40 protein-coding genes (1 of these 40 cut by a window edge) are annotated in these 57,671 nt (G+C 57.3%); 11 read left to right on the forward strand and 29 right to left on the reverse strand.

Going from position 1 to position 57,671, the window contains the following annotated elements:
- A protein-coding gene (locus ACWUI2_RS02885) for an SDR family oxidoreductase (RefSeq protein WP_486981361.1) crosses the window boundary here: on the forward strand, positions 1 to 445 show its 3' portion. Its footprint begins 341 nt before the window's first position; the window shows 445 of its 786 coding nt (coding positions 342-786); its start codon lies beyond the left edge, outside the window; the stop codon is at positions 443 to 445.
- Between the two features lie 63 nt (positions 446 to 508).
- Here the strand turns inward: ACWUI2_RS02885 and ACWUI2_RS02890 are convergent, their stop codons facing one another.
- The 8 genes from ACWUI2_RS02890 to ACWUI2_RS02925 form a co-directional block, all read right to left on the reverse strand.
- Positions 509 to 2,932 (reverse strand): FG-GAP repeat domain-containing protein, encoded by a 2,424-nt coding sequence (locus tag ACWUI2_RS02890; RefSeq protein ID WP_486981362.1) that lies wholly within the window; start codon positions 2,930 to 2,932, stop codon positions 509 to 511.
- 43 nt (positions 2,933 to 2,975) lie between these two features.
- Positions 2,976 to 4,205, reverse strand: a complete 1,230-nt coding sequence (locus ACWUI2_RS02895; protein WP_486981363.1) for an SGNH/GDSL hydrolase family protein — start codon at positions 4,203 to 4,205, stop codon at positions 2,976 to 2,978.
- 13 nt (positions 4,206 to 4,218) lie between these two features.
- On the reverse strand, positions 4,219 to 5,787 hold the full coding sequence (locus ACWUI2_RS02900; protein ID WP_486981364.1) for a sodium:solute symporter family transporter: 1,569 nt from the start codon (positions 5,785 to 5,787) through the stop codon (positions 4,219 to 4,221).
- 8 nt (positions 5,788 to 5,795) lie between these two features.
- Positions 5,796 to 6,812 (reverse strand): galactose oxidase, encoded by a 1,017-nt coding sequence (locus tag ACWUI2_RS02905; protein WP_486981365.1) that lies wholly within the window; start codon positions 6,810 to 6,812, stop codon positions 5,796 to 5,798.
- Between the two features lie 96 nt (positions 6,813 to 6,908).
- Positions 6,909 to 10,361 carry an FG-GAP repeat domain-containing protein gene (locus ACWUI2_RS02910; RefSeq protein WP_486981366.1) on the reverse strand — a complete coding sequence of 1,151 codons (3,453 nt, stop codon included), beginning with the start codon at positions 10,359 to 10,361 and terminating at the stop codon, positions 6,909 to 6,911.
- A 168-nt stretch (positions 10,362 to 10,529) separates the two neighbouring features.
- On the reverse strand, positions 10,530 to 12,350 hold the full coding sequence (locus ACWUI2_RS02915; protein ID WP_486981367.1) for an FG-GAP repeat domain-containing protein: 1,821 nt from the start codon (positions 12,348 to 12,350) through the stop codon (positions 10,530 to 10,532).
- 224 nt (positions 12,351 to 12,574) lie between these two features.
- Positions 12,575 to 13,381, reverse strand: a complete 807-nt coding sequence (locus tag ACWUI2_RS02920; protein ID WP_486981368.1) for a hypothetical protein — start codon at positions 13,379 to 13,381, stop codon at positions 12,575 to 12,577.
- 132 nt (positions 13,382 to 13,513) lie between these two features.
- Positions 13,514 to 14,563, reverse strand: coding sequence for a dihydrodipicolinate synthase family protein (locus ACWUI2_RS02925; protein WP_486981369.1), 1,050 nt, complete (start codon positions 14,561 to 14,563; stop codon positions 13,514 to 13,516).
- A 384-nt stretch (positions 14,564 to 14,947) separates the two neighbouring features.
- On the opposite strand from ACWUI2_RS02925, the gene ACWUI2_RS02930 reads away from it, so the two are divergent.
- The 5 genes from ACWUI2_RS02930 to ACWUI2_RS02950 all read left to right on the forward strand — a co-directional run bounded on the left by ACWUI2_RS02930 (position 14,948) and on the right by ACWUI2_RS02950 (position 20,787).
- Entirely contained in the window at positions 14,948 to 16,117 is a 1,170-nt protein-coding gene (locus ACWUI2_RS02930) for a sialidase family protein (protein ID WP_486981370.1), read from the forward strand.
- Positions 16,118 to 16,439: 322 nt separating this feature from the next.
- Positions 16,440 to 17,054 (forward strand): GDSL-type esterase/lipase family protein, encoded by a 615-nt coding sequence (locus ACWUI2_RS02935; protein WP_486981371.1) that lies wholly within the window; start codon positions 16,440 to 16,442, stop codon positions 17,052 to 17,054.
- Positions 17,055 to 17,184: 130 nt separating this feature from the next.
- The gene (locus ACWUI2_RS02940) at positions 17,185 to 19,071 is read left to right on the forward strand and encodes a sialidase family protein (protein ID WP_486981372.1); all 1,887 of its coding nucleotides are present in this window, start codon (positions 17,185 to 17,187) and stop codon (positions 19,069 to 19,071) included.
- 1,090 nt (positions 19,072 to 20,161) lie between these two features.
- Complete coding sequence (locus ACWUI2_RS02945; protein WP_486981373.1) at positions 20,162 to 20,401, forward strand: type II toxin-antitoxin system Phd/YefM family antitoxin; 240 nt, start codon at positions 20,162 to 20,164, stop codon at positions 20,399 to 20,401.
- Positions 20,398 to 20,787: a type II toxin-antitoxin system VapC family toxin gene (locus ACWUI2_RS02950; protein ID WP_486981374.1), complete on the forward strand. Its 390-nt coding sequence runs from the start codon at positions 20,398 to 20,400 to the stop codon at positions 20,785 to 20,787. The genes ACWUI2_RS02945 and ACWUI2_RS02950 overlap by 4 nt, the downstream gene beginning before the upstream one ends.
- 285 nt (positions 20,788 to 21,072) lie before the next feature.
- On the opposite strand, the gene ACWUI2_RS02955 is transcribed toward ACWUI2_RS02950, so the two are convergent.
- The 9 genes from ACWUI2_RS02955 to ACWUI2_RS02995 form a co-directional block, all read right to left on the reverse strand.
- The gene (locus ACWUI2_RS02955; protein WP_486981375.1) at positions 21,073 to 21,498 is read right to left on the reverse strand and encodes a hypothetical protein; all 426 of its coding nucleotides are present in this window, start codon (positions 21,496 to 21,498) and stop codon (positions 21,073 to 21,075) included.
- Between the two features lie 43 nt (positions 21,499 to 21,541).
- The gene (locus ACWUI2_RS02960) at positions 21,542 to 22,669 is read right to left on the reverse strand and encodes an exo-alpha-sialidase (protein WP_486981376.1); all 1,128 of its coding nucleotides are present in this window, start codon (positions 22,667 to 22,669) and stop codon (positions 21,542 to 21,544) included.
- A gap of 152 nt (positions 22,670 to 22,821) precedes the next feature.
- Positions 22,822 to 23,580, reverse strand: coding sequence for an RraA family protein (locus ACWUI2_RS02965; protein ID WP_486981377.1), 759 nt, complete (start codon positions 23,578 to 23,580; stop codon positions 22,822 to 22,824).
- 27 nt (positions 23,581 to 23,607) lie between these two features.
- Positions 23,608 to 24,288, reverse strand: a complete 681-nt coding sequence (locus ACWUI2_RS02970; RefSeq protein ID WP_486981378.1) for a type II secretion system protein — start codon at positions 24,286 to 24,288, stop codon at positions 23,608 to 23,610.
- A gap of 11 nt (positions 24,289 to 24,299) precedes the next feature.
- Positions 24,300 to 24,950, reverse strand: a complete 651-nt coding sequence (locus ACWUI2_RS02975; protein ID WP_486981379.1) for a type II secretion system protein — start codon at positions 24,948 to 24,950, stop codon at positions 24,300 to 24,302.
- 187 nt (positions 24,951 to 25,137) lie between these two features.
- Positions 25,138 to 26,865 (reverse strand): sialidase family protein, encoded by a 1,728-nt coding sequence (locus ACWUI2_RS02980; RefSeq protein ID WP_486981380.1) that lies wholly within the window; start codon positions 26,863 to 26,865, stop codon positions 25,138 to 25,140.
- Positions 26,866 to 26,871: 6 nt separating this feature from the next.
- A complete protein-coding gene (locus ACWUI2_RS02985) occupies positions 26,872 to 29,319 on the reverse strand; it encodes an FG-GAP repeat domain-containing protein (protein WP_486981381.1) in 2,448 nt (815 codons plus the stop codon).
- Between the two features lie 142 nt (positions 29,320 to 29,461).
- Complete coding sequence (locus ACWUI2_RS02990; protein WP_486981382.1) at positions 29,462 to 30,619, reverse strand: hypothetical protein; 1,158 nt, start codon at positions 30,617 to 30,619, stop codon at positions 29,462 to 29,464.
- A 235-nt stretch (positions 30,620 to 30,854) separates the two neighbouring features.
- Positions 30,855 to 33,665 (reverse strand): sialidase family protein, encoded by a 2,811-nt coding sequence (locus ACWUI2_RS02995; protein WP_486981383.1) that lies wholly within the window; start codon positions 33,663 to 33,665, stop codon positions 30,855 to 30,857.
- Between the two features lie 197 nt (positions 33,666 to 33,862).
- Here ACWUI2_RS02995 and ACWUI2_RS03000 point away from each other — a divergent pair, with 197 nt between their 5' ends.
- Positions 33,863 to 34,861, forward strand: a complete 999-nt coding sequence (locus tag ACWUI2_RS03000) for a Gfo/Idh/MocA family protein (protein WP_486981384.1) — start codon at positions 33,863 to 33,865, stop codon at positions 34,859 to 34,861.
- 38 nt (positions 34,862 to 34,899) lie between these two features.
- Here the strand turns inward: ACWUI2_RS03000 and ACWUI2_RS03005 are convergent, their stop codons facing one another.
- The gene (locus tag ACWUI2_RS03005; protein WP_486981385.1) at positions 34,900 to 35,832 is read right to left on the reverse strand and encodes a dihydrodipicolinate synthase family protein; all 933 of its coding nucleotides are present in this window, start codon (positions 35,830 to 35,832) and stop codon (positions 34,900 to 34,902) included.
- 259 nt (positions 35,833 to 36,091) lie between these two features.
- Here ACWUI2_RS03005 and ACWUI2_RS03010 point away from each other — a divergent pair, with 259 nt between their 5' ends.
- Positions 36,092 to 37,165, forward strand: coding sequence for a substrate-binding domain-containing protein (locus tag ACWUI2_RS03010; protein WP_486981386.1), 1,074 nt, complete (start codon positions 36,092 to 36,094; stop codon positions 37,163 to 37,165).
- Between the two features lie 58 nt (positions 37,166 to 37,223).
- Here the strand turns inward: ACWUI2_RS03010 and ACWUI2_RS03015 are convergent, their stop codons facing one another.
- From ACWUI2_RS03015 to ACWUI2_RS03045, 7 genes are read right to left on the reverse strand one after another with little or no spacing between them, the layout of a single operon-like run.
- Positions 37,224 to 39,308: a hypothetical protein gene (locus ACWUI2_RS03015; protein WP_486981387.1), complete on the reverse strand. Its 2,085-nt coding sequence runs from the start codon at positions 39,306 to 39,308 to the stop codon at positions 37,224 to 37,226.
- 26 nt (positions 39,309 to 39,334) lie between these two features.
- Complete coding sequence (locus tag ACWUI2_RS03020; protein WP_486981388.1) at positions 39,335 to 40,078, reverse strand: AAC(3) family N-acetyltransferase; 744 nt, start codon at positions 40,076 to 40,078, stop codon at positions 39,335 to 39,337.
- A gap of 13 nt (positions 40,079 to 40,091) precedes the next feature.
- The gene (locus ACWUI2_RS03025) at positions 40,092 to 42,155 is read right to left on the reverse strand and encodes a DOMON domain-containing protein (protein ID WP_486981389.1); all 2,064 of its coding nucleotides are present in this window, start codon (positions 42,153 to 42,155) and stop codon (positions 40,092 to 40,094) included.
- A 56-nt stretch (positions 42,156 to 42,211) separates the two neighbouring features.
- Entirely contained in the window at positions 42,212 to 44,824 is a 2,613-nt protein-coding gene (locus ACWUI2_RS03030; protein ID WP_486981390.1) for a hypothetical protein, read from the reverse strand.
- Between the two features lie 40 nt (positions 44,825 to 44,864).
- Positions 44,865 to 46,490, reverse strand: a complete 1,626-nt coding sequence (locus ACWUI2_RS03035) for a beta-N-acetylhexosaminidase (protein ID WP_486981391.1) — start codon at positions 46,488 to 46,490, stop codon at positions 44,865 to 44,867.
- Between the two features lie 57 nt (positions 46,491 to 46,547).
- A complete protein-coding gene (locus tag ACWUI2_RS03040; RefSeq protein ID WP_486981392.1) occupies positions 46,548 to 48,008 on the reverse strand; it encodes a GH39 family glycosyl hydrolase in 1,461 nt (486 codons plus the stop codon).
- A 55-nt stretch (positions 48,009 to 48,063) separates the two neighbouring features.
- Positions 48,064 to 48,840 carry a PEP-CTERM sorting domain-containing protein gene (locus ACWUI2_RS03045; RefSeq protein WP_486981393.1) on the reverse strand — a complete coding sequence of 259 codons (777 nt, stop codon included), beginning with the start codon at positions 48,838 to 48,840 and terminating at the stop codon, positions 48,064 to 48,066.
- Positions 48,841 to 49,203: 363 nt separating this feature from the next.
- Between ACWUI2_RS03045 and ACWUI2_RS03050 the strand changes: the two genes are divergently transcribed.
- Positions 49,204 to 50,184 carry an AraC family transcriptional regulator gene (locus tag ACWUI2_RS03050; protein WP_486981394.1) on the forward strand — a complete coding sequence of 327 codons (981 nt, stop codon included), beginning with the start codon at positions 49,204 to 49,206 and terminating at the stop codon, positions 50,182 to 50,184.
- On the opposite strand, the gene ACWUI2_RS03055 is transcribed toward ACWUI2_RS03050, so the two are convergent.
- From ACWUI2_RS03055 to ACWUI2_RS03070, 4 genes are all read right to left on the reverse strand, one after another.
- Positions 50,141 to 53,287, reverse strand: coding sequence for a hypothetical protein (locus ACWUI2_RS03055; protein WP_486981395.1), 3,147 nt, complete (start codon positions 53,285 to 53,287; stop codon positions 50,141 to 50,143). The genes ACWUI2_RS03050 and ACWUI2_RS03055 overlap by 44 nt on opposite strands.
- On the reverse strand, positions 53,284 to 54,003 hold the full coding sequence (locus tag ACWUI2_RS03060; protein WP_486981396.1) for a prepilin-type N-terminal cleavage/methylation domain-containing protein: 720 nt from the start codon (positions 54,001 to 54,003) through the stop codon (positions 53,284 to 53,286). Before ACWUI2_RS03060 ends, ACWUI2_RS03055 begins: the two co-directional genes overlap by 4 nt.
- Before the next feature lie 61 nt (positions 54,004 to 54,064).
- The gene (locus ACWUI2_RS03065) at positions 54,065 to 55,528 is read right to left on the reverse strand and encodes a hypothetical protein (protein WP_486981397.1); all 1,464 of its coding nucleotides are present in this window, start codon (positions 55,526 to 55,528) and stop codon (positions 54,065 to 54,067) included.
- A gap of 40 nt (positions 55,529 to 55,568) precedes the next feature.
- Positions 55,569 to 55,841, reverse strand: coding sequence for a hypothetical protein (locus ACWUI2_RS03070; protein ID WP_486981398.1), 273 nt, complete (start codon positions 55,839 to 55,841; stop codon positions 55,569 to 55,571).
- Between the two features lie 15 nt (positions 55,842 to 55,856).
- Here ACWUI2_RS03070 and ACWUI2_RS03075 point away from each other — a divergent pair, with 15 nt between their 5' ends.
- Together ACWUI2_RS03075 and ACWUI2_RS03080 are read left to right on the forward strand one after the other, a co-directional pair.
- Positions 55,857 to 57,161, forward strand: a complete 1,305-nt coding sequence (locus ACWUI2_RS03075) for an L-fucose/L-arabinose isomerase family protein (RefSeq protein WP_486981399.1) — start codon at positions 55,857 to 55,859, stop codon at positions 57,159 to 57,161.
- 86 nt (positions 57,162 to 57,247) lie between these two features.
- Positions 57,248 to 57,649, forward strand: coding sequence for a hypothetical protein (locus ACWUI2_RS03080; RefSeq protein ID WP_486981400.1), 402 nt, complete (start codon positions 57,248 to 57,250; stop codon positions 57,647 to 57,649).
- The last annotated feature ends 22 nt before the right edge of the window (positions 57,650 to 57,671 follow it).

Genomic DNA, 57,671 nt, shown 5'->3' on the forward strand with positions numbered 1-57,671 from the left:
TCATGTCGGCTTAACCGCCACCTTTTCTCTTTCCCGCACTATTGGCAACGCCATGGCCGATGCCCGACAAGGCTCCCTTGTGCTTTTTTCAAGCATGTATGGGACTATCGCACCGGAACCCAGAATCTATCCTCCTCCACTTTCTCCCAATCCTCTCGACTACGGGGTCGGCAAAGCCGGAATTCAGGCAATGACACGCTACTTCGCTTCCCACTGGGGTCGCCGCAACGTCCGGTGCAATTGCATCTCCCCGGGGCCGTTCCCATTCCCTTCCCAACAGCAGGCTAACCCGGAATTCATCCGGAACCTGGCTGAAAAGACACCCCTTGGCCGAATTGGCCGGTCCGATGAAATCGCCGGTTCCGTGCTGTTTCTACTCGCATCCGCCTCGTCCTACGTCACCGGACACAATCTCGCGGTCGATGGCGGTTGGACGGCCTGGTGACACGCAACCGCCCGAACGAAGGTCGAGCCTGTCGCTGCCGGTCGTCCGGTCCAGTAACAGGGGTCAGTTCCTCTGCTCAAGGCCAACGATTTCGCCGGGCCGGTATCCATCCTCCAGAAACGAGCGTTCTATCCAGACCGAGCCTTGGGTACTGGGAAGAAAAAGGTCGTCGTCACCATCACCGTTCAGGTCGACCATCAGGACGCGCGGTTGCCGGACCGGGGGTAGCTCCAATGACATCCCTTCGTCGAATTTCGCGGCACCCGAGCTGGCAATGTTCTGAAAAACCCGGACCCGGCCATTGGCGGCACCAGCGATGATATCGAGCCTTCCATTTCCATTCCAATCGAAGGCATCGACGAGCAGGCGGAAATTGAGGTTGCCGACTTCAACGGGTTGCTCGAAGACTGGTCCGTTATTGCTGCCGGCATTCCGGTAATAACGAACAATGCCGAAGGTGTCCCCCACCACCAAATCATTCACGCCATCGCCATCGAAGTCTCCCACCGCAAATACCGTTCGCGCGCCTTGGAGAGTCGTAAAATCCGTTTCGGGGTCATCGACATTTTGCGGGCCAACTTTGATTGGTTTGCCATCAACCGTCTTCAGTCGCTCACCCTGGAGGTCGAAGCGAATTGCCGTATCAGTGCTTAAATTTCGGTGCAACCAGACATGGCCGTGCCAATCACCGAAAAGCACATCGATTTTGCCGTTTTCGGTGAAGTCATTGAGAAACGGCCAAAACCAGTCGTCGCCCACCCCCGAGGGGTGGGCGATATGTTGACCAGGAGGCAGAACGCGAACGGTTTCATCAAACTTGAAAGGATTCCCTGCGCCGCTGTTGAGATGGACGGTATAACTGCGCGACACAAGGTCGGGCAATCCATTGCCGTTCCAATCGATAAACTGCTGCACCGCCAGAGGCGCACTGCCAAACGAAGATGGAATAAAATCGCGATTCAACTCAAACAACGGCGCTGTCGACGTTCCGACGTTGCGGAAAATGAAGATATTGGCATTGCTGCTGACGACCAGATCGAGCAGACCATTGTTGGTCAGATCGGCTGCGCGAGGGGAAGCCATGGCGCCACGGGGAGCTTCGCCGCGGGTGGGAAGCTCCGCCTCGATGAGCTGCGGATCGCCGGGTTCCCCTTCATTGCGATAGTAACGGAGGAAGGGCGTTTTCCCTCTGCTTTCCGGCGTCATCGCGAGAGCGCCGGTGATAAGGTCGAGCCGGCCGTCGCCGGTGAAATCGGCCACCGTGGGGGCGGCGCACCAGTCGCCGACATTGATCGGTTTACCGTCGGCTTCGATGGGTCCTCGAAATGCGAGCCGCGGCTGGCCGTTCTCGCCGGGACCGAGATTTTCGTATAGGAAAATTCGGCCGGTCACATAGCCTCCCGCAATGAGATCCTTCCGCCCGTTGCCAGTCCAGTCCACCGCTTCGAGCACCGGATAATAATCGTGGTCAAACACCGCTTCGCTCCGGCCGATCACCGGCGAAACCGGAAGTTCGAGCACCTCGCCCTCAAGCTCTAGAAATCCCTGGTAGACGAGTTTACGGTCACGGTTGGTGCCGGCATTTTTGAAGTAGACGATCCGATTGACGTAGGTTCCGACGAGCAGGTCTTTCACGCCATCACCATCCCAATCGACCACCAGTGGCGCCGCGTGAATGCCGACATCGAGCGGCAATCCGTCGGCGTCAAAGAGCAGTTGGCGGAACGGATAATACGGTTCTTCGGGCGTGCCCTGATTGGGATACACGAAAAGCCGGCCGTACTGTTCACCATGAATAATATCGATGAGGCCGTTGTCGTTCCAATCGTCAAGCGCGATGCGAGTGTGACCGCTGCCGGTCGTGCTCTCACCCCAACGTCCGGTGCGTGGCATGCCATCGCCAAGCCAGCCGCTGGGAGGAACTTCACGCATGCGCTCCCCCGCCGGCAGGAGATCAAAATAAACCGCGTAATGAGACCGACCGGAACCGTTCTGGGCGTGCATCCAGGCCAGCTCACCCGCTTCCCCATCCCCGAGTGTATTGTAAACGTGCCCGGCCCGCCGCTGAGGCGTCCGGCGCAATTCACCGTTGGTTCGGCTCACCGGCGTCAATACTTCGGGAAATTCCGTTGGAATCGAGGCGTCGTACCACCGCAAGGGCCGATCGTATTCACCACGTCCATACAGAAAGGACGTGCCGGGAAGAAGCGGCTCCCCAGTCTCCGGCGAGTAACGGATCACCTGAATTGACGCCAAATCGACGTGACGTCCGCCGGCGCCGAGCTTGGGCAAAGTCGTGTTGAAATCGAGTTCGATACTCGCGGGGGCTTCGTCACGTTCGCGATCCCCAATCTCCACGGGCGGAACAGCGACGAGGATACGATGGGTCCCGCTGCCAGCCCAATCAGGGCGTTGCGATACCGCGGCGGAAACGCCCGCCAACATGGCAACGAAAGCCAAGGAAAGAGAAATGGATAAATGAATCATAACAAGCGGTATCGTCTTTGAATGTTCGAAATAGGGACCGGATTCAGGCGTCGGGTAAGACTGCTTTCAGCCAACTGTAGATCGTGTCGCCGACTTGTTTGTAACCGGCTTCACTCGGATGAGTGCCGTTGTTGACTCGGGTGACCTGATCGGTCGACCGCGCGTTGCGGGGTGCGGTCCATGTCGGGTAATGATGGTCGGCGTCGAGGTTGACGTTCACGGGCACCACGAAGATATTTTCTCCCTCTCGACCGGAGAACCCCTCCACCAGCCGTTCAATCATCCGATGATGGTTACGGCAGTATTGCCAGGCTGTTTGCTTGCGGGAAGCCGAATAGTTGCGAAATCCATCCTGACTGCGGGAGGCGGGACCGACCAGCACGATGCCGATCTTCGTCTCCGGCCGGACTTCGTGGATCATGGTAACGAGTTGATCGTAATACCCAAGCGCCCGGTCGACCCGCGCTTCGATGGTGGAATCATTCTCACGAAAAATGTCGTTCGGTCCGAGGTGAATAGTCACCACATCAGGGCCGGCTCCTCCGTTGAACTCATCACAATAGCGCTGAAAATCCAGGACAACTTCGCCGTCGTCATCCTCGTAGAGAAATGGACTGCCGGTGTCGGGCCGTTTGACTACCCCGGAACGCGAGAGCGGGCCGTGCATCGTCGCAAATGCCTGCGCCGTCCAACCGCTGTAACCTTCGTGCCGGAGTGGGCCCTCCGGAGGCTTGTTGCCCGGCCCGCGCGAGCCGATTAACGTCAACCCCACATCCGGGTCCGCCTGCGAAAGGTCAAGCAGGTGTTGGGCATAAATCCCATACTCGGTCAAACTGGCGCCGATCAACAAAAGCGTGCCGGATCGTTCCGGACCGCCCCCTCCAGGTGAAACCAAAATGACCGACGAGGCCCGGGCAACCACTTCATTGGCCTCGTTGAGAACCGCGATAGTGATCGGATATTCGCCCGCCTCACCAGCGGCCGGAGTATAGGTCCAACGATTCTGCATCTGAACGCCTTTCGGGCATGTCACATCGAACGCATAATTCGCTGGATTGAGCATCAGGCCAAGGTTTTCGAAGTAAATATTCGATTCGATACCGGGCGCGGCGTAGATTACCGGCGGCGCCAGCAACCGGATCTGGCCCGGAAAATCCTCCGCGACCGGGCCCGGCGGCACGCCACCTTGGGCATTGACCGGAAAGGCGTCCGCGAAACCAAACAACGCGCAAACGAGGAGGAAGACAGGGAAATTTTTTTTTGGTTCACTCATAGGAAAATCCGGTTTATGCCTGATCCCACTTGGTCAGTCCACGGAGTTGAGACGTTTCCGGAGGTGTGAAGAGTAAACTCAAGAGATAACCTCCCGCAAATGTGACAGCGCATCCAACCGGCGAATACCAGAAGAAATGAGCCGGCGTCCAAAAGGCGACGTATGCCACCGACCCCAACCCGAGGACTACTGCAATGAAAGCCCCGCGTCCGTTCGTGCGACGGGTCAATACCCCAAGCAAAAAGACGCCAAGGAGCACCCCGGCCGTCAATCCGTTGAGCGTCTGAATAATCTCCATGATGGTTCCGAGCCGATTGACGAATATCGCAAGCAACGTCGCGACCCCTCCCCAAAAGAGGGTCAGTCCGCGAGAGAACCAAAGCTCCTTTCTTGTCGTGGCCACCGAGGCCGCGTCGGTCAGATCCGCCACTTCCCCGGCCACCGCATACTTTTCCCCTTTCACAAAACGGCGATAAAAATCGATCATGGTCGCCGCCGTCAAACTGTTGATCCCACTGTCCACACTCGACATTGTCGCCGCAAAAAGGCCCGCCACCACCAGTCCGGAAATCCCAATCGGCAATTGATGCACAATAAAATACGAAAACCACTGATCCGAATTCAACCCGTCGGCCAAAAGATCCGGGAAAACCGTGTAATAAGCAAAGATACAGAGTCCGATCAACGCCAACCCCGCGATCAGTGGAATCACCAGCAAACCATGAATCCAAACTGATTGCTTCAAAGTCTTGTAATCCCGCGTCGTGAAACAACGCTGCACGATGACCTGGTCCACCCCATAGGTTGCCAGGTTGATGAAACTCGCCCCGATCAAAACCGCCCAGGTCGAAATACTGGTCAGACCGAAATGAAAGTCGACAATCCGGGTTCGTCCCTCCGAAGAACTGACCGCCCAGACTTCCCCCAACCCTCCAGGTATCTCCGTGAGACAGATCCATAACACCAGGAACATCGCCGCCACCAGAATGAACACCTGCACCACGTCGGTCCAGATCACCGCCTCCATCCCTCCGAGCGCGGCGTAAACAGTCGCCAGCAAACCGATCAGAATGATGCACGGAATCAAACCGAGGCCGGTAATAGTACTCAGCGCCAAACTGGTGGCATACAAAGCGGTCGCCAGCCACCCTAGACGAAGAAAGATGAACATCCCGCTGGAAAGCGCCCGCAACTCGGGGTTGAACCGCTTCTCAATGTATTCATACGCCGTATACAGTTTGAGACGGTAAAAGAACTGAAGGAACAAGTATACCGTCAATGGAAGGACCCAGACCAAACTGATGATGGCGATCGCCATGATCATGTCGTTCCCGATGATATAACCCGGCATCCCGAGAAAGCTGATCGCGGAAAAATTCGTCGCCATCACACTCAGCCCCACCGGAAACCAGCCCATCTTACGCCCCGCGAGGAAAAAGTCCTTCGCATCGGATTGACGGCGCATGAACCAACTGCCGAAAAGGGTGATCCCGATGATGTAAATAAACAGGATCGTGTAATCGAGCGCCCCAAAGGCAGCGATGAATAACGGTATTTCAATCATCAATATCAGATCGGACATGAATCCAATTATTCAGCCGGGTTTGCTGCCCGTAAACGCCAAACCTGAGGCGAGCGCACTCCCGGGTGACTTTCTCCCGAAATCTGATAAAATAATCCGTCTCGCGCGGCCACCGGCAAGGCCACGTGCGGAGCCGGGCTCACGCCTTTCGTCTCCCACCGGTCGGCATCGATATCATAAAAAAGAACACTCGAAGGAAGGGCCGGCAATTCCTTGGGGTCGATTCCAAGATGGGAACCGTCGGCTCCCCCGGATACCACGAAATGTCCGTCGATTCGCGGAGCCGGGGACGGAGCCCCGATGGCTCCCCGCGGCAAATCCGCCAGCCTTTGCCAGCCGGAATCCGGGTGATAACGGTATGCGTCCTTCAGGTAATCGAGCCGTTCGAAGACAGTGTCGCCAGGCTTCAATTCCACCCCGCTGAAAAGGTAAAATGACTCGCCGTCGCTGCCGGCTACCGCCACCATCCGGGTCGGTCCCGGCCACGGTTCCAACTCCTGCCATCCTGCATCGATATCGGCCAGCGATAGCTTCCAGAAGTTTCGCATTGCGACTACTGAGTCAGGGGCCAACTGCCCCCCCGCCACGTAAATCGTATCACCAACCAGCGCCGCCGCCGGCGACGCCACCGGCATCGGAAGAGAGGGGAGTCTGGAAATTCGAACGTCACCATCTTCCCATGACATCCGAAAGACGTCGGCAAAATGCCCGGCCGGACTCGATCCCCCGATGCAAATCACCCCTTCCTCCGTGGCTATCGATGCTCCATAACCAAGGACCGGTCCGGGCAGTTTTCCAACCAATGACCACCCGCCTCCCTCCGTCCATGCGAAGATCGGGTCATGCCAGATCCTTTGTCCCCCCTCCCAAAGAGGTTTCTCGGAAAAATTCGCGCCTCCCGCCACAATCAGAACCTCGCCGTGAAACCCGGCAAATGCCCCGGCAAGACCGTGTTCATCAGGCAAGTCAGGCAATCGCTCCCAATGAAGCGCCGGCGTGATCTCACGGGTCTGTGAAGGTGTCATAAAATTACAGGCGGGTGAGAATAGAGCGACGGCGAGACAACAGAGAGTCGCGCCGCGGACTGTTCGGGATGATTTTTCATTTTGAATCATGATTCCTTATTGGGATGTTCCCGTATCGATGAGCCTTACCCGGGTGAAGAGGCGATCCCCTCCTCCATCGTGCGACAGCGGGACCCGCACCCGTTCGAATGCGCCCTCGGGCGCCCGTTCTGCGATGGCGAGCCAGGATATCTCCTCCCACGCGATCAGGTCGACCGACTTCTCAACGGCGTATTCAACGTCCGCAACATCAAGCCGCCTGAAAAACTGGAGCCAAAGGCCATCCTCGCTCGCAACCACAAGTGGCAGCCGGCTTCGCTCCAACTCGCCGGGAACAAGCCCAAACCCGTAACGGACAAGGTTCACAATCCCTTCTCCAAAGGGATCCGCCATCTTTCCCGAATACTCCGGATCGTCGCGTTGCCCCGCCGAAAAATTTTCCAGCAGCCACGCCTGATAGGTCATGGTCCCCAGCACCATCTCGCGAGACTGCACCGAAATAACCTGCGCCGGCGCGTAACCATGCTGGAGAAACGATCGCTCCACCCAGACAGATCCTTGCGTGCTCGGAATAAACAGGTCGTCGTCGCCGTCGGAATTCAAATCCACCATCTTGACCCGCGGTTGAATCACCGGGGGCAATTCCGGGTCGAAGCCGGCTGCAAACCGAGACGCACCTTCGCCGCCGGTATTCAGGAAGACTCGCACGTTTCCATTGGCGGCTCCTGCGATCACATCGATATGACCATCGTTGTTCCAGTCGGTCGCCTCGACTTCCGTTCGAATACCGAGATTCCCAATCTCCACCGGCAGGGCAAAAACCGGATCGTCCAGGCCGCCGATATTTTCATAAAATCGCACGATCCCAAACGTATCGCCAATCACGAGATCCTGGATACCGTTCCCGGTGAAATCGGCCGCCGTGAAGGTCGTCCGTGCTCCTTGCAGTGAAATAAAACTGTCATCCGGTTCCCCCTCCGGACCGACCTTGATCGGCTCCTCGTTCTCCATCATGAGGATCTCCCCCTCCAGTTCGAAAATCACTTCCTCTTCGGTGCTCAGATTACGATGAAACCTCACGTGACCCCACCAATCGCCAAAAAGAACATCGACCTTCCCGTTCTGATTGAAATCGTAAAGCCGTGGATAAAACCAGTCGTCCCCAATTCCAGACGGGTGCGCAATATGGACGCCGGCCGGAAGGACGTTGACCCGCTGAGGAAAGAAATACGGATTCCCCTCCCCCGAGTTGAGGGCGATGTTGTAATTGGAAACTGCATCCGGCAATCCGTCGTTATTCCAATCCAGAAATTGAGTCACCGAAAGCGGCGCATCTCCCCAGCGGGATTCGATTTTTTCCTTCAATTTAAAGAGCGGTTCCGTTGCCGTACCCACATTTTCGATCAGATAAATGTCCTTCCGCGAACTTACGATGAGATCGAGTAAACCGTCACCGTTCCAATCGACCGCCCGGGGCGATGTCAATCCGACCCGGGGAAAGGCCGCCACCGCGGGGAACGCCCGTCGCTCCAAGACCGGCTGACCTGGAGAGCCGACGTTTGCGTAAAATCGCAAGAAGTATTCGTCATCCCATGACTCGGAAGTCATCGGGAGGTTACCGGTGATCAGATCGGGCAATCCGTTGCCGGTGAAGTCCGCCACCGTAGGAGCGGCGCACCAATCACCGACATTGATGATTTCTCCCAACGAATCGACCAATGGTCCCCGGCTCACCAGAATCGGGAGCCCGTCAGCCCCTCTCCCAGTGCTCTCAAATAAATAAATCCTCCCGGTCACATACCCTCCGGCCAACAGGTCGAGCTCGCCGTTTCCAGTCCAGTCCACCGCTTCCATCACCGGATAATAATCACGAATAAATGCGCCAGCCGGCCGGCCAATTACCGGCTCGAAGGGCACCTCGAGGGGAGAACCGCCGACTTCGATAAAACCTTCAAACTGCAAAATTCGATTCGTATTTGTTCCGACATTACGAAAGAATACCGCCCGGTTCCAGTGGGAGCCGACAATCACATCCTCAATCCCATTCCCAGTCCAATCAACAATCAATGGCGCCGATGACAGACCGAGGTCGATGGGCAGGTCGCTTGCATCAAAGAGCATCCGGTGGACCGGAAAATGCGGAGCGGAGGGACTGCCGCGGTTCGGCATCAGAAGAAGCTTTCCATAACTCTCCCCATAGATGATATCCGGAAGTCCATTTCCCGTCCAATCGGTGACCGCGACGCGGGTATGATCCGCCCCGGTCGAACTCGTTGCGATCCGGTCGAATCTCGGCATTCCATCCCCTATCCATCCACGCGGAGGAACTTCGTTCACCTCGGCATCGAGCTCCATCAGATCAAAATAAATCGCATAATGAGAGGGGGCATTCCCCTCCTGCGAATGGGTCCAGGCGAGCCGTCCCTTTTCCCAATCGCCGACGACGTTATAAAAGTAACCGGCCCGCACCCGGTTTGTTCGTTGCGGCGTCAAATTACTGCTGATCGACCCGTGAAACTCGGGGAAATCATACGGAATGAGACTATCATACCAGCGAAACGGCCGGTCGAATGGGCTTTTTGAATACGCGTAATCTCCGTACGGAAGCGGCTCGGCGCTGTCGGGGTCGTATTTCATCACCTGAATTGAGGCGACGTTCGCCTTTCCCTCAAGCCCCAGGGAGTCCAGCAATTCGACGAAATCAAGCCCGATATCGGCCGGTAACTGGTCGCGTTCCCGGTCCCCGATTTCGACCGGATCTACCCGAACCAGCACCCGGTAACCGCCTTGCCCGGACCACCCGACGCCGTCGCTCAGATCCGGCCAGGAGAGAAACAGGTCATCGAAAAACACGGCGCTCGGCGTCGCCTTCGGTCCCACCTGAATCACAAAATTCCGGAGAACCTCCGGGGAGCCATAGAAGGTGAACGTGTCGCCTCCGCCGGAGTTTGCCATCAACTGCTCGCCATTCAGGGTGCCGGTAAAACTCTGGGTCGTCGCATCGAACTCCACGGAGACATGATTGGCCGCATTCAGAATTGCCCTTTGGGCCAATTGGATCGTTCCAACGCTGGTGTAAACATGGACGACTTCACCGTTAAACTGGAAGTAAGGTCCCCAATTGCTGGTGGCGCTCCCCCCGGTCAGTCGAACCAGAACGCGGGGAGCCCCGTAAGTCTCGTCGGACACAGGCCAAAAGGTAAAATCCAGCTTTCCCTGCTGGAGGCCTGAGCCACCGGAGAATGTCATCGTGCTGGTCGCGGTGCTGCGGAAAAAAACGCTCTTATTGCCGCTCGGTCCAAATGGATCCGCCGGCACCGAGTTTGAATCGACCACTCTAACCTCACCGGACCCATCGTTCGCCAGGTTGATCGTTACACCCGACGGTGCCTCCCCCGTCGTCTGCTGCTCAAAATCCTCTGCAATGAGCTGCCCCTCTGCCCGCACCGAGCACAGGAGCAGACTGAACACAATCGAAAGACGGACCAAGGGAGTCACGGAAAAAGACATTCTCCAAACATGCGTTTCCCCTCGCTACCGGACAACGTGATTCGCCTGGATAAAAAACCTTACCACCCCACCCAACGCGGTCATCAGACGTAGGCTGGGATGCTCCAATTCCATAGCATGAGGCACATCGGACCTTCGCCCATGATCGGACCCGGGACGTAGCCGCGATCACCGCGGGATACTTGTGCCATCATAGAAAAGAATAAAGCCGAGGTCCTGTCCGACAAGCAGATCGAGGGTCCCATTCCCATTCCAATCAAGAACCTGAATATGGGGATTGTGACGAAATCCGTCCAGCTTTCGAGCGGCCGTGGCCCGGAGCGAAACGCCATTCCGGTCAGTCATTTCACGCCCCGGCGCGAAAACCGGCTCCTCATTGGTCCCAATGTTTTCGGCAAATTTGAACCCGCCCCTCGCCGAGTTCAAACCGACAATCAGGTCCCACTTGCCATTACCATTCCAATCGACCACCGAAATGGAATCGCGCCTGCCAACCAGATCATCCGGCGTGGTAAAGGAAACCGGACTGCCATCCGCAAAGCGTAGAATGGTTCCTTCCCCGAGTTCCAGGGGGCCGCCCGCTCCTCGTTCACGAAGATAGAGAACGTATTCAAACCGGTCGTTGACCGCCACGAGATCCGGCAGTCCATTGCCGTTCCAATCGACCACCGCGGGTCGGATTCGAGCGTGACCAGTGGTCCGGATAATCCTGCCTCCGGCTTCCAGCAACACCGGATCCGCCCAAACCAAATCACCACCCTCCCCCACATTCTCATAAAACAGATACCCGGCACGTCCAATCTGCCCGGAAATTATATCCAGTTTTCCATTGCCATTCCAGTCCACAACAACCGGTGACGTGTATCCCCAGAATCGTTCGACTGGTCCCTGCGGATGATAAGCCATGTCCATCTGGAGGTGAATGGGGCGGCCAGCTGGATGAAGTAACAATTCCGGCGCGGCAAACGCTGGCTGCCCCTCTTCACCAATATTGCGAAAGAGTCGAAAATGCCCGTCTGCCGATCCGACCACAAGATCAAGGCGTCCGTCCCCCACCAGGTCGACAGCCCATGGCGAAGCAAATCCGCTCGGAATCCAAAGTTTGTCCGCCACCTCCTCCAGGACATCGTATTCACCAGAAAAATACGGATCGCCGGGCTGGCCCTCATTTTTGAAAATGAATTCACCATCTTCGCTCGAAACGAGCAGGTCAAAAAGCCCATCCCCCGTCCAGTCCACCACCGAGATTTTGCTGTAAATCCCGGGATAATCGACGTAAATGTGCTGCGGTCTCCCCAAGAGCGGCGCTTCCGCCCTCCCCGTGTTGGGAAAGAGCAATGGCGGCATTGCCTCCTGGGTCAGGATCAGGTCGAGTTGACCGGTTTCTCTCCAATCGACCGTAACAGGGGCACTAATGCCAAATACCGTCAACGGATCATCATTCAATAGGATCGGTTGGGCTTCGGTGAAACGCGGTTGCTCAGCAGTACCGCTGTTGGGAAGAAAATAGACTTCTCCGTAAATTTGGCCAAAGTTCGTTCTGCCGCCTCGTTGACCGATGTCACGGGTTGGAAGATAGGAAAAATAATCGGTCCAGATGTCGCGGCAAACGACCAGCAGATCCGGGAGTCCATTGCCGTTCCAGTCGACGATGTGCGGATGCGCGGAGGTGATCGGCTTGCGTCCTTCCGGTCTGACCCGATCGAAAATTTCACTGGTGGCCAGCACCTCGAAGTCAGAAAACTCGGGTTGCCCGGGTTGACCGGAATTTCGGAAGAGTCGTATCTCCGTCTGCCCCCACCGGCTTTCCACAATATCAAACTGCCCATCCCCGGTCAGGTCTCCCAAATCGATGTCCGCCGACCACCGCAAAAACGGTAAGTGATCCCCTTTTTCAAACACCCCATCTTCCCGCTGAAAATAAACCCTCTGATCAGCAATGAAATCCAACCGCCCGTTCCCATTCCAGTCTATCGGAACAGATCCCATCGAGACCCGTCCGGAACGCTTACTCAGAGGTGCCGTTCCTTCCCGGTTGTAAGTCAAAAAAGAAGGCGAGGAATTCTCCACCTGCCCGCCGGTAATACCTTCGCATACCTGCAAGGGGCCCATCAGCAGAAAGATCGAGGCAAGCGTTATTCCCGGCAATACACTCGGCCCGAAACAAGGAACTGCATTGGCATCGCGAGACACAATCTCGGGATCGGCATCGTTCATGACATGCCTGAAGTCGAGCGCCAAAAGCGCTGGCGGCCACGGAAACAAAGAAGCCCCAAAACGGCTACCCCGAGTGCAAGTGATGTCATTCCGGGCTCCGGAATAACAGCCAAGTCATCAAAAAAGATCTGGGTGTTCCCCGCAATTCCGCCAACCCGAAGGACGATCTCGCTGATTGAAGATGGAGTGCCCGCGTAGGCAAAAACACTCGTCCCGACATAGCCCGCTGCATCCTCGGTCTGGAATGATACCCCGTTAAGGGTGCCGGAATATGTCCGGGAGACTCCGTCGAACATGAGCGTAACCTCGTTGATCTCATTCCGTACCCAATTTGTAGCGGTAGTGGTTCGCCGGAGAGTGGCACCATCAATGACATGCATGCGATTTCCAGCACTTACCTGGAACCATGGCCCCCAATCGGTCGCAGTCACCGAATCCTGGAGCCGCACGATCGCCCGGACATCATTCCCATCGCTCCACGCTGGAAAGAATTGGAGCACCACTGTTCCGGACACCACTCCCGGAGATCCGGCGAACGTCGCCTGAGAGAAACCAGTCCCTGGTTGATTGAAGTAAAGGCTCTGGTTGCCCCCAATCCCAAAGGGATCAGCAGGAGTTGTGCCCGAGCCGGCGACCGTTACCTGGCCATCGGTTCCGAGAATGACCGTGGCACCCGCCGGAGCCTCGCCTGGAGTGTCATTCTGAAAATTTTCAAGCACCAGGGCAGACGCCTGACTGCCCGATATCAGAAGGATGGCGCTGGCGATTGTCAGCAGAGATGATAAGTTGGGAGAGACATTCATAGTGGTTGATTTGGAGTTGATTGAGCCACCCGGATTCGGGTTGCTTTTGAAGATGATGATCGTATGGGAAAATGCGGCAAAGGATATGAGCTGGTAAAATCACCTTTCCACCCAATTCGGGCAGTCCACGGATCAATCGTCCGCGATGATCTTTTTCCCCCGCAGAAACGTCCGCAATTCCTCCAACTGCTCGGCGGTCGGGCTGATTCGGGGAGGCCGCACAAACGGAGTCGGGTAATGCCCGGCCAAATACAACATCGCCTTATACCCTTGCGGATACCCCATCGGAACCGTCGCCTTCAATAACGGCTCCTCATACTCGAAAACGATATCGCGCGCCGTATCCCAGTTCCCGGCCCGGACCGCCCGGTAAAACCGTTGGCTGACCCCCGGCGCGACCGGCGCGATCGGACAGAGATACCCAGGCGATCCGAGCTGCGCGCCGTACAGGTATTGCTTCATCTGACCGGCTCCCAAGACCGCAAAATCGGTTTCTCGGGTCTTTCGCACCTGGTCGTAGAACGGATACAATCCGGCATGCGATTTCACCCCCGCGACTTGCGGGAACGTCGCCAGTTTCTTGATGGTGGCGGTTGGCAGATTGCTATCATAAATAACCAACGGAATCGAAGTCTCCTCCGTGATTCGCTCGTAAGCAGAAACCAATTGCGGCTCCTGCACGATCCGGTGACTGAAATGCAGGTTGATCGCCTCGAGCCCGGCATCCTCCATCCGTTTCACGAACTCGACCATCCGACCGGTCCACCAGGGCCCGGTCGCTCCGACCACCAGTGCCCGCCCCTTCGCCTGCTGCAGAACGGTCAGGTTGATGCGTTCGATCTCCTCCTCGCTCAGGACATCGATTTCCCCGTCTCCATAAGTGAAGAACAAGATTGGCGGTTCATCCCGGTCGCACATGAATTCGGTCCAGTTGCGCAACGCATCGTAATCGACCTCATAGTTTTCCTTGAAAGGAACCGTAATGGCGGCTTGGGGACCGTATAGCCGTTGGTAAATCGCAGTAGCCGTAGCGGTCCGTCCCCTGCCGTTGACCGCGTCGGCACGCCCCCATCCGGTCGCGGGAAGACATGCTGAAAACGCGCCCGCCATTACCCATTTCAAGAATTGCCGCCGTCCGTTACTCGACACAGTGAGTGGTTCAGGTGGAAGATTTTGACTCATAATTGTGAATACTGGCAGGACCGATTTTTCCGATGCGAAAGCGATCGGGGCAGCTAACCGCCCCAAACTCAGAATCTCCCATCTCCCTTCAATTGGAAAGATTCACCAGGGGGTAAAAACAGGTTACCAGATCCGCCTTGCCAACCGGCTTCCCTCCGCCCCGATCCCAGGAAACTGCACGGTTCGGCCGCCGTCATTGGCCTCGCGAAATCCCAAAGGCGTCCGTCGTGTCCGTCCTGGCATTCGGTTTTGATTTGCATTTAAAAGCAAAGCAACGGATTCCATTTTGAAATGTTGCGACGAAATCTCCAAACAAAAGATCTGAAGGGGCGGTGGCGCCCACGGAATCCGCGCTTTTCACGTTGGTTCATCTCACTGGTCGGAGTGATTGGAATTGGAAGCAATTCGGCAGTCGACGGGCTTCCGGCTGCGGCGGCGGAATATCGATTCATCACCCCACGAGTGGGGGACCCCTTTGAATTACGAAAGGAGTTCGACGTGAAGGAACCGGTCCTGGCAGGTACGGATCGACCTTTGCCTGGGTGGCTCGGTTCGGGACACATCATCCTCCTTCAGGACGGGCGCTTACTGATGGCCTACGCGCATCAGAACGAATGCCGCATTTCCTATTCGGATGATGAGGGAACGTCGTGGACTCTGCCATTGACCGTCCGGACAGATCAATCTGAGGGTGTCCGGATTCATCGCCCGGCGGTTGTCCAGACCAAGACGGGAGATCTTTGGGTATTCTTTTATGGATTAATCCGCTACGACCCCCCCAATCCAAATAATTCGATCAACAATCTCTGGGCGGTCCGAAGCGGAGACGGTGGGGAATCCTGGGATACTCCTCGCTGCATCTACGAAGGATATGTCGGCATGCTGCAAGGGGCCATTGAAACCCGGGCAGGTCATATCGTCGTTCCTGTTTGTGATTACCGGGACGTTCGACATTTTACCGCGCTGTGCCTCGTATCCAATGACGGAGGACAGACCTGGCAAACCTCGACCTCGATCGATATCGGAAGACCGGAAACTTCATGGCCTCTTTCTGCCAATTTGAGCCAAGGGTCCCTGGAGCCGAGTGTGGCGGAGATGGACGATGGGAGTCTCCTCATGATGATACGAACCGTCGTGGGCGAATTCTATCACGCGATTTCGAACGATGGCGGACTCACCTGGGGAACGGCGCTTCCGGTGCCGGACTTGACCTGCGGCGGCCCCTGTAATGTGGTAAATCTTCCAAGTGGGCGCGTGACCGTGGCCTACAATCCCGCCAATCCCGATAGTCCCGAGACCAAACGTTGGGGCTCGCCGATCGGATACGACACCCAATCAATTGCCGGAATGGGAACGGGGCCTGACTCCTGGCATGTGATTCACGATTTCGTCCGCCAGGTCCCTCAAAAAACCCGCGTCGTCCACTCAACGATCACCGGTCTTCCCGGGAAACGCCTATTAATCACCCTGCCCAGCCGTTCCACCCTTCTAGTCGTCGCGGAGTCAGTCGTGATGGGCGAAGCGGAGGTTCAATCAGGTAGAGGCAGTCCCTGAGGGAGTTCGAAAGCGGTTCGTTTCAAGGCAGACCGCTTGATTTGACAAGAACCAAACTCCAGAGAACAGACAGAAACGCCTGCTTCACGTGGCACGGACATTCCTGTCCGTGAACAGGCAAAAATGCCTGTTTCCCTTATTACCAGTCGACCTGTCCGGGAAATTGACCAGTCGAATGAACTTCCTCTTTTCGCGGCACCGAACAGGATTTTGGGAGTGCGCAATGGAGCGCGTCGCCTATTGAATGAAAATCGGATCCCCACATCATCCTCGTCCGCCTACGCGGGGCGTCTTATTATTGATTACCGCGCTACTGCTATCCGTGACCTCGATCCGAGGAGAGGTTGCATTCGGGAGCGACAGACCCGGCCGGGTGGCGTGCGTCGGAGACAGCATCACCAAGGGCCGGGCCGGGCAAAGTTACCCGGAGCAACTTGGCACGATGCTGGGAGCCAAGTGGGAGGTTCGTAACTTTGGTCACAACGGAACAGTCGCCCGCCGAGAACACGGGCGAACCTATTGGAGTGTCCCGGAGTTTTCGGCAGCGAGCGAATTCGAACCGGATATCGTGGTCTTGATCCTCGGGACCAACGACGCGGCGGCCCCACCGCATCTGCGAGCTCAATTCGCTGCGGGGCTAGCGGAATTGATCGACCATTTCCTCCGACTGCCGTCAAATCCCCGAGTGATTCTGGGGACACCTCCGCCTTTGATGCCGGGGCGCGACGATGACCGGATGATTCATTTGCGCGACGAGATTGCCCCGACGATTCGTGAAATCGCGGCGAGTGAGGGTTTGGCTGTCATTGATCTACAATCACATCTCCCTCTGGCCGATCCTCAACATTACCCTGACAAAGTTCACCCGGACAAGAACGGTGCGCGGATGATCGCGGAACAGGTGCGTATCCACCTGCTTGAATCGAACCAACCGTAAACCACCGGTAAAGGTTGTTTACCCCTGAGATCGAATTGCATCGGATGATGCCGGTCCTGAACATCGGTATATGCGATTCCTCTCTCCCAATGAAAATTTCGCGAGCCGTCGGGTTTATTCCGGAACTAAAATGGCTCTTCTCATGATGCTCGCTTCCGCGCTTTTCGCGCGAGGAGGCTTCGATCCGTCCGCTCTCGACGGATGTTTACTTTGGCTCGACGGCAATGCCTCCGATACGATGGAACTCGATGATGAGGGTCGGGTTGCGGTGTGGCGTGATCGAAGCGGAGCGAACAATCATTTCTCCCAGAAGATTCTGAAGAGGCGGCCGCATCCGGTCTCCGACAATCATGGTGGACTCCGCGGAATCGCATTCACTGGTGACGAATGGCTGCACCGCCTCGAACTCGACCGGCTGGAGACGGAATCCGGGGCGCTCGCCATGACGATCATCGCGATCTTTGAAACCGTCGAGGAGCACCCGCTCCGTCAAATGGGGGTGATCGGGAACGGCGGCTACCTCGACAACTTGCCGGGAATGGTTCTCGGTTTCAACGACCGCCATGTGATTACCCAAAACAACGCCGCCATGCTCGGCATCGGCGACGAAAACGGGCTTCTTCTCAACGCCGGGGTCGACGCCCGCACGGCCCGAAACAGCGGGGTCAACCGCACGCTCGCCGTCCAGTATCCAAATATCCTGACAGCGGTCATCGATACGTCGGCGCCCTCCCCGGCCAGCCTTTTCGTTTACAACGAATCGATCAGCAACGATCTTCCCGAACTGGATCGTCCGATCCCGGCGGAGATTCTCCGCACCTCCGCCGGTTGGGCCATTGGGGCCGCCGATGGCGCGGGCACCCTCCCCTGGAAGGGAATGATCCACGAAGTGCTGGTGTTCGATCGGGCCCTGGAGGAGGCGGAACGTCTTCAGTTGGAAGCCGGCTTGCGCGAGATATACGGGATCGAGAAACCCTCGCCGCTGATCCTCGATCCACGGATCCGCGAGATCTCCCTCCAGCCCCGCCCGCAAGCGGTCGATCCGGATGGCGTCATGCTCTCGTTGCGCGGCGACACGCTTTTCGAGAGCGTCGACGGCGAGGAGTGGGCGGCGCGTCACCGGGGTGAACGAGACCCGCATCGCCCGAACCTTGTCCTCGGTGGCGGTCTGCTGGCGGTCACCCCGAAAGGCACCTTGGTCCATATCGTGCAGGACCGCTCCGCCTTTGTGAAATTGGAATACCGGGATGGCCGGTTTCTCAGCGAGGAAGCCCGCAGCGTCGTCTATGCGGTGCGAAGCGAAGACGGCGGCAGGACGTGGCGCGACGCCCATGTGATCCAGGACGCCTACTGCGGAGCGATGCGCGATATCATCGTGACCAGCGAGGGCAATGTCGTCGTTTCCATCCAAGCCTGGGACGTCGAACACGAACGCCACGTCACCACCGTTTACACCTCGATAGACGATGGGCGGTCGTACCAACAGTCGGTGATCGACAATGGAATCGGCCGGGGTCTTCACGATGGCATGTATGAATCGGCCATCGCGGAGTTGAACGACGGATCAATTTGGCTCCTGGGGCGGACCAGCCTCGGGGTGTTTTGGCAGTCGCGTTCCTTCGACGGCGGTCTTTCCTGGGAAGACCCGACGCCCACCGATATTTCCGCCGGGGGTTATCCGCCCGCCCTGATCCGGTTGGCCAGCGGCCGGTTGCTCCTGGCTTGGAACCGGTTTTACCCGGCTGGATACGACGGGCGGGATGAATTGGTCAACATGGCCGGGGTCAGCTGGTATTGGGGGGAACAAGCAACCAGCCGCTTTAACCGCGAGCTCTCAATCATGTTTTCAGAGGACGATGGCAAGAGCTGGACGGACCCGGTGGTCATCGTCGCCGGACGGCAGGATTTCGCCGCCCTGGCCTATCCTCTCTTGGTTGAAACCCGTCCCGGGGAAATCTATCTTTGGGCCAGGGCATTCGGCGGAAAGATGCTGGAATCGAGTTTCTTCGACCAGTGATGCAGACCGGCGAGCCCGGGTTTCGCCCACGACGGCAATACCGAGGCATGCAAACGCCAATACGATTCCCGTAGCGATGAAGCCACGCCTTGATCGACCCGTCCCGGAAGAGCACCCTGCCGGGTTTCCACCATCAGCGGCAATCCGCGCTAAAAACGCATCTCCGGCCCCTTTTTATTCCCCTACCCCCTCATTCCGTTGTTCCTACCGGTCGTTCCTACCAGTCGTTCAGGCGTTCCTACCGGTCGTTCGGTGGTTCCTACCGGTCGTTTTAGCATTCCTACCGGGCGATTTGGCCGTCGGGCGTTTCGCGGGACGCGAACGAAGAGACGTTTATCCTCACTGTTCATGCGGGTTGCAGGGCTAAATCGGAGGGTTGGCTTCCAGCCGACCTTATCCTGCAACGACGCCGACGGCGGACGGCAGGATGCCATCCCTCCCAGTGGCGAGGATGTTTGATTCCATATTGTTCCCCGGGCGCAGCCCGGATGTTGGCTTCTGTGAAAAGTCCCGGATTTCGTCTTTATCTTTCCCGGTTGATCCGTAGGCTTCGCTTCGGGTCCGGAGAAGGGGTCAGTCCACGCAAATTCACAAAAGTAGAGCGGACGGAAGACGTCAGGTCTTGACTCTTAGAGCGGACGGAAGACGTCAGAGCGGACGGAAGACGTCAGGTCTTGACTCTTGACAGTTGGGCGACCCCGAGGCGCGGATCTGGGGAGAATCGATGAAGTCATGGGGTCATCGCTATAAACGCGGAGGAAAGGGGTCAGTCCACGCATTCTAACACTTGTGTCAGGGGTTCGCCGAGGGGTCAGGCCTAGTATTGGAGTATATTCGCATCCAACCGAGATCATGCAACGGGTCCATGAGAGCATTTTCAGGAGCCCCTTCGACGGGCTCAGGGCAGGGGCTCTTCCGCGGGCTCAGGGCGGGCTCTTCGACTCCCAATCTTTCCGCGGTAATTGGGCCAGCCGCACGCACAGGAAGCGCGTCTTGAGGGCTGACCCCCGACTGTTCCCCCAAACCAATCGCCCTGCTGCGGGTCATTGACATAGTCGTAAACATGGTCTAGTTGTGGACTATGAAGTCGATGAATGTTAGCGAGGCGAAGACCAAGCTGTCCGCTTTGGTGGATGAGGTGGAGAAGGGAGGAGAGGTCATTCTCTGCAAACGGAATGTCCCTGTGGCAAGGATAGTTCCTTCGAGAGACGTTGCCGCCGGGGAGCGGCGGCATCGGACGCGAATCGGATGGGCGAAAGGCACCGTGGAGGTTCACGGAGACTTGACCGAACCGGCAATCGACGAAAATACCTGGGAGATGCACAAGTGAATATCCTGTTGGATACGTGCGCTATATTGTTCCTGAGCCAGAACGCCGATTGCGTGCGGGAAACCACACGGCGGTTGATTTCCGAAGCTCGGGAGGTGAGCGTTTCGGTTATATCGGCGGCGGAACTGGCCTGCCTTCAGGAGCGGGGCCGGATCACTTTACCCTGTCATTGGAAGACGTGGTTTCGTCAGGCCGTAGAGGAGAACGGGTGGCAGGTTCTGCCCCTGAGCCTCGATATTATGGAGGAGGCGTATTCCCTGCCTGGCGACTTTCACGCGGACCCGGCGGACCGCGTGCTCACCGCCACGGCCAGGCTGGAACGGCTTCTCTTACTGACCACCGATGGGAAATTGCACGAATACCCCCACGTGAGGGCCGGGTGGTAGCTCCATGCCTCTCGGGCGTAGGCAAATGGGGAGCCCGAGATCACGTAAGGGGTCCATGAGAGCATTTTCAGGAGCTCGACGGGCTCAGCCGCCAAACACGGCACGAATTTCCCAGAGTTCTGTCCCAACAAGCTTCTTGAAGTATTTTTCGGCGGCTTGGGAAGATCGCGGACCAATTGCAGAACCCACGCAATTTTCCGTGCCTGCTAACGGCAACAAATACTTCCGATGAACCGGCAATCCCCCGCAAATCCTACGACGGCAATTTGGCAAAAATGGTCCGTCTTAATTTGGACCGTAATAACAAGCCCGGCATCGGAACTCCTTTCGCTCCCCTGTTGGATCGACCCGCCAGGGCATTCGGCGGAAAGATGCTGGAATCGAGTTTCTTCGACCGGTGATACAAACCGACGTGGCCGGTTCGGGCAGGACGGCCCCGGGATTCAGCGCCGGCGACGGAAGTAGGTACCCCAGGACCGCGACGCCCGCCACCAGGGCAGCCGTGGCAGGTTCCGGAATTAGCGCCAGGTCGTCGAAAAAGATCTGAGTGTCACCGACAATGCCACCCGCCCGTAAAACGACCTCGCTGATCGAGGTCGGCGCACCAGGATAAGAAAAAACACTGGTGCCGGTGTAACCATTCACGCTCTCGGTCAGGAGAGAAACTCCCCGGACGTCGAGATTCACCGAGAATGGAGCATCCAGAGCCACGCCGCAATCGGGGCGTGCGGGTAAAAACAGCTAACCAGTCCGACTACTCCCCCTCCACCCGAACTACCGCCGATTCAATCGTACCCGACTGCTCGACTCCTGACATAGCGATTCGAGTCCAGACCGCAACCAACGCACCATCCTCCCGTTGAGTCACCGAGGGATACGAAACCTGCCTCGACCAGTCCGCTTCCCCCTCTTCAGGAAGAATCACCTCCGCCAAAACCACAGGCTCGGACCAAGTGGCTCCGTCATCGGCGGAAATTCGCATTGCCATTGGGTTCCGATGCGGGGGCGGAGAAGGATTATGGGTCAGCACGATCTTTCCTCCCCGGGTGCGAAGCAGACTATGCGACGCGGCAGCGGCCGAAAGCCCGGTTTTATCAACGTCAGACCAGGTTCGACCTTGATCGTCTGAATAAGAACGCCAGAGGTTTCCATCGCGCGAGCGGACCACCATCATCAGACGGCCATCGGATAACTCCGCCACGGCGGGCTCGGCGGCACCAGCGCTACCAGGGGTTTCGACCGATCCGGATCGCTCCCATGTTTCGCCTTGGTCCTCCGAAATCAAAACGCCAGCGGTATGGGGAGCGGTGAACGTGTGGATCGGCAGGATGAACTCGCCTGTCGAAAGGACGATTCCATTGCTGCGGCAACCGAAGCCGGTCTCCTCGATCAGTTGCCGGGATTCCGACCAGGTGGTGCCGTGGTCATCGCTATATCTTCCGGAAACCCGGAACGAATCGACGCCCACGAGTTCGCGCTCGACCTCCCGCATTCCGACAAATGGATACCGGTGCCAGCGGCCGGCCGATGAGAAGAGAAACGTTCGCTCCTCGTTCACGATAAAGGCCGGATCAAAATCCGAGGTTCGCGGGGTGTTGTGCAACTCCCGCGCACGCGACCAGGTTTCCCCTCCATCTTCCGAGAAGGCCCCGAGGATCACCTGGTGAACCGAGGCTTCATAGGGCCCCGAAAACCAGGCGGCCAGCAATCGACCGTCTGGCAACGCCGTCACACTGGGAGCATGGTTGAACCCGTAAAGATTCCCGCGATCGTAAGGATCGGTGTGGGGATAATTGAATACAATCGATCGCCCTTCGATCGAAAGCGGTCCGGCCGCCAATTGAGTTCCTGCGGTAGCGACCAGGCAGATGGCTAAAGCCATGCCTGCTGCATATCCCAATGACTTGGGTAAGCGTCCTCCACCAAACATTCTTTTCATTTCCATGTTGTGCATAAAATCAAATATTCGACTATTCTCAAAGAGTCGCCCGCCAATTCGTCCGCACGATGGCGAGGTCAAGTGTCATCGTGGCCTCAGGCAAGTTCCGGGGCCGAGCTGGAGACCCGGGGCCGCATGTCTCGAATCGCCGCCTGTAGATTGCTCAATGCCTTGGCAACGATGGCAGGATCCGACAATTGACCGATCTCGGCCAGATACGTTTGCTCGGCTTCCACCCATGGACCGCAAAGCGATGCCACCTCCGCGGCCACCTCCAGAGGGATCTGCACGACGCCATTCTCGTCGGCATGGATCAAGTCGCCCGGACGAATCACCGTTGGCCCGATCTGGACTTTGGTATGGACATCGAGGATGCGCCCATAACCATGGGAAACGCAGGTATTACGCGCCCACACCCCGAGGCCAATGGCACGAATCGCATCCAAATCGCGCGCGGCCCCGTTCGAAATGATCCCTTGGACTTCAAAATTCTGGTACACTCGGGCCATCAATTCGCCGAATCCGGCGGACCGGCACGGTTCATCCAAATCCTGAAAGACCACGATCCGCGGGATGGGTAACTCGTTCATGGCTTCGAGGTGCCGGAGCAGTCCGGCAGGCATCCGCTCGTCCTCCGCAGGCCTGGATGATCTGAAAGTGGCGGTGGAGGCGTAACCAACCACCCGATTACCCGGGGGAAGGCTCAGGTTTCTGATCCCCGGTCGAAGGTATCCGACGTCGTGGGGGCGAATATCAAACAGTTCCAATACGTTGCTGACGGTTGGCGAGTCGTATTTTCTCAGCGTTTCGAGAACGTCCGTACCGACCATCGCATGCGAGGTATTCAGTGCCATGTTTACGATGCTTAATTATGCAACCCCTTACATATTGGGGTAATACCATTCATTCCGAAGCGGATATTTAGCATATTCAACGTGACCGTCGACAAATAGCAGATTGACCGAGCTATTGTCGGAATTATGGGCGCGAGGAACTCTCCAGAGGAGTTGCGCGTTGGTACTTATGTCATTGCTTCGACTCCAATGGGAGTTACTCACCGTAAACAACTCAAGCCGTCCCGACACCTGGTCCCCGTCCATCAACGTATCAAACAGCATAATCGTTTGCGTCGCCTCGATCGCAGTCATCGGTCTGTCGTAAAGGTTGCCACTCCCGTCCGTCGAAGGCGTATTGTTGAACCGGTACGAACGCTCCTGAAGATCCGGCGGAGCGGGAGTGGAGGGACACCGAAAAATCCCGGGGTCCTGGACATATGGGTACACATGAAAAACCCAATTCTGATTCGAAAACGAGGAATCAATATGAGCCAGGTAATTAAAAAAACGATCGCCGTTTTCACTGGTAGCCATATGCACCGCCAGACCGATTTGCCGGAGGTTACTGGTGCAGGCGGCCCGCCGGGCATTTTCGCGGACCGTAGCCACCACCGGAATTAAGATCGCGGCGAGAATTCCAATGATGGCGATGACGGTCAAAAGTTCAATCAGAGTGAATCCATTCGAGCTCTGCCGATGAAGTCGTTTCATAATTTTCTCTTTCATAAATTTTAAGTTCAATAAGGATAATACCAGTTGTCTGGGAGCGGATATCTCGCATATTCAACATGACCATCCGCAAAGAGGAGGTTCACCGCGCTGTGATCGTCATTGTGCCCCCGCGGATAATTGGTGAGCATCGCCTCGGACCGATTCGTGTCGTTTCCTCGATGCCAGTGGGAGTTCCCTACTCCGAAGAGCTCCAACCGGCTGTTGGCCACAGCCCCGGCATGTAAAATATCGAAAACCACAATCGTTTGGGCCATTTCCATGACGGTGCTGATCGGCCGGTCATACAGATTCCCAACCCCGGGAGCGGCGGTATTGTTGAACCGGTAGGATCGCTCTTGCAATTCGCGGGGAGCGGGAGTGGACGGGCACCGAAAGAGATCGGGCTCGTCGGCATAACGATAAATATGGGAGATCCAGTTGGTCCCATCCACGAAATCGGGATGGTTTGTCGCCAATACCGCGAACAGCCGGTCTCCATTGTCGGCCGCCTGCATATGAACAGCCAATCCGATTTGCCGCAGATTTCCGAGACAGGAGGCTCCCCGTGCTTTTTCCCGGACCGTCCCCAACACCGGAATCAAAACTGCCGCCAGAATTCCGATAATCGCGATAACCGTCAATAACTCAATTAAGGTAAACGCTTGCTTTGATTTCATTATTATCTGGTTGTAAATGGGTTATAATAAAGAACTCAAACCTGGTCGGTCACCGAAGAACGGAACCACCACTGACCCAATTTCGAGTCGAATATTAGATGATCTTTCATCAGCATGCATCCATTCTGATCCAAGACAACATCCGGAATGCGGTAAAAAAGGTTGACCAGATCCCGTTAATCCAGTCCTACCGAAGTTGCGCCTCCAACCGGTCGATAAGCACCCCTTCCCCATCGATTTCCGGGGCGTTCGAACGGATCCGAAGGTAACTTGGTCCGTGGTTCGAGCTGTTTTTCATCGGGAATTCCCGGGCCACCTCGCCATTCAACGATACCGTCGCCGACCCGGCTTCCGTGTCGAATTCAATCACAAGGTCGTTCCACTGTTTGGACAACAAGCGAGCTTCCCCGATCCACTGCCCAGCGTCGACCTCGAAAACAAAGTTCGCTTCTTGCTCTGCAGTCAGATCGTTCGGGTTGTAGAACCGGTCCGTCAGCGAAAGGACCGTTCCTTCAGCCCCTTCGCCCGGCATCATCCGAACGGTCACCCTTCCTTTGGCTCCAGCCGGAAAATTCCAAACCAGACAATCCGGAGCCCGTCCGTCGTTTCGCCGCACCCGTAGCGCCCGGCCTCCCGAAAACTGCTCGTCCTCCTCCAGAGCCGGCCCAAACTCCCGGGGCAAAAAAATCCGGTAGGCTTCCCCGTGTTCCTTAAACGAGCTGATCCCATCGGCTCCCCGACTGAAGTCTTCCGTATGTTCGGCTTCGAGCAGCCAATCGGGATGAAACAGAACAATCGAGCGGTGGCGTTCGTTTTGCCCGGTCACGACGACGACATGCCCTTCCGCGGCCTGGGCAATGTTTGGGTAGGCGGTGCCCCGGTCCCCGGTCGCGGGCGGATCCTGGTGACGGGTCGGATCGAGATAAATTTCCCGGAAGCCGCGCCAGGTTTCTCCCCGATCCTCGCTGATCGCCGCATGCAAAGTATCCCGCCCGCCATACAGCATTCCTCCATCAGGCCGGCGAGGCGGCATTTGGGCATTGTTCCAGACAACGAGCAACCGCCCGTCGTCCAGCCTCAAGGCGGCGGCCGGCGAGTTGGAGGAGTGGAATCGCGTCGGTTCCGCTTCAGTCCAATCAATTCCATCATCGGAGAAAGACTGGTATAGAAAGCCCATCTGGGTCCGGTGGAGGAGCCAGGCGCGGCCGTCACCCAAAACTTCGATGCACGGCTCCACCGCCCCGTAATTGCTTCCATTGTAATTTGGAATAACCGGTGCGCTGAGAATCGATGGCGACCGCTGAAAGGTTTTCCCACCGTCGTCGGAGTGAATACTGGTCCCGAAATTCGAACCGGTTCCCGAAGGTCCCGACCGGCGGTCAGGCTCACTCTCATTCCAGACGGCAAAGGGAACCACAATCCGCCCGTCTGGCATCTGAGCCGCTCCCCGGATCGCCCCAACGTATCCCTCGAAAACGCGTTTGGCCTCCTCCCATTCAGTTCTGCCGTTCCGGGTTCGATTATGCCATACGTCCAGCGCCCGGCCTCCCCGCATCTCCCGATGCTCGTCATCATGCACGACGAAGAAAACATGGGCTTCTCCCTCGGAGTCGATCAAGGTTCGGCAGGCGTGGTGGCTCCGCTTCCCTTTCATTTCAAATTCGGTCCGAGGTTCGGTCCACGTCCGCCCGCCGTCCGCCGAATGGATCGACTCCACCCGCTCTCCCATGATCATGTAATAAATTTGCAGCGTTCCATCCGGCAGACGAACGATATCCGCCTCATTAGCCGGGGATGGCCCGACCACCTGCGGCTCGAACACCGTTCCGCCGACAAGGGCCACAGTCATACATAGAAGCGAAAACCAACCGGCGAACAGCATCGCGGCGTTCGTCCCCAACTTGGATGTCCTCATGATCTTCTATTCTGTCTCCGTACGGGTTTCCAGCCGAACGATCCGTCCTTGCGCATAGCCGTGCTGCAGGAAGGAACGTTCAATCCAGACCGATCCCTGGGTGCTGGGAACAAAGAGATCCTGGTCGCCATCTCCATTGAGATCGACCATCACCACCCGAGGTTGGACCAAAGGAGGGAGTTCGGGATCGAATCCCTCCCCAAATCGTTCTTTTCCCTCTTTGCCTGTATTCAGAAAAACCCGCACCCGACCGTTCGAGGATCCCGCGATGATGTCCGGCAACCCGTTTCCATTCCAATCGGCGGCGTCGACCAGGAGTCGTTGGCCGAGGTCACCCACGACCACCGCCGGTTCAAAGACGGGCGCGTCGGCAGTTCCCGCGTTTTTGAAGAAGCGGACCACCCCGTAGGTATCGCCGACCGCCAGATCCGTGAGTCCGTTTCCCGTGAAATCGGCCGCACTGAATACCGTCCGGGCTCCTTGCAACGCCCTGAAGCTGTCTTCAGGTTCATCAATCGGGCCGACCTTGATCGGCAAGCCGTCGGTCGTCACCAGTTTCTCACCATCCATATCGAAACGAATTTCTCCATTGGCGCTCAAGTTCCGGTGCAGCCGAACATGCCCCCACCAATCCCCGAATAGAACGTCATGCTTGCCGTTACGGTTGAAATCATACAGCCGCGGCCAGAACCAATCGTCCCCAATACCCGACGGATGGGCTATCCGTTCACCCGGGGGCAAGACGTTGACGCGCTCCATGAAATGATACGGATTCCCCTTTCCCGAATTCAGAAGAACACTGTAAGCGGAGACGGCATCCGGAAGGCCATTGCCATTCCAATCCATGAATTGTTGGGCGGGAATCTGCGAGAGTCCCCATTTCGCCGGGAGCGGTCCTTTATCCACACGGAACCGGGGCGCCTCGGCCGTCCCGATGTTTTCGAAGAGATAAATATTCAAGTTGGAGCTGACCACCAGGTCATACAGCCCATCGCCATTCCAATCGACCGCCCGGGGGGATGAAAGCCGCATCGTCGGCATACGTCCTTCCGAGGGAAACTCCCGCTCGACCAACTTCGGCGCCCCAATCTCCCCCACGTTCTCAAAGAATCGCAGCGGTTTGCCAGCCCGCAACGACTCGGGCGTCATCGGCTGACTGCCGGATATCAGATCCGGGAGCCCGTTCCCGGTGAAATCAGCCACCGTTGGAGCGGCGCACCAATCCCCCACATTGATGATCTCTCCCTCCGCGTCGCGCAAGGGCCCGCGGCTCACCAGAATCGGGAGTCCGTTCTCGTCGCGGCCCGTACTCTCATAAAGAAAAATACGACCGGTCACGTACCCCCCGGCCAGGAGGTCAATCTCCCCGTTTCCAGTCCAATCGACGGCCTCCATCACCGGATAATAATCCCGGATAAAGGCTCCTGCCGGCCGCCCGACGACCGGTTCCCAAGGCACCTCCAACGGCTCTCCATCCACTTCGACAAATCCTTCGAATTTGTAGCGCCGGTCGGTATTGCTGCCAATGTTACGGAAGAAAGCGATCACGTTCCAATGCGAACCGATCAACAAGTCTTCAACCCCGTTGCCCGTCCAATCGACCAGCAATGGCGCCGATGACATGCCCACATCGATCGGCATATCCTCAAAATCAAAAATCATCCGATGCACCGGATAATCCGGCTGATTCGCGTCCCCTCGATTTGGCATCAGGAAGAGTTTCCCATAGCTCTCGCCATACACGATGTCGGGCAGCCCGTTTCCATTCCAATCCGTCACCGCGACCCGAGTGTGGCCGACCCCGGTGGTCCCGGTCCCTATCTCATCAAACCGCGCCATGCCATCCCCGATCCAGCCCCTTGGAGGCGCTTCGTTCACTTCGGCCTCCGGAGGTAAAATGTTGAAATAAACATAATACAGCGACGCCTCGCTGCCCTCCTGGGTATGAGTCCACGCCAGGCGCCCGCGTTCCCAATCCCCCACGATGTTATAGAAGTAGCCGGCTCGCACCCGATTTTTAGGCCGCGGCTCTTTGGTGGCGCTGATCGATCCCATGAACTCGGGGAAATCATACGGAATCGCCGCGTCATACCACCGGAACGGCCGGTCGTAATCAGATCTTGAATACGCGTAATCCCCGTATCCCACCGGCTTCCGCGTGGCACGATCGTAGCGCATCACCTGCACCGAGGCGATGTCCGCCTTTCCGTCGATCCCGCTCCGGTTTAGAAGCTCCACGAAATCGATTTCCACCTCGGCCGGCAATTCATCGCTCTCCCTTCCCTCAAGAGAGAGCGCCTCAACCTCGACCAACAGACGGTGAGTTCCTTCGCCCGTCCAAGGCGGCGGAAGGACACTTCCCGCCGTCTGACCGACGACGCCTGGCGTAATCGCGCCGACCCACAGGGCCGCTGAGGCAACACCTATCCAATTACCAGGAAATATATTCATCATAATCTACCAATCCCCACTTCCAGAAGCTTTGTGCTTTTGCCGCCGGTCGCCCTGACGGCTGAGCACATCGCGCCTAGTCACGATGGCTCAAACCTTTGCGCTGAAATTCACCTGAGAAAACTTCCTGGATCCTCACTGGGGGTTACTCTTCCGATCCGACAACTTCCTCTACCGCGAGTCGCAAAAATCCACGCGCCCCATTCGTCAGTACCCCGATGGCACGCACCTGGACAAATTCAGTGCCATCCTCGTTATCGACCGGTGCTTCGACCGTGATAATCCCTTCGCCTGCAGACCAGTCTTCAAGATCGGTTGAAAATTCGAAATTGTAGCTCACGTCTTCCAATCCGATCGGCCGGTTAAAACTGAGAAGAAGGTCATCTCCGTCGACTTCCGGTTCCGGAAGGATCGACCGATCAGCGATATTAGGATTTCCTCCCAAAGCGTATTCCACAAGATTTCGAACACCATCTCCATCTGGATCAGAGTTGTTGCGGCGAGCGTTGAAAGTCTCGAAGTGTTCCGCCCGCCACGCATCGATGCCGGTCAGCTCGACCCATTCGCCTTCAATGTGGAGTAAGTCGTAAAACAGATTGCCTCCGTTAGGCACCGCACTCACTTGTAAGTTGGCATAAGAGATCGTCTTTACCTGTGGCCCAACGAAGTCGAATTCCGTATTCGTCACGCCTGAAACCGTCACGGAGACTTCTTCGTCGTTCAACGTCAGAGAGTATTTTTGCGTTTCGATATCGAAGTGCACGACGAGGACGTTAGCCTCGCCGACAATCCATTTCTGGGTGGCTAGGGATCCGGCAACTGCGCCGGAACTCACGAATAGCCGCCCACCCGTCCCGAACTGAAGCTGAGCCGCCCAACCGTCGGTACCCAGCGTAGCCACCCAGTCGCCTGCTAGGTTTTGCGTTACGGCAAAATCGGCGATGCGAAAGAAGGAACGGGTGTCTGATGAATCGGGGTGAAAAACCAACGTGGCCGTCCCACGGACCAGCCCGTAATTCGGCTGTGCCCCTTCAAAGCGGACGTGGCTATGCCCGGGGTCCGGTGTTCGAACATAAAGACTTTTATTTTCACTCTCGTCATACGGATGAGCGGGGGTGGAAAACTGGTCAACCACCCGAATGTCACTGTTGGCACCAATGATCACGATTGCACTCGACGGGATAGTCCCGGTGTCGGTGTCATTGAAATCCTCCAAAATCAGCGGCGGAATTTCTGTCGCCGAAAGGCCCGGCAGGACCAGCGTTACAAGCAAGAGGGGAAGGGTGAGGTATCGGTTTTTCATATTTATTCCTTGGATTGGTTAACCACTGAATGGTTCGATTGATTTCGTGTTACTTTAAAAGTTCCAACCGCTTCTTTTATCGCAGGTGACGGGGGTTGCAGGGAAAATGGCTGGTTAATGAACTCGTTTGCGGTTTACGTGGAAATCCGGCAGACACCCCAATACTTCGCAGCCTAAGCTTTCGGCGAAACTGCACCATTCGAATCGAGAGGTAAAATTCTTTTACCGGATGGGGTCAAGGCGCGTTCTCGATAAACCGGAGTCGTAAGAATCTCCGATTTTCGCCGGAGAGCGACGCCAGGTCCCGCAATTCGACCTTCTCCATCCCGTTCTCATCCACAGGTCCGATGGTCGTTTCCACCGATGCCTCGCCAGACTCCCATGTCACCAGGTCGGTCGAAACCTCCACTACATAGTCTACGTCCACCGCCGTCGACGAACGGAAGAATGTCAAACTTAAGAACATCTCCTCCTCGACTTCAAGCAGCGAGACCTGAGGCAAGGGGACCGAGCTTGGATTTTTGGGTTCTCCGCCCAAGAGATATTCCCCGATATTGGGCAGTCCATCGCCATCCGGATCAGCGTCGTTAGCGGCGTCTCCGGCATTTGACGGCGAGCCGAAGTTAGCGATCCTCCAGCTTTCGATCGGCCGCAACTCCTCCGCCGGAATCAAGGTCGTTGAGTCCGAAATCTCCGCCCGCACCCAATCGACGAAGAAGCCGTCCGGGTCGGCCACCGAAACATCCGGAGCCCGAAGTCGAAGATAGGAGATTCCATTCAACGTGGAGGTCACCATCGGCAGATTTCCCACCGGTTCCCCGTCGAGCATCAGGGTGGCCTCTTCCGTCCAAAGATTCCACCGGATCGTCAGCTCGTACCAGCGTTGCGCATCGAGCACCACGGCGGTTCCCACGATGTTACGGTTGGCGTCGATCCGGACGCTGAAGACCGCTCCATTCTCCCCGGCGTAGTCGGAGGGATTGAAGAACCGGTCATTCAACGCCAGGTTGGCCGCCTGGTTTCCTTCGGTCAGCATCAGCCTCACCGTCACCTCTCCACTCGTTCCCAGGGGGAAATTCCAGACGGCCCCGTCTCCATCCTGAGCTGCGGGATTGTTCAAATGCAGCACCTTTTCTCCCGGGTCGTCCGGGTGATCAACAACCTCCGGACCCAGACGCCGGTCACGCCACCACCCGGATGCCGGTCCAAATTCAGTAAACGCGCTCCATTGATCGAGATCGTCCGAAAAATCACTGAATGCATCGGTTTGATAAAGCCATTCCGGATCCAACCAGATCATGTGCCGTCCTCCGGCACCCTGTCCGGTCATGACCGCGACCCGCCCTTCCGCCATCGGAAGAAGGTGGGGATAGGCGACACCCCGGTCTCCGGATTCTTGCGGAGTCAGGTGCCGAACGGGATCGCGAACCAATTCGCGGAATCCGACCCAGGTCCGCCCGTCGTCATCGGAGATAGCAGCATGCAGCACATCCCGTCCACTGTAAACGCCTTGCCCGTTATGACGCGGGACAATCCTCGTGTTATTCCAAACCAGGAGAAGCCGTCCGTCGTCGAGCCGCAGTTGGAAAGCCGGGGAGTGGGAGGAACTGAACCGGGATGGCTGGGGATCACTCCAGGTCATCCCATTGTCGTATGAGAATGACTCATACAAGCGGTGATCCTGGGTGCGGATCAACATCCAAAACCGTTCACTCGACGGCTGATAAATCGCCACCGGCTCCACCGCGCCGTCCATCGATCCGTTGTAGTCCGCCTCGACCGGACTGGTCAGCAGGCTGTCGGAAAGCTGCCAGGTCGCTCCTCCGTCGTTCGACCAAAGGGCGGTGGTCACCGAATCTCCAGTCGGGGGGCTTCTGGATTCCCCCGGCACGGCGTAATGGAAAGGCAAAATAATCGAATTCGCATCTCCTCCAGGAGCGAACGGCTGCAAAGCCGGGACAAATCCCCGGAACAATTCCTGGGGCGGAGACCAACTGCTTCGCTCCCCGCCGCTACGGGTGTGCCACAGGTCGAAGAAATAATTAACCCCTCGATTGGTTCCCGTCCCATTCACATGCACCAGCGCGTATTGCACTTCTCCCGCCGCATCCAACGCTCCCGCGGTCATGGTGCCGAAATACCCCTCCACCTCCGGCAGATCCAAGACTTTCTCATCCGGACTCCAGGTCCACCCATGATTGGTCGAAAACCGTTCGGCCAAGGCAAGGGTACCGCCGATGTTGCGAACCCGGACATTCATCCAACGACCGTCGGGCAACGCCATCAACCCTCGGCCGGTCACCCCTTGGCCCGGGAAGAAGATCGGTCCAGCAGTCCAATCGAGCTCCGTCGCTTCACCCTCGACCAACAGATCGTCAAAAAAAACTCCGCCGCCGTTCGCCACATACCCAGTCCTCAGGTTGATGTAATTCACCTCCGCCGTAGGGCTCGCATACGAAAACTCAGTCTTCGCCCCCAGCTGGGTCGTCACCTGCTGATCGTTCAAAATCAGGCTGAACGTCTTGGTCTCACTATCGAAAGTGATCTCCAAAGTGTTAATCTCATCGCTTCGCCAATCCGGATAAGCCCGGTCTCCCACGATCGCGCCATCACTGACAAAAAATCGATTTCCAGTGGCAAATTGAAGCTGCACCGCAAACCCGCTCGTTCCGATTCCAGACCCAAGACGGACGAAGGAACGCGAACCGGTTTCCGGATACAATCGTACCGTCGCCGTGCCCCTCTCCGCGATGACTCCTTCCTCACCGTCAAAACGAACATCCGTAAAATCTGACGAGGGCATGGCAATGAAAAGACTCCTGTTCCCCTCCTCCCCAAAGGGATCTGCCGGGGTTGAATTTCCATCCACCACTTTCACCACTCCACCCGGCCCCAGCGAAACCACCGCATTGGGGGGAGGCGCCCCGACCGGATTCTCCTCGAAGTTCTCGTCGATCAACAGGCCCGGCGAAAATCCATAGGCCGCCGAAACAGAGAGAGAAAAGAAAGCAGCGATCATCCAAACACTTATTTCTATTTTTTTCATACCAAAGAAAGCTTCATTGGGTTGCAGCGCGTTTCCCCGGATGGGGAAACCGTCACGTAACGCAAGCGTGCCGAGACTCGACTTTCCCGACCAACCCTTTCTGGCGGTAATTTGATATTACCAGCAAATCCTTCTTTCCACCCTGCCGACGACTGGCCACGCTCCGGAATCCATCCCATGAACCGCTTGGCATGCTTATGAAAACACTTCCCGCAAAAGACCAAGTCCGGCTCGCCATGCTCGGCATGATTGAGGGCAATGGTCATCCTTACTCGTGGTCAGCGATCATCAATGGTTACGATTCGCGGGCGATGAGAGACGCCGTGGGCGATCGCCATCCAGTCATCCCCGATTACCTCGACCGCAATCCTCCGGGTAGCGTCGGCCTCCCCGATGCGCAAGTGACCCACGTTTGGACTGACGACCCCGCGGAGGCTCCGAAGATCGCGGCGGCGGCCCTGATTCCGCAAGTGCTCAGCCAGCCCGAAGAGGCCATTGGCAACGTCGACGCCGTCATCATCGCGACCGACGATGGAAACGATCACGTCCGCCGCGCCCGGCCGTTCATCGAGGCCGGAGTTCCGGTTTTCATCGACAAGCCGCTCGCGGTCAATCTGCCGGACCTTCGCCAGTTTCTTTCGTGGGCTCGACAGAATAAGGTTTTCCTCTCATCGAGCGGTCTTCGTTATTCACCGGAAGTGGCCGGTCTTCGTGAGGACCTTTCCTCCCTCGGCGAGCTTCGATGGGTCATGGCCGCGACGGTCAAGTCCTGGGAACGCTATGGAGTCCACGGATTCGAACCGGTTTATACCCTCCTGGGTCCAGGTTTTCAAACCGTTGCCTCGTCGAGAACCAATGGGGCTGAGATCGTTACCGTCCGGCACCAATCCGGGTGTCAGGTGTCGATCGGCATCATACCGGATGGCGCCGGTAGCGCCGGACTGATGCATGCCTGCGGCACCCACGGCAATCGCTCGATCCGAATCAGCGATTCCTACTCGGCCTTCCGGAAGCAGATGGCGACATTCGTCGGGATGCTCCAAACCGGAGAAGCACCCTATCCCTTCTCGGAAACCCTTGAAATCATGCTGGTTCTGATCGCCGGAATTCGCAGTCGTGAAGAAGGAGGCCGCCCCATCGAACTTCGACAGTTGCGGGAAGAATTGACCGATACCTCTTTTCCGCGGCGTGGATAAACCGGGAACCCCCGATCGACTCCCTCGAACTCCCCTGATCAGGCCTCCACCGAGGCCATATCCGGCAGAAACATCGCCTTTTCTTCCTCAACCAGTGATGTGAGCGATCGACGGCATTCTTCCGTTAGGTCATACTGTGGAAAGTTCCGCCGAGTGGAAAACACCTTCAACCGAACCAACAACTCCTTAAGGCCAGCCAACCAGCAAGCGATGCTCTTTCCCCCATAGATCGCAAACAAGATTTCACTCATTCGGGCCTGAAGGGCATCGGCCTCATCCAACTGGCCCTCCTCCACCGCTTCACAAATCGCTTTAGCCCATTGTCCCGTCGCCACCGCTCCCCCGAGCATCAAACCGTCATACCCGGCTTTCAAATATGTCACACAATTAAACTCGTCGCCATTAAAGAGGCCCAGACCAGACAGGCGTCGTCGACGAACCCGCATGGCGATCTGTCGCCGCTGAGGATCGGACGAACTATCCTTTAGAAAGACGACTTTGGGATTCTCCAAGAGCTCCTCCAAACCGTTGAGCGGAATGGCAAAGTCCCGCTGAGTTCCAGTGTCGTAGAATCCTATCGAAAGCGGACTTTCCCGGACCACCTCCGCATAATGGTTGAATATGCGCTTGGGGTCCGCGTTAAACATCAGGATCGGAGGTGCCACCACGGCAATATCCGCCCCATCGCGAGCCACTTGGTCAATATTCTCCAGTACCCGTGCCGCGGAATTGTCCGTGACCTGAACCGAGACCGGAAGCCGACCCGCTGATGAATCCACTGCGGCACGGACCAATCGACTCTTCTCCCTCGACGGAAGCCACGGCCCTTCTCCGCAGGTGCCCGCAAGGAAGAGCCCCTTGATACCGAGCCTAAGATGATGGGCAACCATCCGGTCGACCGCAGGAACATCGACCTTCATCTGATCCGTCAACGGCGTGGGAGCCGCGGACCAAACTCCCGAAAGATTCATTGTAAAATTCATTTTCAATGCTCCGACGCTACGCTCGCTCCCTTTTTCCCGAAAGAAATTCGAACTGGTAAAAAAAGATCACCGTCCCTCCATACCTGGTCAAAAAGAGCCAAGACCCTCCCTTCCAACGTGAATTATTGTAAATCCATAATCCCGATACACGCCTCACAATAAACAGAGCTCTCCAAAAATTCCCGCTGGTAAAAAGATATCACCCGTGATTGGATTAAGTAAAAGCGCCTGTTCTCCTTTAATCATCATGCTCGAAATTCCCAAACGCCAATCTTTGATCGCTCAGGCCGCCGAGGCCCTTCGGGCCGGAATCCATACCGGAGTCTGGCAGGACCATTTGCCAGGCGAGCGAATAATCTGCACCCAACTGCAAATCAGCCGTCCGACTCTCCGCGCCGCTCTTGATGTCCTTCAGCGCGAAGGCCTGATCGCCGTGCAACAGGGTAAGCCTCGAATGATCGTCCAGGAAGTCTCCCGGGCCGCCGAGCCGGAACAACCGACCGTCGCCGTCCTGAGTGACCTCCCCCTTCATCGCATGCCCCAAAACTCGATGTTCTACATCAATGAACTCCGCGACCATTTGCGAAACGCTAAGGTCAATCTGCAAATTGTTTTCAATGCCCGAATTAAACAAAACCGCCCCCAGAAACTCCTCGAACGTATCGTCCCCGAACACCACGCCTCCTGCTGGATCCTCCTTTCATGCAACCAAGCTGTCCAGGAGTGGTTCCAGGCCAGCGGAATCCACGCTTTGGCCGCTGGCTCATGTTTCGCGGGGATCCGTCTTCCCTCCCTCGATATCGACTATCGAGCCGTTTGCCGCCATGCCAGTGGCTTTCTCTTAAGCAAGGGACATCGCCACCTGGCGCTGCTTCTCCCCGACACCCCCACCGCCGGAGATATGGCGAGCGAAAACGGTTTCCATGAGGCGATCCAGCGCTCCCAAATCTCGGACGCGACGGGCGCGATCATCCGACACGATGGTTCCCGCGACATGATTTGCCGCAAACTCGATCAAATGCTCCGGATCAAAAACCACCCCACCGGTCTGATCGTTTGCCGCCCAATGCATGTATTAAGTGTGGTCACCCATCTCTATCGCCGGGGACTGCGCCTCCCCGAAGATATGGCAATCATTTCCCGGGACAACGACCCCTATCTGTCCATGCTCACGCCGGAAATCAGCCGCTACTCCTATCGGCGGAGGGACTTCGCCCAGCGACTGGCCAAACTCACCATCCGCCTGGCCACCACCGGCACCCTCCCGGCCCGCCGCAATATGATCCTTCCAAAATTCGAAGCAGGCGCATCCGCCGGTTGAATCAGAATTCACCCTCCAAGCCGACTCCCAGATTCTTCGAGGAGCGATTGGGCTCGATTCAAGCCCAACGAATGCTCAAAAAAACCGCCTGTGCCGCCGGCAGTTGTCGTTCAACCATGAGATCAGTTACCCCGGGCGAGAATTTCAGCTCGATGGCTGAATCGTCGCGCCAAACGGCGTCGTCCCCCAGAATCTGAACCAACTCGGCCTCACGTTCCTCCTTCAGCTGGAATCGAACCTGCGGCCATGGATCGAGGGTCAGGTTGAAGAGCGCGAGGAAGGTATGATTCCCCGTATCCTTTCGCAGGACCAGCGGATAAACTCCACCTTCCGCCGAGACGGGCGGAAGGCCGTTTCCGAGCCACCGGAGAATTCCACCGAGCTGAGCTTGGCGAAACGGGCTTTTAAAGGCGGGACCAAAGGCCGATTTCAGGTCCAGGAGATGAACCGCGACCTTCCCGCCGGCATCGTTTTCAAAACAATAACAGGCGGGCAGGCGGCGAACCGCGTCGACGTCGACCAACTCGCTTAACACCTCGGTCCCATCCGCCAAAACGGGCTCGTAATAAAGCGGCCGGCCGGCGAGGTCGGGCAAAGTCAAGGTGAGATAATTCCGCGGCGCCCCGCCAAACTCCGAAGCATAGAATTCTTCCGCCGCCAGCGGACCGAAATCATCAATCCGCCGGGGAGGCTTCAACTCCTTCAGTCCGATTCGCGGCCCGAAGCCACGCTCGACCAACACCCGGGCGGCGGCGCCGTCGAGGTAGAGGGAGCCTTTCAACCAAGCTTCGATTTCCTCATCGGAACAGCTCCACAACTGTTTTCCACTGGTCGCCACGACCCTCTCCTTTTCGTAGGTCGTCGCAAAACCATGACTTTCCAAAAGCTCCATCATTGGCTCACCATCGTCCTCCAGATCGTCCATGCGGGCGTCCGCGCCGAGCCATTTCCGCTCGCCCACCGTTTCCTTGAAGAGGAGTTGGATCCCGCGATAGCGACCCGGACCGACCGACCGCTCGCAGAGCGATTTGAAAAACGATTTCCGATCCCCCAGCATTCGACCGTAATGCGGTTCGGCTTCCATCGGGGTTCCGCAGTGATCAAACAGGTTCAGCGTGACCCCGCCCGCCCCGGCGGCAAATGAGAGCGCCATCTGCAGGAAGGTGAATTGCACGCTCTTGGCATAGCGGCTGAACGGAACGTTCTCCACCTCCGTTTGCTCCTCCGTTCCGTCCGGCAAACAGTACCGGGTAATCAAAATCGAATCCTTGGAATAATACAATCCCCGGAGCGACGTTTCATCATAGTTCGCCAACGGCGGACGGCTGAGAATCGGTTGTCCGAAAACCTTCGCCAACGGCTGCCATTGACGACCTTCCGAGCAGTGGCGCCGCGGTCCGCTCGACATCAGGCCGAACCGGGTTTCCGGTGAAACCGTCCGGACCGCCTCCACCAACAAAGCGAGCGTTTCCCGGATTACTTCCGCCTGCATCTGCAGAAATAAGGCCCGCCATGGATGCGGTTTCCCCGGCTGAAGCAACGCGGTCACCAGCGCTTCCCGCGTCACCGGCTGACCAATGCGGGCGCTAAACCGCTCCAGATGCAGCTCGCAAAAACAGCCATGGGTCACCGGCAGATGGTTGAAGAGTCGAATGTCGTCTTCGATCCAGATCACATGGGGCTTGGTCTCAGCGTACAAACGCCAGAGTTTCACCGTATGTTCCCGCCATACCGGACAAAGGGGAGAAGCGCATGCTTTCGATACCGTTCCGTCGTGTCCCACCGTTGTCCGGATGCCCGGAAGTTGCCCCCGGGCATCGCGCCCCCGGTCGATATGTCCGACCGTTATCCATGGATTGACCGAATAGACGACTCCGATCCCTTCCAGCGTCTCTTTGATTCTGTAAAGATTTTTCTGATACGCCTTCACCCATTCCAACGGCGCCTGACCATGGGAAAACTCCTCCGTATCGACCTTCACCACCAGTTCGTCGACCCGGTAACGCGTGAGAGTCTCCTTGAGCTCCATCAAGTTCGCCTCAAAGCTCCAGAGCGGCAACGTTCGCCGGAGCGCATACCAGGCGTGCGGGTTCCCCTCGGACTGATCCGGCTCGATCACAAACGTTTCACTTTCTTCAGTCATTTGATCATCTCCCATCCCGCGAATTGTTAAGGAAGCACAATCTTCGCGTCCAGCCGCAATTCCTCGACCAGCCATTTCGCCGCTTTGCTGGCGTCGAGGAGCCGCAGCGGACACGGTCCAATCAGGGTGCGCCGAAGGATTCCGTTGGCCAGCAATGGCGCTTCGAGCCTGGGATACTGATCCCAGGTATTCACATTATGCTGGCGGGACGGCACGGTTATCATTCGCCCTTTTGACGTGATGCTGTATAACTGGACCGCCTCACTCCTGACCGCCCAGGACATCCCCGCCCATTCCTCGCACCCGTGAAAAAACGTGCAGGACTCCAGCCCCACTCCGATCAAAAAGATCTTTCCGGCCCAATCCCGGAGGCGTCCGTAAGGACTGGTCGGGGAACACGGGGTATCGTCCCGCTCATGATCGGCCACCAACTCGGCGGCCTTCGGGCCGAATGCGGCGACGCTGTGGGTCGGATGCAAACCGCGGATCACACCCGGGCGCTTGCGGAAAACATTGGTCAAGGCCCCGACATTCGATGGCGTGAGGTCTTGATGGAACACCGGCTGGCCGACGCCGACCACGGCAAACGTGTGGGTGGGGAGAGCGAGCGTTCCTTCCGGTCCGATAACCTCAAGCAGCGCGTCGATGACGGTATCCGCCCCGCCTTTGACGGGTCCGAGCTTCCGGAGTGAACTATGCACCAGAACCAAGTCACCCCCGGTGAGCCCTGCCTCCTGGAAGGCCGTTACCAGTTGCGCTCGGGTCAACACCGTTTCTCCTCGGTCATCTTGTCAGAACAAGGCGGGCAAAGACCGCGGGATTCCACCCTCCCGCGAGCCCGGGGGCCAGCTCGATCCAATCGTCATACCCGGTGCCATCGTCATCGTTCAAGACAACGACGTTGAACGTGAACTCGACTCCGTTTCCACCCGAAACGCCAAGGACCTCGAACGGAAGCCCGATTTCGTAAAAGGTGGTTTCAGCGTCTTCGTCCCGGACGACCGTGAATTCGCTCTTTGCCACAAGGCCGGGAAACGGCCCCGAGAACTGGTATCCCTGGACCTCGCCGGACGCGAGGGCGATCCCGACATTGAAAGGCCTGTCTCCTTGCTTCGGTCCCAAAGCAAACTGCAGCGCGTCCCCATCCCAAATGGCGTTCCCATTCTTCTCATTGAAGTGGTGTCCATCCTGAACCAAAACCGCCAGATAAAAGCGACGGTCGTCCCAGCCGGTATAAACTTTCGCGGCTGATTTCCCTGGATCGGAATCACCAATCCGGATAAACGGCAGGTCTTTCCATTTCTGAAAATCACCGTCAATCGAGATCGCTTTCTCCATGAAGCCGGCGGTCAGATCCTGGCGCCAGAGCTGATTCAGCACGTCGACCGACCACTCCACCAGCAAATCTCCCCCTTCGTCCCCGACCACCGCGCTGGTTGGAGTCGCTCCATACGCCCCGCCCGTGAGCGCTCTGCGGGTGGGAAGATAGGTGCCCGGCCCCGCCAACTGAACGAGAAAGGTCTGGATCGCCGGACTCCTTGCGCGAATGCGAACCCCGTAGTCCAAATACAACTCGAACGGATTGGTCAGGAAACCGACATCTCCCAGTCGAATAGCATGAACCTCGACGGCCAGAGGAAGATTCCGCCGAATCGCGTCCGCGTTGCGTTCGACTCGTTCTCCGCTTCGGCTTCCGCCATAGGCCCGCGAAACCTCGACATACCATCGCGGAGTCTGACGAAGGGAGGGGTTTGCCTCCAGTTCGGCCAGCCTGCGTTCATATTCCTGCCGGCTTCTGTCAGCCTCTTTCAATACACCTTCGATCCGATCTTGCGGGAATTGATGGCGAGGCAGCTCTAAAATCTCCCGATGATGCTCGAAAACGGGCTCCCAATCGATCGCGGACTCAATCAGGGGTAGAACCTTCGAAACCGCGTCCGCCAGACGAACCCCGATTTCTTCGCGTTGATTGCGTCCGGCCAGACGCCACATTCTCCGTTCGGCCGGATCGATCCTGGGATTTGGATGCTGGCACCCAGCTGGTCCGTGCTGAACATGGATGAATAAATCGCTTCCATATCGAACCCGCAATTCCTGCCGAACTTCGTGCCAAAAATCGGCGCTCAATTCCCACTCCAGTTCGGCAAGTTGGGACGGACAGGCGATATTTAAAACGAGGCCCGTTAAGGTGCCGTCCTCCTTGTAAGTGGCGAGAATGTCCACGGAGGGATCCTCCCGACCTTCCATGTGACTGAAGTCGGCCCCCGCCATCGATCCATACATCACGCTGGTCCCGTCCCGATAGGCCATGATCCGATTCTTTCCGATCACGGCATGTCCTCGCCCGAAGGCAATGCCCGCCGGTTTCCGGTCCTGCCAGGCCGCGACCGCCGCTTGAACAATCCGGCTGGAGGCAAAGTCGACATACTCCCGGACGGGCATCGCTGGAAGCTCGATGCCATAGGGGTGGTCGATCTCCGGCGCACCCTCCTCAAAACGATCGGCGGTAAACGAAATGACCGGAGCGGAATGGGTGTGGGTGGCCATGAGAATGACCGAATGCTCATCCACCTCCGGCAATTCACGGCGAATTCCTTCTCTCACCCGTTCGCTCAAGGAGGTTGAAATGTGAATCAAGTCGCAACTGAGCAGAATAACCGCCCGCCCGGTGGCATTTTCTTCGATAGCCATAGCCGTCGCGGTCAATGGATCCCGGATACCCTCCGAGATCCTCGCATTCGCTTGACCGGCGATGAGCACGGGTTGGTCGGGCGTAATATCCGTCTCCGCCCATCCAATCCGGATCGTAGGACCGGCGTTCCCTCCTTCGACGATCCCGGCTGACATGTTTATCGTCGTCCCGATGAGCAGAACAGAAAGGATTCGTTTAACTTTGATCACACTCACTCCCCCTCCTTGCGCAAGCGGAAGAACCGGCGGTCCGTCGAGGTGTCGAACTCGACCGTATGCCGATCATCGACGATCAGGTAGGGCCCGGGCACCGTCGTCCAGACTTCCAAATCCGATGACTCTTCCAGAACCCAATCCGAGGGAGCCGGCCAGGAGACCGCGAGGGGGGAGTGCTCACCGGCACCAATTCGAAGGTCCGGAAGATCTTCCGGCACACTCCCGACAATGTGGATGTTGAGCGCGTACTCCGGATTCGAGGCATACGCCCGGAAAGGTCCGCTCGTGAACGGCGAATCCTGCCTGAAGATCCGGGGATCGTCTCCCCCCCACCCGACGATGGTTGACGCCATGCTTCCCGCAAAACGAATCCGGCGATCCGCCCCGGGATTTCCCTCAGGGCCCGTGCCACGTTCATAAAAATGCAACATCACCGTGTAATAGTTGCCCGCCGTCATCGGCACCGGTTGATCAAAAGTAACGGTCAGAAAGCGGTTGCTGGCAGTTTGATGCCAGGTTCCCGTGGGAAGAATTCCATCGCTCTTGGCGATAAGACCACCGACCGACGCGCCTCCCACCTCGGATTCGTAAATTTGAACCTGGAACCGGCTTCCAGGCGCCAACGCCGAGGCATCGAAAATTTTAAGCGCGAACCCCCGCCACAAATCATTTGCCGGCGCCTGAAAGGATTGCCCGGCGTCCCGCCAAAGGCTGGGATTGGTTCCGGCGAGCGCCATCCAATCCGCGGCGGCGACCCCACTACTGGCCGCGGTGTTGGAGACAACCACGCCGGTTTCCGGGGGATTCTCCTCGATGGTTACGACATTGAAGGCTTCGGGTTCCTCCAGGATTTGCCCTTGGACATAAAGTTTCAACGCGTATTCAGAGTTGGAAGCATAGGCCACCACCGGCGCTCCAATGAACGGAGAGTCATGGCGGAAGATTCTCGGATCATTTCCACCCCAGCCTGGCACGGTCGAGCTAGCCGTACCCGAGAATCGCATACGCCTGTCGGAACCGGGGTTTCCACTGACGCCGCTGCCTCTCTCATCGAAGTGCAGCATGGCCGTATAATATTTTCCGCCCGCCAGAAAAATTGAAGTATCGAAACGGAGAACGAGGTGTTTGCCCGCCGCCGAAGTGGTCCAGCTGCCCTCCGGCAGGATTCCGTGCCTCGTCGCAACCAACGTGCCGGCGGCGGAACCTCCCGTCGACGATTCATAGACATGAACGGTAAACGCCGCCCCCGCCGCCCGGACTCCCGCGTCCCAAATCTGGAGCGACAGCCCATCCCATCGCGAATTAGCCGGCGCCTGAAACGATTGCCCGACGTCCCGCCAGTCGGAATTCACGCTTCCGGTCAGGGCGTCCCAGTTGATCAGCGGAATTCCCGCGATCGGGGCTTCATTTGCCACCAGGAGATTTTCCGTCAGCGGCTCATTCGAAACTTCAGCCTGCACCCACCCGGAAAAAACCCGGCAGACGAACGTGCCATAGGGAGCCATCCCCAAAGTCAATGTATCACCGGATGCCCCGATGAGTTCGGCCGACTCCGGGTTTCCCACCGGCTGAAGGTCCCAACCTCCTGTCGGCAGGGTCACGGTCGCCGTCAGGGAGTCTTCCGTCGGATTGACGACGAGCAGAAGGAGCGAACCGTCTTGATCTTGATAAAGGCGGGTGTGCAACCGCGGGTCAGACACCGCCGGGTCGGAGAGAATATCTCCACCCGCCACCGCGGACCGAATCGTCTGAAACTCCCCCAAAACCTCATCCGCGACTTCATCGAGCCATTGATACCCATCATAGGGATAAGGGCCGGACGGAAATGCGATCGAATCCTGCGCCAAGTAGTAGGCAAAATAAGTGATCCCTTCGACATTGTTCAGCACCGACCAGTATATCTGAAACCGAGTTTCATCGTAGGATGGAAGGCGGAAACCCCAATTAAACCGAGGTACCTCTCCGACCGACTGTAATACGTTCCACCACGGCTTCTGGATGGTTTCTGATATGACCCGAGCGTTGGCAACCAAGTCTACCCATGCCGGCACTGCCGTCGCGGTTGACTCCGTATTTCGACGATACGGATAAGAGTCAATCAAGAATACATCAAAACTATTTTGATAAGCCTCGACGTCTCCCCGGTTCATTTCAACGTAGGAGAAGACAATATACACGGGCTTTTCGCTCCGGCTTTTGATCGCGTGATAGGCAGTCTCCATGACCGGAGGAGGCAAATTGTGTAGTCCCGGTTCATCTGCCGAGTACCAACCAATTACGGCAGGATGGGAGTCGAACCTTTCCACGAACTGCTGCATCGCGCTCACGTCCGAAGCACTCACGTCCTCTCGCCGAAGTTCAAGAATCACTCCCAAGTCCGCCAAAGCAGCTTGGTTGAGAAAATTCAGAATTGCGGCGTCGGTCGAGAACGCCGTGTAAGGCAGAACATGGGAAGATCCGCTGCCCCGGATGTCCACGATGTCTTCCGGAGAAGAAATCCGGTGATACCAGCCGACTTCGAACGAAAAGACGCTCTGAAACGTCAATAGATGCAAGACGACCAGCAAGAAGAAAATCGACCGGTGGTTGCTATTTGAATACTTCAACATAATCTAATTATTTAGAGGCCTGTTCATTCAATTTCACGGTTTACGCCTCGGCGTCGGCGTAATCCAGATCCTTGGAAGGCGAGGATCCCGCCGCCGGCGGGCAATAACGGACTCCCTGGCAATCAAGTCGCTTGAGGTGAACGGAAAGGCGGGTGAGAAACGAGGAAAACGAATGGCCGTCGTTGCGGCCCCACGCCACTTCCGCCAGGGCGCACGCCCGAGGAAACGCCATATATTCCAGACTCGATGCATCGGGAATATACTCCGTCCAAACCTGCCCTTGAACGCCCAGGACCTGTTCTTCGTAGCGTTTATCGATCTTATCCAAAGGCGCGAAATCATAAACCTCGCTCAATGGAATAAATCCTCCGATGGCTAATGGCTCGTTCTCGATCCGGTCACTTTGATAATAGTCAAAATAAGTGGGGACCCGGGGGCAGAGCACCACGTCGTGCCCCTCCCGGAGCGCCCGTTGCACATGGTTTTCGCCTCGCCAGCACATGACGGTGGCATCCGGCGAAAGGCCTCCCGCCAGAATCTCGTCCCACCCGATCAAGTTTCGTCCGTGAGCTTTCACGAATTCCCCGATTTCGTTCACGAACCATGCCTGCAGGTCGTCGGAGTCTTTGAGACCGAGCTGCGCGATCCTGGCCTGAACTTCAGTTGATTGGTCCCATTGGTTTTTGACCGCCTCATCGCCACCGATGTGAATATAGTCGGATGGAAAGAGCTCCATCGTTTCGGCCAGAACATCTTTCAGAAAATCGAGGGTGCTCGCCTCGGGATTAAACAACATCTCGTGCACCCCCCATTTGCGACTGACTTCCTGGGGTTGTTTGGTTACCCCCAATTCCGGGTAAGCGGCGATCGCCGCCTGGGCGTGACCCGGCATTTCGATTTCAGGAATCACGACGATATGCCGTCGCGCCGCGTATTCGACCACTTCTCGAACATCTTCCTGCGAATAATATCCCCCGTAAGGAACGTTGTCATCCGCGGCTCCATCCGCCAGAACATGACCGCGAACCGTCCCCTTCCTCCATGCCCCGACTTCCGTCAGTCTGGGATATTTTTTGATCTCCAACCGCCAGCCCTGGTCATCCGTCAGGTGCCAATGGAAACGGTTGGATTTATGCTGGGCCAGCAAGTCGATGAAGCGTTTGACGTAAGAGATTGGCTGGAAATACCGGGCGCTGTCCAACATGATACCGCGCCATTTAAACCGGGGATGGTCGGCGATCTCACAACAGGATAGGGTCCAATTGACTTCCTTCCGAGGACCGGTGCCAAATATCGCGGGCGGAAGCATCTGCAGCAACGTCTGCGTCGCATAAAAGATCCCTTTCTCCGTGGAGGCCTCCAGAGCGACGCCGACTTCGCGATTAACCAACAGCCGGTATCCTTCTTCTTCATTGATGGCGGGATTGCGGACCATCCGGAGATTCTTCGGGCCGGTCTCCGGGTGCCTTTCAACACGCACCGGGATCCGATACCCCGTGGCGGCACGAAGACGCTCGGCTAACAATTCGGCTTCATTCTGAAACTCCGGGATCGAAAGAATCCGAAGGCCGGCGGGCAAGACGAAGGTTTCACCGTTCGACCGATACTCTCGAGGAGACGGTAGAACGTTGGCTGTTGTCACCAGAGGTGAGGTTACGGTTAACATAATAAACAAAAGAAAAAAGATTGTCCTACGGCGCTGGGTTTAAAGTGTTCGAAACCATTATTGTTTCGCGTACCATTCTGGAATTCCGCCCCGATCGTCCTTTCCTTTGGCCTCTTCGAAATCGGGTCCGGCATCGAACGCCTCCCCTCCCGCTCCGGTCCTGGTAAAATCGATGATCGCAATGCCCGGCATGCTCGCGGCAAGCGTGGTCACTCCCCCCTTTTGCAAAGGGACGTCGGTTTCCTGCCATTCGTGCGAATCGTCGAGCAGCTTCACTCGGGTTGGAATCCACGCCGCGGATTCCTCCGACTTGAAGGAAAACTGAATCTCCGAACACGCCTCCAAACAAGCGACTCCAATTCGCAAGCGATCTCCGGAGGAGGATACGATCCCGAGCCCGATCTGACTCGGATCGGCGGTGGCAACCCGGATCCGACGGGCCGGATTGGTTCCGGTGAGAAAGCCGGCAAAGGCATCGAAAGCGAATCCCTTTCTGTTCGGAAGACCGTATTTGTCGAATACTCCGAACATCGTCGAAGTGTCCGCGCAATAATATTGCGCGACGTCCAATCGGCTATCCTGCATCGCCGCAAGTGAGCCAAAGACCAATGCCGCCGCCTTGTGGTCGATGTGCATCATCCCGACCCGTCGACAAAGGTCGTAACGCTTCATTCCACTGACGCCGAAAATCGCGTAATTCTTATCTCCCAGGCGAAGGTAGGGACGGTAGCTCCACTCCCCAAGATGACTCTCGGTGGCCTCCAAACCGGCATTGTCGAGAAACTCACGCACCTCGGCCGCCGCCTCGGTTATCTCGTTCCAATGAACGGCATAACGATGCCAGGAGACAAAATCGAGCGGGGTCTCTTCACGAGCGCACCGCAGAACGAAATCACGCCACGGTTTCCGCAAAGCCAGATCGTCGGCGCAGAAATGCCACCCGAAACCGGCACCCCCCACTTTGATTTCCGGGAAGGCTCTTTTCAACGCGACCGCGACCGGACGATAATGATCGTAAAACTGATCCGCGTCGCCTGACCAATTCTTCGGGCCGTCCGGTTCGTTCCAGAATTCCCAATATTTAATCCCCCAGGAGAACCCGTTATTCCAACCGTCGTTGTAATGCCTGGCGATGTTCACGCAAACCTTCGCCAAGGCATCCGGTTTCCAGCGCCCCGCAACCCCCCATTGCATGGTCGGCTGATGCTCGATTGTTTCGCCCAGGCGGAAATAAACCTCCGCCCCGGTATCCCGGATCGCCTCCAGGAGGTCGTCGCTGAGAGCAAACCGGTAGTTCTTCGGCTCGTCCGGATCCGCATCCGGGTTGGGGAAGATATGGTGCAGGTCGACCGTATCGAAAGCGTTGTACACGCAATCGTGGGTCCGGACATTTGGAATCCTCCAACGTTTGAACCATGGCCGCAGGTCGATCCCCCAATTTCGGTCGACCGGCCCACGGTTCACTCCGTTAAGCGGACGCATGAAACCGGCGGTTTCCTCTGGGAAGATCGTGATCATGAAACCGAACTTAGCCTAAAAAACGGGTGAGCCAATGATTTGCAGTCACCCGCGCTCAGGAACGCCGCAGCCGACGACGGAGAAGGACCAGACCGAAACCTAAGCCTCCCATGGCGAGTGCGACGGTGGAAGGTTCGGGAATCGCGATGACGTGGAGGTTGAGAGAGTATTCAGGAGTCGTCCCGTAGGCGACGACTGGACCTCCCGAAAACGGGGAGTTATGGCGAAAGATGCGTGCATCCTCCCCCGCCCAGCCCTCTTCGGTCGCTCCTCCGGTGCCTTTGAAGCGGATGACCCGGTCCCCGCCGGCCGTGGCATTGCCGGTTCCCCGTGCATCAAAATGAAGCATGGCGGTGTAGTAGAGCCCTTCGGTCATCGCGATCGGAGTTCCAAAATCAAATTGCAGGAATTTACCGGCCGCAGTGGTGTTCCAGGTTCCCGAGGGAAGTGTGCCGAACTGGGTTGAAACCACTGTTCCCGCATTGCCCCCCCCAAGGGAGGACTCATAGACCTTGATGGTGAACGCGGAACCTGGTGCCTGATTACCCGCATCAAACATTTCGAGCGCGAAACCCTGCCAATCCAAATTGCCGGGAGCCTGAAATGATTGACCCCAATCCTGCCAATCCGCCGCAACTGCATTGTTGAAGGCCTTCCACGTGGCCGCGGCGAATGTCCCGGTCACTGTGTTTGCCACCACCACGTTTGAACCGGGCGCTGCGTCGTTGACGGAAACACTGATCTGATTGCTTTCCTCACTGAGGATGAGGTTGGCGTGCAGGGATAAAGCGGCGCCGATGACAGCCGCAAGGGTCACGAATGGAAGCTTCATAATTTTCCTGGGTTGGTTGAGATGAACTTGGCCACAGAAGTATGGTCCACTCGAAATTCAGGCAGGAAACCCCCTTTGGGTCAATCGAAACTAGATAATTTTTTAAAAAAAGTTATGTTTATCGACTATTTTCGCGCGAAGCGCTTTGAAGTGCGGCGCGTCCCCGCACCGCTTTCCGAATGGCCGACGATGGCCGCGCGCTCGAAAGCTCCGCGAGGACGCGGAGCACTCCAAAGAGGCTTCGCCTCGAAAAGCAGTTTCATTCCATGTTGTTCAAGTCGCGGCCCGAGATATTGGCTCCTGGTTCCGCCGAAATTTACTGTTGTCATCAGTGGCTAACTTCGAGCTTATGAAGGGATATCGATGAGGGGAAAGGCGACAGCATCACAACAGGCCCGGCGGGAGGATATCCCCGCCTGGGTTTCCGAAATCGGAAACGCCCTGGACCACTTTCACGGCTTTAATTGGACGGCCAATATTCTTCCCAACAACTACCATTTTTTCATCCGCGAGGACGCCGAACGTCTGACCACCCCGCGCTCTGTCAGTCACAACATCCACAATCGTTATGAACTCACGATCGCGCTGGCGGGATGCGGAATCGTCTGTATCGAGGATAAGTTTTACCGGATGAACGCTGGCGAAATGCTCATCATCAAGCCGGGGCAGTTTCACCATTACGTTTCCGCCGAGGAACCTTTCACCTGGGTGTTTTTCGGTTTTGATCTCAATGAGAACGGACTGATTCCCAATAGTCGACCGGTCCGGGTTTGCACCCCCGAGGATCATGCCCTCTTAAGCGAAGCCGGAAAACTGAGGGGACAAGGGGACCTGTCCGAAATCGACGTATTCAATATCGCCCACAAAATGGGAGTGATTCTCGGGAACATGCAGAAACGGCATGTCGTCCAGCCGCTCAAGAACTATCGCAATGATTCGGTGGACGCCACAAATATGCTGCGAACCATTGCGACCTTCATCCACCAAAATCTGAGCCAGGGAATCCGGACCCAGGACATCGCGGACCAGTTGGGGATGTCCGAGAGCAACCTTCGACGCAAGTTCCGCGACTCTTTCGGTGTCAGCCTGGGCAGCTATCTTCGCCGTTCAACGACCAGTCGCGGACTTCAGTTGATCGGCCAAAGCGATCTGAACCTCTCTCAGATCGCGGAACATTGCGGTTTCAAGACACTCCATTCGTTCAGCCAGGCATTCACTAAAATTCTGGGAATGTCACCTTCGGCCTACCGCAAACATCTGTTGAAAGGAGGCAAACCGATCACGACGCCTCCCCAGAATCTCATTCCTCCGCCACGAATGGAGAAGGCAGAATCCGAAGATTGACGAGAGCCGGAGGCAGTTCGAACCGCTCGGGGTGCACCGCCCGCAACTCCAGGGTCCATTCTCCCGGAGAGATTCCCCGGGTCGAGGTCCGCATGATCTTGGGACCGCCCCCTCCCTCGACCGGAAAGGGATCCATCGCGATGGAGTTCCCGGAATCATCCCGCCACGTTCCCTGCAGGCGGATACCCGTTTCGGCGTTCCCGACCGCGAGAACGAAACCGATCTCCAGATCCTCCCCGCTGATTATGGCGTTCGGTGCTTCCACATTGCCCACGCTGGCTTGAAAGTTCGGCAGGTTCAGCGGAAGTCGCGCCAACACGGTCTCACCGGAGCCCAGCACCCGCAATTGCGCCGACCTCCGCCCCGCCTCCGAGGAGGTGGCACGCATCGTGGAATGAAGCTGAAATGCTCCCGTAGCATCCGATACCCCCGCAGCCACGACGTTTCCGTTCGCACCGGTCAATTCCACCCTCAATCCAGTCTTCTCGCCACCGGATTCCGTGGGTCGGAGGCGGCCTTGGATCACGTTTTGGCCGACTCCCATCGGACCGACCTCCAAGTCTTCAAAATAAAGCCCGCCCGTTCCTCCCCCGAACCGAAGCTGGCCGAGATTTTCCGGTTCGATATCAAACCGGGAATAGATCGGGGACCAGGTCGCCTTTTCCCATCGCCGGGTGGGAAGCATTCGCCCCACATTAAAACCCCAGGTCGCTCCAATTGCCGGGGCTTCCTGCAACCCAAAGTCAGTCCATGGAATAAACACGCGATGGATCGTTCTGCCGGAATCCCCACTGGGTCGCTCGACTTCCACTTTGGCGCCGGTTGACGCGATTTGCCGGTTTCTCTTCAGGGTCCGACTGCCGCTTCCGGTGATCTGGTATTGCAAGGTCGGCCCCCCTCGTCCTTCCGGTTGAACCGCGACGTCCCAGCTGTCCTCCGCCCAGAGGGCGGCATGATCGTCGGGTCGCGGAGACGGGTCCGGAGCCATATGATCACTCACCAGAAGCAGAACGAGACCATCCTGCCTGTAACCGACCTTGCCTTCACCAAAGACCGGCCTGGGCATATTTTCGATCTCGGCCCGGCTTCCCGCCCGTTGCTTCAAATCGGTCAACCGTTCGCCAAACCAAGTGAGGGGTCCCGTCCCTCCTTCCCCGTCAACAGCCGGGAACCCTTCCTGCAAGAATCCGGCTCGAACAATGTGCTCTTTGTCGGCAGCAGAGCTCTCGGTTCCCCGGGGCTGGGAGCTAACCGAGAGAATTCGCGGTGCCCCTGGATGCGCGTCATTCCATTGTTGATACGGCGAGCCGAGGATCCGTTCGCCTTCCTCGATTGCCAGGATCGTCTCCCAGACCACCTTCCGGAAATATGAATCCGGCCGAGTCCGCAAGAGTTGCTCGGCGTCGATTTTATTGAGCGGAATGTCGATCCGAAGGCTCGCCAGTCCCGCTCCCAATCGTTCCGCCTCGTCAGCCAAACCGGCCGCCTCCAGTCGCTCGATCACTTCTTCGAGCTTTCTGAACCAGGCCAGATCCGCCAATCCTTCCTGAACCGTTTCGTAAGGAAAGCTGGAAACCACCCCGTCCGGCTCAATGCGGGAAACCACCCATTGAAACATCGAGCCGACCCAATGATCGGCCCATTGGTGGTTGCCCGTCGCTCCGGTGCGGATGGCATATTGTCCCCACATTCCACGGTCCCATCCCATGTTGAAATTCCAGACCTGTCCTCCCTCAAAGCCCAAGGCGTTTTCCAAAGCGGCAGGCGTCCAATTGTTATACTGCCGGATCCGGACCGCGTCGCGATGCCCACGGTCGACTTCGGTGGGCGATCCGTATCCGATCGAGTTGTCCAGGACATAGCTGCGATCCCCGATGATCTCGCGCAGCACCGGCGTGAAGGCTTCGTATCCCGCGGTCTTCAAGGGAGTGTTTCCAATCTCCTCTTCCGCGAACATGATCGTTTGATCCGTGAGGCCGCGACTTTCGATGACCTCCTCCATCAATCGGATCACCGATGCGTAGAGTTCCCTGGCCCGGGGCGAATAAGCCTCCGCCGATTCCTCGGCAATCCCTTCCGCGCCCGAAATCCTGACCGTGGATGGAAGAGGCGCGCTCCTCGCCTCAGCCGCACTCAAAACTTTTGCCACCGCGTTCGCCCACCAGGAGATGTGTCGGGTATCGAGAGAAATCATCCCGTCCATTCCCGCCTCCCGGTAGGCATCCAACATGATCTCCAGATCGGGGAATGTCGCCTCCACACGCCCTTCCACGTATCCAAATTTCGGGTACACATGAAAGAGATTGGGAGAATTGAAGCCGCGTAATTTCCAAAAGGAGAAATATTCGGCCATGTTCTCCGGCCGCCATTCCGGGGTGGTGAAGTTTCCATAACGGCCGCTCCCCTCTCCGTAAAAATGTCCCGGGATGAACAAACCCCACGATCCTTCCGGGTAGGCAAACTCACGGTCAAGCACCCGGACTCGGACCGGAACGGATTGCCCGTTCCCCCCGCCGTCCATGAAGCGAATCTCCCCGGTGTAGAGTCCCGGAACACTTTCCGGTGGCACGCGAACGCTCACCCAAAACCAGGCGGTCACGTCGCTCCCCAGACCGACACGCTCCACCGGCCGCAGGTAAGTGGTCGCCCATCGCAACTCCTGGGTGCGGCGGTCGAGGCGCGTGGTGTATTGTCCGATCCTGACATCCAGGCTTTCAGCCGGCAAAACGTTCCCGCGGCTGTCGGATAAATCCCCCCAGTTGACCTGCAAATCCTCGACGGACTGAAACGCTCGAAGAGCAACGGCTTGTCCGCGAAGCTCTCCCTTGGAAGCCACGAAATCGAAGCGTGGCTCCAGAGGTGCCAGGGACCATATCCAATCGGGACGCGGGGTGATCCCCATGTCGACATTCCCGAGCAGCCAGCCCCGTTCTCTCGTCTCTGTGCTCAACTCCCAGTTGGTAGCGGAACTCTGGAGAACCGAATGCTCTTCCGGCAGGATGTTGGCGGACGATCCATTCGACTCCGCATCCGCCGGGGTCCCCTGCGCGCAGGAGGAGTTCAGCATGAGGAGGAGGATCGGAAAGAGGTAGCGCTGTTTCATGGATCGAGCGGAAAAATGACGGCGTTTCCATCCACATCGTGACCGCTCCGCAAGGTCGGCTCCAGACGACCGAGGCGGTCGGCCCCGACCAGTTCGATATGGCCATCGAGAAACGCCACCGCCGCCCGGTCATTGTGCCGCAAATGAACACTTCCCCACGGACTTGGCGCCGCGCCGCTTTCCTGGAGAAGGCGAAAAACCTGTTGTCCGACCGAATTCGCCCGGTAGCTGTCGGCCATCAAAATGTAGCGGGACGGTGTGATTTCGGGAGCGTTGAAATTCATCGTGTAGCGCTCATAGTCGGCTCCCCCGAATTGCGAAGGATTCATTCGAGTCGCGTTCGGATCAAACAGATTCAACCCGTATGACTCCCAAGAGTCCCAATTGCGTTCCGGCTTCCACGCGGGGCAACGTGTCGCCTCGCTCCGAGGATCGGTGTACCCTCCATCCCGAAGTTCCAGCGTCCAGAGCCCCACAGTTTGCTGTCCGCCGCGAAAAGTCGACAAGACATTGTTGTGATCGTTAATCCAGGTGAGCATTGCCGTGCTCGTGCTTCGAAGATTTCCGATACACTGCGCCGTCTTGGCGTTCTCGCGGGCTCTGCCAACCACCGGAATCAGGATCGCGGCAAGAATCCCGATGATTGCGATCACCGTGAGCAACTCGATCAGGGTAAATGCGTGCCGGGGTTTTGAAGTCTGGATTATGTTACTCATGGTCTTGAATTAAGGTTTAAATGCTTCGATAAAAATCTATTCCCGGATCCCCCGACCGGTCTCAGTTGGATTCCTTCAACAGGCGAAAGAATCTCCGATCATCCGAAGGATCAAACTCCACGCTGTAGTGATCGTCCACCACGGAATAGGGGCCGGGCACGGTTCCCCATTCCACCAAATCCAGGGAATCCTGCAGAACCCACTCCGACGTCACCGGCCAGGTCACGCGGAGGGGAAGGGTTTCCCCAGCGCCGATCAGCAGAACCGGAACCGGAACTGAATCAACCGGTGTCGCCAACACATGGAGATTGAGGGCGTATTCAGGATTCGACGAGTAGGCGAGAATCGGGTTCGAGGATCCCTCATTGTGACGCCAAATCCGGGAGGCCATTCCCGCCCACTCCGGATCGGCGGCCATCCCGGTCCCGGTAAAACGAACCCGCTTCCAACTGGTCTGCTCATCAAAATGGAGCATCGCGGTATAATGATTCCCCTGGACCATCTGGACGGGGGTTTCAAAGTCGAATTGCAAAAAGCGCCCGGCCGCCGCGTCCGGCCAGGCCCCGGCCGGCAAAACGCCCGTCTGCGTCGAGATCACCTCACCGATATCGCTTCCTCCAAACTGGGACTCGTAAACCGTGACAGTAATCGGAGCGCCCGCGGCTTGAGGAACCGCATCATGCATCAGCAGGGCGAAGCCATGCCAGGTCAGGTCGGCGGGAGATTGGAACGATTGCCCCCAATCCACCCGATCATTGGTCATCCCCGTCCAAGTCGCGAGCGGGTTCGCGGCGGGAGTCGCCGTATTCGCCAGGACTACATTTTCGACGGGAGCTTCGTTTCTCACACTCGCAAAAACCTTCCGTTCCGCAACGACATACAGGTTCAACGCATACTCCGGGTTCGAGGCATAAGCGACAACCGGCTTCCCCGAAAAGGGGGAGTTATGACGGAAAATACGTGGGTCCTGCCCCCCCCACCCGGAAAGCGCCCCTCGCCCTCTGAAACGGACGGCCCGGTCTCCCCCGGCCGTAGCGTTGCCGTCACCTCTGGCATTGAAATGAAGCATGGCCGTGTAGTAACGACCCTCGGTAATCGCAACGGCTGTCCCCAGCTCGAAATGCAAAAACTTGTTGGCGGCATTTGAATTCCAGGTCCCGGCGGGAAGAGTTCCGGACTGCCGGGAGATCAAGGTGCCGACATCACTTCCACCCAAAGTCGATTCGTAAATGTCGATGGTGACCCCGGAATCAGGGGCCCGCGTCCCCGCATCCCACATCTGCAGAGAGAAGCTCCGCCAGATCAGGTTGGCCGGAGCCTGAAAAGATTGCCCCCAATCCTGCCAGTCGGCGGGCACCTGGTTATTGAAGGCCTTCCAGGTAGCCGCGGCGAACGTTCCCTCAACGGTATTCGCGATCACCACGTTCTCGGAAGGGGCATTGTCACCGACTGTGACAGTCACAGCGGCGGTCAGGGGAAACACGATTCCCGCAAGCATCACAAGGGTCAAAAGAGGTGTCTTCATGGGCATTGGAGCAAGTTGTCTGAATAAAAAACCATCCGCTTCAATCAGCATTCAGCCACGCCCCAGCCCTCGGGTCAATCGAATTTAGACATTTTCTTTGCTTTTTTCGCTTTTTCCGACCAAAAATCACCGCGATCGCAAAGGATTGCCTGCGGTTCAAAATATAAGAAACAGCACCAAAGTCATGAATCCACATCAGCAACAATCCCCCGTGCATTCCCTGAAACTTGGCGTCGTCCCGATGGGAAAGTTTGTGTTTTCCCATGAGGATGCGCTCAAGCAAAAGGAAGCTCTCTTCGCCCGGCTCAAGCAACTGAACGTAACCTGCGTGACCCTGGAAGGGGTGATTCCGGACGGCATGGTGCGGGAAATCAACCACGCCGGGCCCGCAGTGGAACATATGCGACGGGAGGGCGTGGACGCGGTGTTTTTGCCCCATTGCAATTTTGGCACCGAGGGGGCCGCGGGGGTAATTGCCCGTGACCTCGGACTGCCCACCCTGCTCTGGGGGCCCCGGGATGGGGCGCCATTGGACGACGGCTCCCGGTTGCGAGATTCTCTCTGCGGACTGTTCGCCTCCAGCAAGGTGCTGCACAAACTCGGTGTGGCCTATTCCTACATCGAGAATTGCGCGGTCGACGACCCGGCCTTTGCCAGTGATCTGGACGTTTTCCTGCGCGCGGTCGCCACGGCCAAAGCCATGCGTAACATGCGCATCGGTTTAATCGGCTCGCGGATCGATTTCTTCTGGACCACCATCGCGAATGAAAGCGAACTGCTCGAGCGCTTTGGCATCCAAGTGCAGCCGATCGACATGGTCTTTTTCATCCGGGATACGCGGGCTCGCCTCCAGGCGAATCGGAGGGCATACGAGAGTGAACTGGACTCCATCGGCAGTTGGCTCGAACTACCGGATGAGGCGGACGTGCGCGAGGGCCTGCTGCACAGCCTGGCCATGCGGGATGTCATGCTCGATGCCGCCGATGAACTGAATCTGAATGGCATCGCCCTGCAGAGCTTTTTCTCCCTGCAGGAAGAACTGGGACCCGGTCTCGGTCTCGGGGTAAGTCTGGCCGAGGAACGGATTCCCATTGCGGCTGAAAGCGATCTGCACGGAGCAATCAGCAGCGTTTTGCTGCGCGCGGCATCAACGTCGGCCGATCCGGTGTTCATGCCCGAGTTCACCAGCAGGCACCCGGAGAATGACAACGCCGTCCTCCTGTGGCATGCCAATGCCCCGCCCTCCCTGCGACACCCCTCGCATGCCAGGATATGCATCCGCCCACCCTGGATCCTCAAGGGTCTCCCGCCGAGCAGCCTCCAGTTCCGCCTGCGTAACGGAGCCCTGACCGTGTGCCGCTTCGACGGGGATGGCGGACAATACCTTCTCGGCTTTGGCGAGGGGCACACGGTGGACGGCCCCCATACCCGGGAATTCTATGCCTGGCTCGAAGTCGATGATTGGCCGCGTTGGGAACGCACCCTGATCGAAGGTCCCTTCATTCACCATTGCTCCGCGGCCTATGACAACTGCGCGAATGTCCTGCAAATGGCCTGCCGATTCATTCCCGGCCTGCGGGCACAACCGTTCAACTTGCCATTGAAGCCGGATGGAACTAAGACGGACAGGTGAAAACGAGCACAGGGAGACGAGACGGCTATGCCGAATTATGGCCGTGGCCGTTCCACTTCGGAGGAGAAGAGAAGGAGGAATAGGCGATGGTTACGCTCTGGTTCTCCATCCTGGTTTGGCTTGGACTTCTCCTTTTCGGCGCACGGCTCTGGCTGACCTGTCAGGAGTCGGGCGGAAAGATCGGCGACTCCGTTGTGAATCTGTTTCTCGGTTTCTGGATTCCGGCGACCTTCTTCGCCTGGGGCCTCTTTTCGCTGCTGGGCAGCAGGACCTGGCTGTTCGATCGGATGCTCCGCCCTTGGGAGATCGCCGGAGGCGCCGCCATCGCGGTCGGGACCACCTGGATCTGCGCCGCTTTCTGCTTCCACTGCTTCGTGGTCTGGCGGAAACACCGGACGCTTTCACGCTACGCCGACCTGGTTACATTCGCCTTCGCGATCGCCGGGCTTGGCGGACTGGCTGTCGCCCTATTGTCGGTAGTGCTCTGATTTACGGTTAAACCGCCCACCC

This window comes from Verruconatronum alginivorum (assembly GCF_056590205.1).

Bases quoted from the DNA above. Each gene is read 5' to 3' on its own strand.
- ACWUI2_RS03080 (WP_486981400.1), top strand. From the start codon at position 57,248: ATGGTTACGCTCTGGTTCTCCATCCTGGTTTGGCTTGGACTTCTCCTT.
- ACWUI2_RS03050 (WP_486981394.1), top strand. From the start codon at position 49,204: ATGAGGGGAAAGGCGACAGCATCACAACAGGCCCGGCGGGAGGATATC.
- ACWUI2_RS02925 (WP_486981369.1), bottom strand. From the start codon at position 14,563: ATGAGTCAAAATCTTCCACCTGAACCACTCACTGTGTCGAGTAACGGA.
- ACWUI2_RS02900 (WP_486981364.1), bottom strand. From the start codon at position 5,787: ATGTCCGATCTGATATTGATGATTGAAATACCGTTATTCATCGCTGCC.
- ACWUI2_RS02905 (WP_486981365.1), bottom strand. From the start codon at position 6,812: ATGACACCTTCACAGACCCGTGAGATCACGCCGGCGCTTCATTGGGAG.
- ACWUI2_RS02980 (WP_486981380.1), bottom strand. From the start codon at position 26,865: ATGAGGACATCCAAGTTGGGGACGAACGCCGCGATGCTGTTCGCCGGT.
- ACWUI2_RS03030 (WP_486981390.1), bottom strand. From the start codon at position 44,824: ATGTTGAAGTATTCAAATAGCAACCACCGGTCGATTTTCTTCTTGCTG.
- ACWUI2_RS03065 (WP_486981397.1), bottom strand. From the start codon at position 55,528: ATGAAGACACCTCTTTTGACCCTTGTGATGCTTGCGGGAATCGTGTTT.
- ACWUI2_RS02920 (WP_486981368.1), bottom strand. From the start codon at position 13,381: ATGAATGTCTCTCCCAACTTATCATCTCTGCTGACAATCGCCAGCGCC.
- ACWUI2_RS03015 (WP_486981387.1), bottom strand. From the start codon at position 39,308: ATGACTGAAGAAAGTGAAACGTTTGTGATCGAGCCGGATCAGTCCGAG.
- ACWUI2_RS03045 (WP_486981393.1), bottom strand. From the start codon at position 48,840: ATGAAGCTTCCATTCGTGACCCTTGCGGCTGTCATCGGCGCCGCTTTA.
- ACWUI2_RS03025 (WP_486981389.1), bottom strand. From the start codon at position 42,155: ATGTCAGCCGGGATCGTCGAAGGAGGGAACGCCGGTCCTACGATCCGG.
- ACWUI2_RS03005 (WP_486981385.1), bottom strand. From the start codon at position 35,832: ATGAATCTTTCGGGAGTTTGGTCCGCGGCTCCCACGCCGTTGACGGAT.
- ACWUI2_RS02945 (WP_486981373.1), top strand. From the start codon at position 20,162: ATGAATGTTAGCGAGGCGAAGACCAAGCTGTCCGCTTTGGTGGATGAG.
- ACWUI2_RS02975 (WP_486981379.1), bottom strand. From the start codon at position 24,950: ATGAAATCAAAGCAAGCGTTTACCTTAATTGAGTTATTGACGGTTATC.
- ACWUI2_RS02965 (WP_486981377.1), bottom strand. From the start codon at position 23,580: ATGGCACTGAATACCTCGCATGCGATGGTCGGTACGGACGTTCTCGAA.
- ACWUI2_RS02910 (WP_486981366.1), bottom strand. From the start codon at position 10,361: ATGTCTTTTTCCGTGACTCCCTTGGTCCGTCTTTCGATTGTGTTCAGT.
- ACWUI2_RS02990 (WP_486981382.1), bottom strand. From the start codon at position 30,619: ATGAAAAACCGATACCTCACCCTTCCCCTCTTGCTTGTAACGCTGGTC.
- ACWUI2_RS02915 (WP_486981367.1), bottom strand. From the start codon at position 12,350: ATGGGATCTGTTCCGATAGACTGGAATGGGAACGGGCGGTTGGATTTC.
- ACWUI2_RS02890 (WP_486981362.1), bottom strand. From the start codon at position 2,932: ATGATTCATTTATCCATTTCTCTTTCCTTGGCTTTCGTTGCCATGTTG.
- ACWUI2_RS03035 (WP_486981391.1), bottom strand. From the start codon at position 46,490: ATGTTAACCGTAACCTCACCTCTGGTGACAACAGCCAACGTTCTACCG.
- ACWUI2_RS02960 (WP_486981376.1), bottom strand. From the start codon at position 22,669: ATGGCTTTAGCCATCTGCCTGGTCGCTACCGCAGGAACTCAATTGGCG.
- ACWUI2_RS02940 (WP_486981372.1), top strand. From the start codon at position 17,185: ATGGCTCTTCTCATGATGCTCGCTTCCGCGCTTTTCGCGCGAGGAGGC.
- ACWUI2_RS03055 (WP_486981395.1), bottom strand. From the start codon at position 53,287: ATGAAACAGCGCTACCTCTTTCCGATCCTCCTCCTCATGCTGAACTCC.
- ACWUI2_RS02985 (WP_486981381.1), bottom strand. From the start codon at position 29,319: ATGATGAATATATTTCCTGGTAATTGGATAGGTGTTGCCTCAGCGGCC.
- ACWUI2_RS03060 (WP_486981396.1), bottom strand. From the start codon at position 54,003: ATGAGTAACATAATCCAGACTTCAAAACCCCGGCACGCATTTACCCTG.
- ACWUI2_RS03010 (WP_486981386.1), top strand. From the start codon at position 36,092: ATGCTCGAAATTCCCAAACGCCAATCTTTGATCGCTCAGGCCGCCGAG.
- ACWUI2_RS02895 (WP_486981363.1), bottom strand. From the start codon at position 4,205: ATGAGTGAACCAAAAAAAAATTTCCCTGTCTTCCTCCTCGTTTGCGCG.
- ACWUI2_RS02970 (WP_486981378.1), bottom strand. From the start codon at position 24,288: ATGAAAGAGAAAATTATGAAACGACTTCATCGGCAGAGCTCGAATGGA.
- ACWUI2_RS02995 (WP_486981383.1), bottom strand. From the start codon at position 33,665: ATGAAAAAAATAGAAATAAGTGTTTGGATGATCGCTGCTTTCTTTTCT.
- ACWUI2_RS03000 (WP_486981384.1), top strand. From the start codon at position 33,863: ATGAAAACACTTCCCGCAAAAGACCAAGTCCGGCTCGCCATGCTCGGC.
- ACWUI2_RS03040 (WP_486981392.1), bottom strand. From the start codon at position 48,008: ATGATCACGATCTTCCCAGAGGAAACCGCCGGTTTCATGCGTCCGCTT.